The organism is Streptomyces sp. F001 (assembly GCF_004187715.1).
Taxonomy (GTDB): Bacteria; Actinomycetota; Actinomycetes; order Streptomycetales; family Streptomycetaceae; genus Streptomyces; species Streptomyces flavusporus.
Window position 1 is genome coordinate 114,314 of sequence record NZ_QZWF01000010.1, and the last position, 57,671, is coordinate 171,984.

The window sequence follows — 57,671 nt, forward strand, 5'->3', positions numbered from 1 at the left end:
TCCACCCAGCCCCCGGTTACCCGGCGTCGTCCCCGTTCTTCTCCTCGTGCGCCGCCTCCTCGGCCAGCGCCGCGTCCAGCCGGGCCCGCGCCCCCTCCAGCCACCGCCGGCACACCTTCGCCAGTTCCTCGCCCCGCTCCCACAGCGCGAGCGACTCCTCCAGCGTCGTGCCGCCGGCCTCCAGCCGCCGTACGACCTCGATCAGTTCGTCGCGCGCCTGCTCGTACCCGAGTGCCTCATCCACCTTGCTGCTCATCCGCCCACCCTAGGACCTGACTCGACATCGACTCGTACGGCGAACTCGCCCTCGGCCACCCGGGCCCGCAGCCGCTCCTCGGCCGTCACCTCGTCCGGCGTGCGGACCACGTGCCCGTCGGCCTTCTGCAGCACCGCGTAGCCCCGCTTCAGCGTCGCCGCCGGCGAAAGGGCCACCACGCGCGCGTGCGTATGGGTCAGCTCCGACTCCGCGCGGTCGAGGTGATGCCCCAGACACCGCCGCCCGCGGTCGACCAGCGAGGTCACCTGGTCGGCCCGCTCGTCGATCATCCGGTGCGGATCCTCTATCGCCGGCCGTGCCAGCGCGTGCGCGAGCCCGCGCTCCTCCCGCTCCACGAACGCCTCGACACACCGCCGTGCACGGTCGCGGAGCAGCCGTACCCGCTCGAACTCCTCACCCACGTCCGGTACGACCTTCTTCGCGGCGTCGGTGGGAGTGGAGGCGCGCAGGTCGGCGACATAGTCGAGGAGCGGGGTGTCGGGCTCGTGGCCGATGGCCGACACCACGGGCGTACGACAGGCGGCGACGGACCGGATCAGCTGCTCGTCGGAGAACGGCAGCAGATCCTCCACGCTGCCGCCGCCCCGGGCCACGATGATCACGTCGACGTCGTCGAGTTCGTCGAGCTCCTTCACCGCCTGCACGACCTGCGGCACCGCGTGCACGCCCTGCACGGCGACGTTGCGCACCTCGAAGCGGACCGCCGGCCAGCGGCGCCGGGCGTTCTCCAGCACGTCCCGCTCCGCGGCGGAGGCCCGGCCGCAGACCAGCCCGACGAGCTGCGGCAGAAACGGCAACGGCCGCTTGCGCTCCGCCGCGAACAGCCCCTCGGCCGCCAGCGTCTTCTTCAGCTGCTCGAGGCGCGCGAGCAGCTCCCCGACCCCCACGGGCCGTATCTCGGCGGCCCGCAACGACAGCTGCCCCCGCGGTGCGTACCACTCCGGCTTCGCGAGGACGACGACCCGGGCGCCCTCGCTCACCACGTCGGCCACGGCGTCGAACACCTGCCGGTAACAGGTGACGCTCACCGAGACGTCGTACGAGGGATCCCGCAGCGTCAGGAACACGACCCCCGCGCCCGGCCGCCGCGACAACTGCGTGATCTGCCCCTCGACCCACACCGCACCGAGCCGGTCGATCCACCCACCGATGAGCCGCGACACCTCACCGACAGGGAGCGGGGATTCGGGGGACGTGTTGACAGCCATGCGGCGAGCGTAATGGCCGCCACCGACATTGCAGCCCGTCCGCCGACGCTCCAGCCCGTCCGGCGACTCTTCGGCCGATCTTCGGCCTCAGGACCGCGGCCTTACGATGGTGCCCATGACTGCTTCGCCTGGCCGCCGTGTCCTGCTCGCCGCCCCCCGTGGCTACTGCGCGGGTGTGGACCGCGCCGTGATCGCCGTCGAGAAAGCCCTGGAGCAGTACGGGGCTCCGGTCTATGTCCGCCACGAGATCGTCCACAACAAGTACGTCGTGCAGACCCTGGAGAAGAAGGGCGCCGTCTTCGTCGAGCGGACCGAGGAGGTCCCCCCGGGGAACATCGTCATGTTCTCCGCGCACGGCGTCGCCCCGACCGTCCACGAGGAGGCCAGGCAGGGCCGCCTCGCCACCATCGACGCGACCTGCCCGCTGGTCACCAAGGTCCACAAGGAAGCCGTCCGCTTCGCGAACGAGGACTACGACATCCTCCTGATCGGCCACGAGGGCCACGAGGAGGTCATCGGCACCTCCGGCGAGGCCCCCGACCACATCCAGCTCGTCGACGGCCCCGGCGACGTCGAGAAGGTCGAGGTCCGCGACCCCTCCAAGGTCGTCTGGCTGTCCCAGACCACCCTCTCCGTCGACGAGACCATGGAGACCGTCGACGCCCTTCAGGAGAAGTTCCCGCAGCTGATCTCCCCGCCGAGCGACGACATCTGCTATGCCACGCAGAACCGCCAGCTCGCGGTGAAGCAGATGGGCGCCGAGGCCGATCTGGTCATCGTGGTCGGCTCCCGGAACTCCTCCAACTCCAAGCGGCTCGTCGAGGTCGCCAAGCTGGCCGGCGCCCGCGAGTCCTACCTCGTGGACTTCGCCGCCGAGATCGACGAGGCCTGGCTGGAGGGTGTGTCCACGGTCGGTGTCACCTCCGGTGCCTCCGTTCCCGAGGTCCTCGTCGAGGAGGTTCTCGAATGGCTCGCCCAGCGTGGCTTCGAGGACGTCGAGATCGTCAAGGCGGCCGAGGAGTCCATCACGTTCTCCCTGCCGAAGGAGCTGCGCCGTGATCTGCGCGAGGAGGCGGCCGCGCTGATCGCGGAGCGCACGGGGGCGGAGGACCCCGCGGGGGAGTGACCGTCAGTGGTCCGTCGTAACGTGGTGACATGCAGATCTTCGGCGTGGACATCGGCGGATCAGGGATCAAGGGTGCCCCTGTGGACCTCGACAGGGGCGACCTGGCGGACGAGCGGTTCAAGGTGCTGACCCCGCACCCGGCCACGCCCGATTCGGTGGCCGACGGGGTCAAGGAGGTCGTCGACCACTTCGGCTGGACGGGACCGGTCGGCGTCACGTTCCCGGGCGTCGTCACCGGCGGCGCCACGATCCGCACGGCGGCGAACGTCGCCAAGAGCTGGATCGACACCGACGCGCGCGCGTTGCTCGGCGACCGCCTGGGCGGCGCCCCGGTGACGGTCGTGAACGACGCGGACGCGGCGGGCATCGCCGAGATGTCCTTCGGCGCCGGCCGCGACCGCAGGGGCACGGTCATCCTGCTGACCTTCGGCACCGGCATCGGCAGCGCCCTCTTCATCGACGGCGCCCTCGTCCCCAACACCGAGCTGGGCCACCTGGAGCTGCACGGCCACGACGCCGAGAAGCGCGCCTCCAGCAAGGTCAAGGAGGACCACGACCTGTCGTGGGAGCGCTGGGCCGACCGCGTCCAGAGCTACCTCGCCCACGTCGAGATGCTCTTCTCACCCGAGCTGTTCATCATCGGCGGCGGCGTCAGCCGCAAGGCCGACAAGTTCCTGCGCTACATCGACGGCATCAAGGCCGAGATCGTCCCGGCGCAGCTGCAGAACAACGCGGGCATCGTGGGAGCGGCAATGCGGGCGGCGAAGGAGGGGTAGGCCCTCAGGCGAGCGGGCGGCTGCGTGCGGCCCGGCGGCGCAGCATCCGGATCCAGCGCACGGTCACCAGGGACCCCGCGACGAGCGTCCCGCCGTACAACCACCCCGCCTGAGTCGCCAGCGCGGTGAAGAGCCCCACGAACCGCCCGCTCACCCCGTCACCGCGCTCGGCGACCGGCACGAGCCCCACGGCGAACGCGATCGGCACCACGATGGGCACGGTCACCAGGTCGCCCCGCCGTACCCACACCGCCGTCAGCGCGCACACCGGCAGAAACAGCACGCCGTACACCACCAGCGACGCCCCGAACAGCAGCTGATCCAGACAGCCGAGCGCGAGCATCAGCGCCCCGCAGAACAGTCCGACGCCCAGCCCGGTGAGCCGCGGGTTGGGCATCCGGCGTGCCACCCGGCCCCCCCGTGGAGCGGGCCGCCGTACGGCCACAGGCCGCTTCACCCCACCGGCCCGGCCTACGCCCGCGCCTCCGCGCGGTTGCGGCGAGCGGGGGCGGACCGGCCGGTCAGCCGGGGGGTTGGCCCGGTCAGGCCGCTGGCCTCGTTCGGCTCGTCCGGCCTGTTCGGCCCGTCCGGTCCGCTCGGGCCGCGGGGACCGCGTCGACCGTACGGCGCCGCCGCCCGCGCCGCCCGAACCGGCAGCACCGCGAGCCCCGCCGACACCCGAAGTACCGCCGCCGGCTCCGCCGCGCACCGCCTGCGGCGGCAGGGGTGGGGGCGTGGCGCGTCGCGGTCCGTTCTGCGGGGGTCGCGCCTTGTATTGCTCCACTGGACCAACTTAGGTCGGCTTATGTGCCGAATAGCCCGTCAGACACGCCGAGGCGCAGAGCTTGGCCAAGCGTTCGATACGTCGCCGGGGCGGCGCCGGGCACCCCGTAGACTGGTGGATCGGCCAGACGTCTCCTGGCCCCGGCCCCGGCCCACCACCCCCTGGCCCTCTCACGTACGGGAAGTCGCAACGTGTCGCTCACGATCGGAATCGTCGGTCTGCCGAATGTCGGCAAGTCGACCCTGTTCAACGCCCTGACCAAGAACGACGTGCTGGCGGCCAACTACCCGTTCGCCACGATCGAGCCGAACGTCGGCGTGGTCGGCGTCCCCGACACCCGCCTGGCCAAGCTGGCGGAGATCTTCTCGTCGGAGCGGATCCTGCCCGCCACCGTCGACTTCGTCGACATCGCGGGCATCGTGCGCGGCGCCAGCGAGGGCGAGGGCCTCGGCAACAAGTTCCTGGCGAACATCCGCGAGTCCGACGCGATCTGCCAGGTCATCCGTGCGTTCAAGGACGAGAACGTCGTCCACGTCGATGGCAAGGTCTCGCCCAAGGACGACATCGAGACGATCAACACCGAGCTGATCCTGGCCGACCTGCAGACGATCGAGAAGGTCCTGCCGCGCCTGCAGAAGGAGTCGCGGATCAAGAAGGACGTGGCGCCGAAGGTCAAGGCGGTCGAGGAGGCCAAGGAGATCCTCGAAAAGGGCGACACCCTCTTCGCGCACGGCATCGTCCAGGGCACCGAGCGCAACGAGCTCCTCCACGACCTGCACCTGCTCACCACCAAGCCCTTCCTCTACGTCTTCAACGTCGACGAGGACGAGCTGATGGACGACGCCTTCAAGGACGAGCAGCGGGCGCTGGTCGCCCCCGCCGAGGCGATCTTCCTCAACGCCAAGCTGGAGGCGGACCTCGCCGAGCTCGACGAGGACGAGGCCCTCGAGCTCCTGGAGTCCGTCGGCCAGCACGAGCCCGGCCTCGCGACCCTGGCCCGCGTCGGCTTCAACACCCTCGGCCTGCAGACCTACCTCACGGCCGGCCCGAAGGAATCCCGCGCCTGGACCATCAAGAAGGGCGCCACCGCCCCCGAGGCCGCCGGTGTCATCCACACCGACTTCCAGAAGGGCTTCATCAAGGCGGAGGTCATCTCCTTCCAGGACCTGGTCGAAACGGGCTCGGTCGCCGAGGCCCGCGCGAAGGGCAAGGCGCGGATGGAGGGCAAGGACTACGTGATGCAGGACGGGGACGTGGTGGAGTTCCGCTTCAATGTATGAACTCCGCTACGTCGCTGACATGGGGAAACGAGGTTCCGCAAACGAGAACCACGGTCTTTCCGCGTCCCGTCGGGCCGGTACCCACACTTGCCACACAGCCAGGACGGGTGAGGGCGCCCTCGTCATCGTCACGTCGTCACTTGGCGACCCGGAGTCCGCTGCCACGGCGCAGGGCAGCGGCGCGGCCCGCGAGCCGGAGCGGCACAGCAGCTTCTCCCCGCTTCAACGGGACCGGAGCAATGCCCCGTATGCCGCGGCGGTAACCGCGACGCCGCCCACCAGCGCCGCGGGCAGGACCGGCGCCCACAACGGCGCAATCCGCAGGACCAGGGCCCCGATCGCGGCACCGCACAGCAACGCGGTCAGCCGCACGATCCCACCAAAGATGCCGACGAGGCGATGAGGGCCGGTCGTGAGGGTGCGGACGACGGAGGTCAGTGTGCCTGTCATGCAGGTCGTCGACGCTTCACGCACCCCGGAACTCAGGGTGATCGCGCTCTGCACCCCCATCGCCGCGCCGGCCAAAGCGAGAAGAGCGTCGGCGGTGCCCGGCCCGGGGCGCCCTTCGGTGGCCCACCATGCGGCCGCCACGCAGATCAGCAGCGCCACCTCGACTGCCGCGACCACACTGGTGCGCCGGTACCAGCCGGCTCCGCGTCGGCCCAGAATGGCAGTGCCGGCCGCGACCCCCACGGCGTAACCACCGACCGCCGCTGTCGCAGCCATCAGGAGTCGGACGTCGGGGGTCGCGGCACCGCGGCCGAGCTGTACCAGATTGCCGGTGATGACGCTGGCGAACGCGCCACCGAGCCGGACCACGCACAGCACGTCCAGGCAGCCGGCGGCCGCGGCCAGCAGGGCGAGGAGCCGTACGGTCAGCCCGTCGGGCAGGCCCACGTCTGCCCGGCCCGGTGGCGTGACGCCCGCCGGGGGGTCACTCCCGCTTCTCTTCATTGCTGACCCACGGTGGCACAGGTCATGGTCCGCCGACTGGTGATCAAGGCCGTGGGGTCGCCCAGGGCCACCCTTGTGGTCCTCGTGGACCAAGCGGGTGGCCACCGGCAGACGTTCCCTCATACATCGCCGGGCGTCGGAAGGAACAGCCGGAAGCGTGTGCGCCCCGGGCGGCTGGCGACCTCGACGTCTCCGCCGTGCGCGGTGACGACCGCCTTGACGATGGCGAGCCCCAGCCCCGTACCGCCCGCAGCCCGGGAGCGGCCGGGGTCGGCGCGGGTGAAGCGGTGGAAGACCTCGGGGAGGACGGCCTCGGGGATGCCCGGGCCGTTGTCCGACACGGTCAGCTCCACCCCACCTCGCCGCGCAGAGCGCCCACATCGACGCGGTCTCCGGCGCCAGCTACACCAGCGAGGGATACATACAGTCCCTCCAGAGCGCATTGGACCGGGCACATGGGTGAGGCGCCGCCGGGGCTGCGCCATGTCGAGCACGTCATGGGCACCGTCTTCTCCTTCGACATCCGCCACGCGGCGAGTCCGCCCGTGGAACGCGCGCTACGGGACGCCGTGGCCCTGCTGCACCATGTGGACGAGCTCTTCTCCACCTACCGGCCCGACAGCGCCGTCAGCCGGCTGGCGAGGAACGAGACGACCCTCGACCAAGTGCCCGAGATGGTGACCGAGGTCCTGGACCTGTGCATGGAGGCCGAGCGACGGACGGGCGGGTACTTCAGTACGCGCGCAGGCGGCAGGCTCGACCCCTCGGGGCTCGTCAAGGGATGGGCCGTCGAGGCCGCGTCGACGATCCTGCACCGCGCCGGGGCCCACAACTCGTGCGTGAACGGCGGAGGAGACATCCAGTGCCGGGGCGAATCAGCCCCCGGCCGGCCCTGGACGATCGGCATCGCCGATCCCCGTCAGCCGGGCAGGGTGCTCGCCACGGTGACCGGGTGCGACATGGCCGTCGCCACCTCGGGCACCGCGGAACGGGGCCACCACGTGATCGACCCCCACACGGGCGTCCCGGCGCGGGGGTTGCTGTCGGCCACAGTCACCGGCCGACATCTCACCTGGGCCGACGCCTACGCCACCGCGGCCTGTGCGAGGGGTACCACTGCCCAGGAATGGATGACCCGCGTGACGGGCTACGACCTGCTGGCCGTCCCGGCCGAAGACCCTGCGCAGCGACACGCCGAGGAGCGGCGGGGGCGGCGCGGTATTACGAGGTGACAGCTTCCCGGGCCGGCCTCGTACCCCCGGCTGCGCGGCACCGCCGTGGCGGCGGCCGTCCCCCGGTGCCCAGGAAGCGGGACGCCTGGCCATGACCGGTGGTCAGGCTCCGAGGAGGGTGAGCGAGACCCACAGCGCCACCACCGCGAGTACCAGAGCAGCGGGCACGGTGGCGAGGCCGAGCCGCGTGAACTCGCCGAGCCCGATGTCGGTGTGCTGCGCGCGTACGGTGCGCCGCCACAGCAGCGTGGCCAGGGAGCCGGCGTAGGTGAGGTTGGGGCCGATGTTGGCTCCGAGCAGCACTGCCAGCACCGCCCCGGGACCGGTCGTCGCGGTCAGGGGCACGAGCACCAGCACGGCGGGCAGATTGTTGACGGCGTTGGCCAGCAGCGCGGACAGCGCCGCGATCGCCAGAAGGTCCCACAACCCGGTGCCGTCCGGGATCACAGGGCCCAGCGCGGCGCCGAGCCCGTTGTCGACCACCGCGCGGACCACGATGCCCAGGGCCAGGACGAAGAGGAGGAACGGAACAGCAGCGGCACGCACGAGGGCGGAGGGGGTGGTGCGGCGCCGGGCCAGAGCCCGGACGGCGAGCACTGCCGCGCCGGCGAGGGCCGCCCATGCGGGATTGATGCCGAGCACGTCGGTGATGACGAAGCCCCACAGTGTGCACACCACGGTGACCAGGACGAACACCGGGACCTCGGGGGGATCGGCGGCGGGCGCGGGCTCGGCACCGGCGTCGAGGCACGGGGCGAAGAACCGGCGGAAGACCACGTACTCGGTGCTGATGGCCACCAGCCAGGGCAGCGCCATCAGAGCGGCGAAGCGGGTGAAGCTCAGCCCGCTGGCGGCGAAGGCCAGCAGGTTGGTCAGATTGGAGACCGGCAGCAGCAGCGAGGCGGTGTTCGACAAGTGCGCGCAGGCGTAGATATGGGGTTTGGGCCGGGCCCTCAGCCGGACGGCGGTGGCGAACACCACCGGGGTCAGCAGGACGACCGTGGCGTCCAGGCTGAGCACCGCGGTGATCAGTGAAGCGGCCGCGAACACCTGCGCCAGCAGTCGGCGCGGGCGAGCGCGAGCAGTCCGGCGGCCAGGGCGGCCAGGGGCAGGACCAGTCGTTCGGAGGGAGTCCGCAGCGGGTGGACCAGCTCGCCCAGTGCGGCGAAGGCCGGCATCTTGAGCAGGCCGGTCAGTGCGAGCGTGCCGAGTGCCGCGACGGTGCCCGCCGCGAGGAGGAGCGCCGAGACGGTGAGAGTCCACAAACCGGCCACGGGAGGGCATCGCTCGAGGACACGGCGGGCCAACGGGGGTGTGAGGCAGGGCAGGAGGAGTGGGATCAGCAGCAGGGCGATCATCATGAGCCGTCCTCCAGCAGGCGGCGCAGGACTTGCTCGTCGTCCGGACTGAGCTGAGCGACGAATCGGGCCAGCACTGTCTCCCGGTCGCTGTCCCGGTCGAGTTCGCTGTGCATGCGCAGGGCCGTCAGGCCGTGCGGGTCCTGTTTGGGGCGATAGGCATAGCTGCGGCCCTGCCGCTCCCGCTCCAGGGTCCCTTTCTCATGCAGGCGGGACAGGATCGTGGTGACGGTTGTCCGGGCCAGGCCGGAGGCGAGTTCGGCCTGGGCCTGGGCCGGTGTGAGCGGTGTGTCCGCGGCCCACAGCGCGGCCATCACGGCGGGCGGGTGGTTGCCTCACCCCGTGGTCTTCCTCACCGCCCGGCATCGCCGGGCTCGAAGCAGGCTCACAGAACGGGATACCAGTCCACCCGCTCGGCCGAGGTGACGTCAGACCGCCATGTGCCCCAGCAGACACGCCCCGGACTGCTCACCTGGCAGTGTCCGCGGTGCGTGACGGTGTCACTTCGACGACCAGGTGCTTGGTGACCGGCTGGCCGCTCTGCGTGCTGACATCGGCGATTCCACAGAGGACGTTCAGCTCCGGCATGTAACCGGCCGCACAGCCCGGCGGGATCTCGTAGCGGACGGCCCGGTAGCCGTGGACGGTTCGCTCGCTTCCGTCCTTGGAGAAGCTCTTGACGTCGATGAGGTCGAATTCCCCGATTCCGCGGTCGCGCATGTCGTTCTCGTTCATGAAGATCACTGTGCGCAGGCCCTTCAGACCACGGTAGCGATCGTCGTTGGAGTAGATCGACGTGTTGAGTCGACAGTGGGGGATTCGTCGGTCTGCCACGGCGGTGGCGACTGAAACCCGTCCGTCGGCTCCTTTTGTAGGCAATCGGGAACTTCTCCTGCTGGGATGCCTGACGCGCCATCACCTCTCGTCCCTCCCTCTGTGGCCTTATCCGTGATGGATGCCCTGAACGCTCGGTCCAGGGCAAGAACTCCACGCGCGTGATGCTTGGTGCGGCGGTCTGAAGCCTCCCGTGGCGGGCCTTGCTCGGGCCGTAGCGTGTTCACGTTGCTAACATTGTCGTTACTAACGTTGTCGTTAGTGTCATGGCTGGGGATGCGTGGAGGTCGGCGGGCGTGGTGGATTTCGTGGGGCGTCGGCAGGAGCTGGCGACGCTGGAGCGAGAGCTGCAGAAGGTGGCGGCAGGGGTCGGCGGGGAGCGGCCCGGTCGGTGCGTGATGCTGCGCGGGCGACGCCGGGTGGGCAAGTCGCGGCTGGTCGAGCGGTTCGTGGAGCGTGCCGGGGCACCTTTCTTGTTCTACGCGGCCACTGGTGCATCGCCGGGGGGTGATCTGGCGCGGCTGGCCCGGGACGCCCAGGCGTCGACGCTGCCGCTGGCGCAGCTGGTGGCCGCCGCGCGACCGGAGAGCTGGGATGCAGCATTCGATGTACTGGCCGCGGCGCTGCCCGCCGACCGGGCCAGCGTGCTGGTCATCGACGAGGTGCCGTACCTGATGGATGCCGACGGCGCTTTCGAGGGGATGCTGCAGCGGGCCTGGGACCGGGTGCTGGAGACCAAGCCGGTGCTGCTGGTCCTCATCGGATCGGATCTGTCGATGATGGAGGCGCTGAACAGCTACGGACGCCCCTTCCACCAGCGTGGCCGGGAGATGGTGCTCGGGCCGCTGAACCCCGCCGAGGTCGGGCGGATGCTGGGACTGGATCCGGCCGAAGCCTTCGACGCCGCGCTGGTCACCGGCGGGCTGCCGCTGATCTGCACGGAGTGGCCGCACGGCGCGGGACTGTGGGACTTCCTCGGCGAGGCGCTGAACGATTCGGTCTCGGCATTGCTGGTGTCCGCCGAGCGCTCGCTGGCCGCGGAGTTCCCGCCGCAGGCCCAGGCCCGTGCGGTGCTGGCGGCGATCGGCAGTGGCGAGCGCACCTTCACCAACATCGCCCGCGCGGCCGGCGGAATCGGCGCCACGCCGTTGCAGCGAGCGCTGGAGCTGCTCACGCACAAGCGGATCGTTGCCGGGGAGTTGCCCGTCTCCCTGCGCCCGTCGAAGGATCGCCGCTACCGGGTGACGGATCCGTACCTGCGGTTTTGGCTGCACCTTCTCGGCCCTTCCATGGAGGAGATCGAGCGGGGACGGGGCGATCTGACCTTGGCGCGGATCCGGGAGAACTGGACCAGCTGGCGCGGCCGGGCCGTCGAGCCGCTCGTCCGCGAGGCGCTCGCCCGGATACTGCCCGACGACCGGCTGCCCGCGGCCCCCGCGATGGGCGGCTACTGGACGCGCACCAACGACATCGAGATCGACATCGTCGGGGCGGACCGCGCCCCCCTCGCCAAGGAGCTGCTGTTCGTCGGTTCCATCAAGTGGCTGGAGCAATCACCCTTCGACCGGCACGACCTGGCAGCCCTCCACCGCCACCGGGCTGCGCTCACCGCCGAACCCGTCCCGGTCGTGGCGGTCTCGCGCAGCGGAGTCGACTGTCCGGGACTCGACGCCGCCTACGGCCCCGACGATCTGCTGACGGCATGGCCGCTGTGAGCAGCGAACTGCGGGCGCGGCAACGCGGTTGGCGCCAGGCGGGCGACTCGGCGACCGGGGCAGTCGTATGAGGCCTGTTCCGAGTTTCCAGCGTGGTGCCGGGATGGGGCGCGGCTCTCCCACGGAACCCGTCGGCGGCGCACCCACGCCGCCGAGCGGACCGGCACATCGAGGGCGCCCTCGCCGTCGGCGAGCGAGCGGCGCGCGCAGTTTCGATCTGGCCGGCCGCCGCGACGACCTCCTCCTGGTGGATCTGCCCACCCTTTACGGAAAGCGACATCAGGCGGAGGGCTTGTCCTCACCTGAATGTGTACGGTCGGGTCGCCGGGACGGACGTCCGGCACCCCGAGTGAACGTGACGGGCAGGTGCTCGGGGCCGCGGAGGCCGCCGGGCCGCCAGCGGAGTTCGCCGGGCGGTACGGCGAGGGCGAGGTCGGGCAGGCGGCGCAGGGTGGTGCCGATGGCGACCTGGCCCTCCAGCCGGGCCAGCGGCGCCCCGAGGCAGTAGTGCAGGCCGTGGCCGAAGGCGAGGTGGGCGTTGTCCCGTCGGGTGATGTCCAGGCGGTCGGGGTCGGGGAACCGCGCCGGATCGCGGTCGGCGATGGCGGAGGCGATCAGCACGGTCGCGCCCCGCGGGACGGTCACGCCCCCGATGGTGACGTCCTCGCGCGCGAACCGGGCGATGCCGGGGTTGACGGGGCCGTCGTAGCGGAGGAACTCCTCGATGGCGTCCGGCAGCAGCGCCGGATCGTCGCGCAGCATCCGGAGCTGGTCGGGGTGGGCCAGCAGTGCGGCGATGCCACCGCCGATCAGGTTGACCGTGGTGATGTAGCCGGCCACCAGCAGCAGGAACGCCATCGCGATGAGCTCGTCCTCGTCGAGGCGCTGCTCTTCGTCCCGGGCGGTGATCAGTGCGCTGAGCAGGTCCTCCTGCGGCCGGGCTCGTTTGGCTGCCAGGAGCTCGGTCAGGTACGAGCGCATGTGCTGCCATGCCTCGTTCACCACGGCCGGGTCCGGCGGCTCTGTTCCGCGCAGGATCATGTCGTCGGTCCACCGCTGGAAGTCGTGCCGGTCCGCCGTGGGCACGCCGAGCAGTTCGCTGATCACGGTGACCGGAAGCGGCAGCGCGAAGTCCTCGACGAGGTCGGCGGCGCCGGCCGGAGCGATCGCGTCGAGCAGCCGGTCGGTGATCTCCTGGACGCGGGGGCGCAGCTCGGCCACCTTGCGGGCGGTGAACGCCCTGGAGACCAGGCGGCGCAGACGGGTGTGCTCGGGCGGGTCGGCGCGGAGCATGGTGCGCAGCATGGACTCGCGCTCCGTCGCGGGCAGCTGCTGCAGCAGCCGGGGGTCCGACGCTTCGTGGACGTCGCTGCTCAGCCGGGGGTCGGACAGGGCGGCGAGGCCGTCTTCGTACCGCGTGACCAGCCAGGCCTCCAGGCCGCCGGCGATGACCGCGCGCCGCACGGGGCCGTCCTCGCGCAGCTGCCGGTAGAACGGGAAGGGATCCGCCATGAAGGCCGGGTCGGCGTAGGGCAGAAGGACCGGCTGCCGATTCATGGCGGCCTCCCGGAGCGTCGCGGACATCTACGGAGAAATTACGGCACTTTGGGATTATATGTGCCAGTCTGGTCGGCTTCGGTAACGGCCCGGTCGGCTTCGGGAATCCCCGGCAGGGCGGCGTGTGACGGACCCGACAGGGAGGCGCGTGATGGAGCGGACGACGTGCTGTGTGGTGGGTGGCGGCCCCGCCGGAATGGTCCTCGGCCTGCTGCTGGCCCGGGCCGGCGTGGCGGTCACCGTCCTGGAGAAGCACGGTGACTTCCTGCGCGACTTCCGCGGCGACACCGTGCATCCGTCCACCCTGGCGCTGCTGGAGGAGCTGGGTCTGGCCGAGCGGTTCGCCGAACTGCCGCAGCGGCGGGTGACGACGGTCCGGCTGCCGCTCGGCCGGGACCGTTCGCTGGTCACCGTCGGAGACATCGGCGCGCTGCGCAGCACGTACAACTACATCGCCATGGTGCCTCAGTGGGACCTGCTCAACCTCCTGGCGGACGAGGCCCGGCGGGAGCCGTCCTTCTCCGTGCGGATGAGCACCGAGGCGACCTCCTTCCTGGTGGAGCGCGGACGCGTCACCGGGGTGCGGTACCGCACGTCCGACGGCGGTACCGGTGAGCTGCGGGCCACCCTCACGGTCGCCTGCGACGGCCGGGACTCGCTGGCCCGGTCGCGGCCCGAACTGGGACTGCGGAGGTTCGACTGCCCGATGGACGCCTGGTGGTTCCGGCTGCCGCGGCGGGAGGGCGACCCGCAGGGGCTCGTGGGAGGCGTCGGCGACCGGTTCCTCACCGCCATGATCGACCGCGGGGACTACTGGCAGTGCGCCACGCTGATCCCCAAGGGAAGCGACGCCCGCCGCCGCGCCGCCGGTCTCGACCGGTTCATGGCCGATTTCACGGCCGCCGTCCCGTGGCTCGGGGACCGCACGCACGCGGTGCGGTCGTGGGACGAGGTGAAGCTGCTCGACGTACGGCTCGACCGCCTCCACCGCTGGCACCGCCCCGGGCTGCTGTGCATCGGCGACGCGGCGCACGCGATGTCGCCGGTCTTCGGCATCGGCATCAACCTCGCCGTCGAGGACGCCGTGGCCGCCGCCCGGTATCTCGTCGAGCCGCTGCGCGCGGGCGCGGTGGGCCTGCGGGACGTACGCGCCGTCCAGCGCCGTCGGTGGCCGACCGCGGCCCTGACGCAGGCGCTGCAGCGGACGGCCCACGCCCGGGTCATCGAACCGCTGCTGGCGGGACGCTCCCCCTTCGGCAACCCCAGGCGGGCGCAGCGGATGACCGAGCTGATCACCACCTCGCGGTGGCTGAACCGGGTGCCTGCGTACTTCCTGGCCTACGGCGCCGTACGAGAGCGTCCGCCGACCGCGTCGGTCCGGTGAGCGCGGAGCATGCCTTATGCCTGCGCGGCTCTGTCCAGCGCGGGGGCGATGATCGCGAAAGCCCGGTCGGACAGGACCGCGGGGTCCTCGGCGCCGTCGCTGCCGCTCCAGCGTTGCAGGACGGTGTCGAAGGCGGTCAGGGCCATTCCGGCGGCCAGTTGGGGGTAGAGGTCGGTGGCGCGGTCGAGGTCGAGGCGGTGCGCCAGTTCCGTCGCCAGTTCGTCGCGCCAGTGGGCCTGGCGTTCCAGGAAGCGGGCGTGCAGGGCGGGGGTCCCCAGGATCAGCTGGACCACACGCAGGGCGCGGTCCGAGTGGCCGGCGCAGGCCGCGACGGAGACCGAGACGGAGTGCCGCAGGGCCACGGACGGCGGCTCCCCGGCCGGGCGGCCCGCCAGCTCGGTGCGGATACCGGCGCCCATTTCGGCCAGGAACTGGACGACCACGTCCTCCTTGGACGCGAAGTACCGGAAGAACGTCCGCTTGGACACTCCGGCGGCGGCCGCGATCTCGTCGATGGTGACCCCGTCGAACCCCTTCAGGGCCAGCAGTTGCAGCGCCGCTTCGGTCAGCTCGTTGGAGACCAGCTCACGTTTGCGCTGGGCCAGGCTCACTTCGGGGCGGGTGCTCACCCCAACCATCCTACACGCCATGCCGCGAATGGCACCCAGGCGCGCCTTGACACCAAGTGCCATGCAGGGCAACGTGTGGCGCATGACCAAGCAGCAGCGCTGGACCGCCGATCACATCCCGGACCAGACCAAGCGGGTGTTCGTCGTCACCGGAGCCAACAGCGGCCTCGGCCTGGCGACCACGCGGGCGCTCGCCCGCAGGGGCGGGCATGTGATCCTCGCGGTGCGTGACGAGGCGAAGGGGCAGCGGGCGGCTCAGGAGATCACCGCCCGGCAGCCGGGCGCGAGCCTGGAAGTGCGCCGCGTCGACCTGGCCGACCTCGACTCGGTGCGGGCCTTCGCCGACCAGGTGCGCTTCGACCACGCGCGGCTGGACGTCCTGGTCAACAACGCCGGCCTGATGGCGCCGCCCCGCTCCCTGAACCGGCAGGGCCAGGAGCTGCAGTTCGCCGCCAACCACCTCGGCCACTTCGCGCTCACCGGCCTGCTGCTCGATCTGCTGTCCGTCGGCACCGACCCCCGGGTGGTCTCGGTGACGTCGACCAACCACCGGCAGGCGACGATCTTCTTCGACGACCTCACCGGCGAGCGCAAGTACTCGCCCATGGGCCACTACAACCAGTCGAAGCTCGCCAACGCCGTCTTCGGCTGGACCCTCCACCAGCGGCTGACCGCCGCCGGCAGCCCGGTGCGCAGTGTGCTCGCCCACCCCGGCTACACCTCCACCAACCTGCAGACGAGCTCGCCGACCGGCATGGTGAAGCTGCTCTTCGGCACTCTCCTCTCGCCGCTCGCCCAGTCCCCGGACCAGGGAGCGCTGCCGCAGCTGTACGCGGCCACCGAACCGACGGTGGCGGGCGGCGAGTTGATCGGGCCGGACGGCATGGGCGAGCTGCGCGGTGCACCGAAGCGGGTCCAGCTGGCGCCCCGCGCGACCGACGCCGAGACCGGCCGCCGGCTGTGGGAGCTCTCGGAGCAGCTGACCGACGTCCGGTTCGCGCTGTGACGGTGAACCGGGCCGACACGGGCCGCTGGATCCGCCGCTACCACCCCGCTCCGGACGCGCCGGTGCGGCTGCTGTGCCTGCCGCACGCCGGCGGCTCCGCGTCGTACTACTTCCCCTTCTCCCAGGGCCTTTCGCCCGCCGTCGACGTGCTGTGCGTCCAGTACCCGGGCCGTCAGGACCGCCGTGACGAGCCGTTGATCGACTCCATACCCGTCCTCGCCGACGCGTTGGCCGACGAGGTGCTGATGTGGGCCGACCGGCCGCTGGCAGTCTTCGGGCACAGCATGGGCGCGACGGTCGCCTTCGAACTCGCCCTGCGGCTCGAGCGGTTGGGGGCCGGGCCGCTCGCGGTGTTCGTCTCCGGGCGGCGCGCGCCCTCCCGGCACCGCGACAGCGGCATTCATCTGCTCGACGACCGGGGCATGCTCGCCGAGCTGCGGGCGCTCAGCGGTACCGACGCCCGGGTGTTCGACGACGAGGAGCTGCTGCGGATGGTGCTGCCGGCCATCCGCAGCGACTACCGCGCGGCCGAGACCTACCGCTACGTCCCCGGTCCCCGGCTCGCGGCGCCCGTGCGTGCGCACACGGGTACCGGCGACCCGAGGGCGACGCTCGACGAGGTGCGCGCCTGGGGTGAGCACACGGAGGGCGGCTTCGAGCTGCGGACTTATCCGGGCGGCCATTTTTATCTGAACGATCAGATTCCGCTTTTGCTCGCCGCGGTATCCGAGCAGATCTCGGAGTTGCTCCCCGTACAAGTCCAGCCAGGTGTACATACCAGATAAATGGCCAAGAGTAGATCTTGCCAGGAGTTATGTGACCTGCGTCACTGTGGAACGTTTGTCTGGTGCCCGCTTGTTAGCCTCGCGCTTTCACGCGGTGGAGCGTCCGGTGGGTGATCAGAAACGCGGAAAGTGCTCCTGACCTGCGATGATGGGACTTGTCTAGGGTCCAGGTCGTCGCAGGAAAGAAGCACTCTCCAGGTGAAGAAGAGTATCGGGTTCTACCCGCGTGTCCGTACCGAAGGCGGAGGTCGCGGGGTGGTTTCCCAGGCCGGCGGGGTGCTGCTGGTGGAGACGGTCCGCAAAACCCGCCTGGATCAGGCGATATCGGCGGCGTTGGCGCCGTGGCGCAAGCCGCGGGCGGTGCATGATCCGGGCAAGATCCTGCTGGATGTGGCGCTCGCGGTCGCGCTGGGCGGAGACTGCCTGGCAGACGTGGGCACGCTGCGGGCCGAACCGGCAGTGTTCGGGCCGGTGGCCTCCGATCCGACGGTGTCCCGGCTGATCGACACGCTGGCAGCGGGCGGGAAGCGTGCGCTGACCGCACTGCGCCAGGCCCGCGCTCAAGTCCGCGCAGATGTATGGACGTTGGCCGGCGACGCGGCTCCGGACGCGGCCGGACAGGTGGTCGTGGACCTGGACGGGGTGCTGGTCATCGCGCATTCCGAGAAACAGGATGCGGCCGCGACCTGGAAGAAGACCTTCGGGCACCACCCGCTGATGGGGTTCGTCGACCACGGCCGGGGCGGGTCCGGGGAACCGGTGGCCGCCCTGCTGCGGCCCGGGAAAGCGGGCAGCAACACCGCCGCCGACCACATCGAAGCCGCCCGGCTCGCGCTGGCGCAGCTGCCCAAGAAGTACCGGCGCGGACGGCGGACGCTGATCCGCACCGACTCCGGCGGGGGCACCCACGAGTTCGTCGACTGGCTGTCCGCCCGCGGCCGGTGGCTTTCGTACTCGGTCGGCATGACCATCACCGACGCCATCCACGCCGCTGTCTTGAAGGTCCCGGCATCGGCCTGGACGCCGGCCGTCGAGCCCGACGGAGAGGTCCGCGACGGCGCCTGGGCCGCCGAGCTCGACGGAGACTGCCTCAAGGGCTGGCCGAAGGGGATGCGCCTGATCATCCGCAAGGAACGGCCGCACCCCGGCGCCCAGTTGCGCCTGACCGACGCCGACGGGATGCGCCTGACCTGCTTCGCCACCAACACCAAAAACACCCCGATCGCCGAGCTGGAGCTGCGCCACCGCCAGCGGGCCCGCGCCGAGGACCGCATCCGCGCCGCCCGCGCCACCGGCCTGCGCAACCTCCCCCTGCACGACGCCGCACAGAACCAGATCTGGCTGGAGATCGTCCAGATCGCCCTCGACCTGCTCGCCTGGATGCCGATGCTCGCCCTCACCGGCCAAGCCCGCCGGTGGGAACCCCGCCGCCTGCGGCTGCGGCTGTTCTCCGCGGCCGCTCAGCTTGTCACCACCGGACGCCGCCGCATCCTCCGCCTCGCCAGGCACTGGCCCTGGACCGGCCTGATCACCGAAGCCCTGCAACGACTCGCAGCCCTGCCGAACCCCGGCTGACCAGCAACTTCCCCACCCCTACGAGCAGCACCACCCGACCGGAGCCGTGGAACCCGGCGCCCACCCGACGCGACAGCCGGGCCGCCAACCTGCCCACCTGCAGAAATAACCGCCCCGACCGAGCCGAAAGGGTCCGTCAGCAAGCTGACGGACCCTCATGCAAGATCGAGGTTAGTCTGAAGCCCTGTTTCCAATGCCGAGTTTCACGGGGGCTTGAGTGGGCAGTCCAGATGTCGCAGATCTTCCGGCATTTCCGTTTATTGGTCCCGACTCGAATCCGTTCATTCCCGTCCAGGGATCCGATCTGGAGCGCCTGGACGGGCCGCTGGGGAAGGTGCGACTTCCGTTCGGAGGTTGGGCCTGGTTAGTCACCCGGCACGAAGACGTACGCCAGCTGCTGCGGCACCCGGGTTTCAGCTCCGATCAGTACCGTCCCGGCTTTCCGGTGCTGAACCCGATTCCGCAGAAGCAGGAGGACGCTTCGGGCCTCTTCATCTTCATGGACGGCGAGGCGCACAGCCGCTTCCGGCGGATGCTGACCGCCGAGTTCATGATCAAGAACATTCGGCGGATCGAACCGCTGATCGAGGAGACGGTGGTCGACGCGCTGGAGAAGATGCGCGCCCTGGGGCCGCCCGCGGACCTGATGGCGGAGTTCGCCCTGCCGGTCCCCTCCATGACGATCTGTCACCTGCTCGGCGTCCCGTACGCCGACCATGACTTCTTCCAGCTCCACAGCCGCGCGATCATGGACCGGGAGTCCGGACCCGCGGAGGTCGAGGCCGCTCTCGGTGCCCTCGGTGGTTTCCTCGCCGAGCTGATCAAGGCCAAGCGCACCTCGCCCGGCGAGGACCTGCTGAGCCGGCTGGTCGCCGAGCGCGTCATACCCGGCGAGCTCCGCGAGGACGAGCTGCTGAGCATGGCGATGCTGCTGCTCGTCGCCGGTCACGAGACCACCGCCAACATGATCGGGCTCTCCGCCCTCGCCCTGCTGGAGTTCCCCGAGCACCTGGATGCGCTGCGCGCCGACCCGAGCCTCGCGCCGGGCCTGGTGGAGGAGCTCCTGCGGTACGTGACCGTCGTCCGCACAGGCCTGCCCCGGCTGGCGCTGGAGGACGCCGAGATCGGCGGCCAGCTGATCCGCGAGGGCGAGGGCGCCGTGGCGATGCTGTCGCTGGCCAACCGGGACGGTTCGGTCTTCAAGGACCCCGAGCTGTTCGACCCGCAGCGCAAGGAGGCGCACCGGCACATGGCGTTCGGCTTCGGCCTGCACCAGTGCATAGGCCAGCCGCTGGCCCGCGCCGAACTGCGGGTGGCGCTCGTCGAACTCGCCCGCCGCTTCCCCGGCCTGCGCGCCGAGACGACCCTGGCGGACGTCCCGAAACGGCACATGGCCGTGACGTTCGGGCTGGGCGAGCTGCCGGTGACCTGGTGAGCGCGCGGGTCACGGTGGATCGGGACCTCTGCTGCGGCTCCGGCAACTGCGTGGTGACCGCGCCCGAGGTGTTCGATCAGGACGATACGGAGGGTCTGGTGACGCTGCGGATCACGCAGCCGCCCGCAGCCCTTCAGGAGTCGGTCGAGCTGGCCGTCCAGCTGTGCCCGGTGGGCGCGATCGACATGACGCGTCAGCCCGTGGGAGAAAAGGGCTGACGATGCAGCGCACGGGGGTTGGTGCACGACGTCTCGTCGTGTATCTCGACGTGTCCGGCTGCCCGCTGCCCGCCGAGCGTCTCTCGGCGGGCGGCCGGTCCGGACCGGTATCTGCCACAGGCAGACAATGGCTGGTTCCACGGAATTCACAGGGTCTACGGGATCCATGGGATCCGCGGAATTCGCGGGATTTCCGCACGCGCCATCTCTATCCATACGCGCCTGGCGCCCCGACCTCTGTCGTGACCGCCGGGTAGTCCGATCCGACCGACCCCTCGTGCGCCGAAAAGGCCCAGGAACTGTGAGTCGGTATGCATTTCGCTGCCGCGTCTCCAGCGTCGGAGGCGAATTCCTGGCGAATGCGTTCCTCACCCCTATGTGAATTTCACGTAACAGGAGAGCGGACAAGTTGGATAGTGGTACCCACGCACGCGTTGTTATATGCAACCGACACCCTTACGCCCGGCTGGGCATTCGTGGAGCGCTGAAACGGGATCCGGCACTCGCCGTGGTCGGTGAGGCGGGAAACGTCGACGAGCTGGTCTCCGTGGCGGACGCGCAGAGGCCGGACGTCGTGGTCCTCGAAGCACAGACCCAGCACCTGGACGACCTGACCCATGTCGACGCCGCCATGGTGGTCGTCGTGGGAGACGCGGAGGCCGCCGCCGAGTGGATCCGCTTCACTCAGGCGAACGTCCGCGGTCTCGTCCACGCCGACGATCCCGAGGAGGAACTCGTCGAGGCGGTCCGCCGTGCCTCGGACGACTCCGACTACGTTTCCGCCGGCCTCAGCGGCGCGCTGCTCAGGCTCGTCCGCGCCACGCTGCCGCGACCGCTGCGGGCCGTACGGACCCACACCCCGCTGACCTCACGCGAGGCCGAAGTCCTCCAACTGGTGCGACGGGGAATGGCCAACAAGGAGATCGCCCGCAGGCTGGGCCTCAGCGAGAAGACCATCAAGTTCCACGTGTCCAACGTGCTGGCGAAGGCACACATGGCGTCCCGGGCACAGCTCATCGCGTCCGGCGCCTCGATCTGAACGGCACTGAAGGGCACTGACCGGCAGGGGGGGGCGGGCGTACGGCCGTACGCCCGCCCCACCCGTAACCGCACCCTGACCGAAAGTCCTGGTTTCAGCGGGCGTTCCTGCACCGAAGCCCTGCCGCCGACCCCCATCCTCTGGCCGAAGTCCCGCCACCCGGCGCAAACAGATACTCCAGATATGAAGCCATCCATGTCTGGTGACCACACCGCCGACGGCGTCGACAGCACCGCGATCGCCGTGATCGGGGCCTCCTGCCGGGTGCCTTCGGCGTCGAATCCGGACGAGTTCTGGCGCCTGCTGTCCGAGGGGACCGACGCCGTCTCACCGTGGCCGTCGCAGCGCGGCCCCGGGCACCGGTCCTGGCGTGGTGGTTTCCTGGACAAGGTCGACGAGTTCGACGCCGCGTTCTTCGGCGTGGAGCCCGACGAGGCGGCCGCCATGGATCCGCAGCAGCGACTCGCCCTGGAGCTGGTCTGGGAGGCGATGGAGGACGCGGGCGTCTGCGCCGACCGGCTCCGCGGCTCCCGTACGGGCGTGTTCGTGGGCGTCTCGTCCGACGACTACGCCACCCTCGCCGCGCAAGGGGACCGCCCCGGCGGCGAGTTGCACGACTTCACCGGACGGCACCGCGCCATCATCGCCAACCGGGTCTCCTGGACGCTGGGGCTGCACGGCCCCAGCCTCGCCGTCGACGCGGCCCAGGCGTCCTCGCTGGTCGCCGTCCACCTGGCCTGCGAAAGCATCCGGCGCGGCGAGGCGGATCTCGCCTTCGCCGGCGGTGTCAACCTGATCCTCTCCCCGGACAGCATGGTGACGACAGCCGGACTCGGTGCGCTGTCCGTGCGCGGGCGGTGCGCCCTGTTCGACGAGAGCGCCGACGGGTTCGTACGCGGGGAGGGTGGGGGCGTCGTCCTGCTCAAGCCGCTCGCGCAGGCCGTCGCCGACGGTGACCCCGTCTACTGCGTCATCCAGGGCAGCGCCGTCAACAACGACGGCGGCGGCGACCGGCTCACCGACCCGGACGTGCAGGGCCAGCAGGACGTCCTGCGCCGCGCCTACGCCGACGCCGGGATCCGCCCCGAGACCGTCCAGTACGTCGAACTGCACGGCACCGGCACGCCGGTGGGCGATCCCGTCGAGGCCGCCGCCGTGTCCGCCGTCCTCGGCCGGGGCGACGCCGAGCGGACGCCGCTGCACGTGGGCTCGGTCAAGACCAACATCGGCCACCTCGAGGCCGCCGCCGGCATCGCGGGCCTGCTCAAGGCGGCGCTCGCCCTGCGCCACCGCCGGCTGCCGCCGAGCCTGCACTTCCGCACCCCCAACCCGGCGATCCCGCTCACCGAGCTGAACCTCAGGGTGCAGACCGAACTCGACACCTGGCCCGACCCCGAGGCACCCCTGATCGCCGGCGTCAGCTCGTTCGGCGTCGGCGGCACCAACTGCCATGTCGTACTGACGGAAGGGCCGTACACCGGACACCCCGACGGTCCCGCGGCCGAGGCCGCCGACGTGGCGCCCGCCGCGGCCCCGCGTCCGCTGCCCTGGGTGTTGTCCGCCCGCTCCGGCCGGGCCCTGGACGGCCAGGCCACCAGCCTGCTCACCCACCTGGAGCGGCACCAGGACGCCGAAGCCCCCGACATCGCACGGTCGTTGGCGGTCAGCAGGACGACGTTCGAACACCGCGCCGTCGTCCTCGGCGCCGGGCGCTCCGAGCTCGTCGCAGGCCTGGAACGCCTCCACGACGAGGCCGTCACCGGGGTCGCCGCCCCGACCGGCAGGACCGCCTTCCTGTTCGCCGGCGGCGGCGCCCACCGCGTCGGCATGGGACGCGAACTGTACGACACGTACCCGGTCTTCGCCGCGGCCCTCGACGAGGTGCTCGACCACTTCGACCCCGAACTCGGCCTGCGTGATGTGCTGTTCGGCCGACGCGACGACGCTGCCACGGCACTCGACGGCATGCGGTACATGCAGCCCGCCCTGTTCGCCTTCCAGGTCGCCCTGTACCGCCTGGTCACCTCGTGGGGCGTCGTCCCGGACCTGCTCGTCGGCCACTCCTTCGGCGAGATCGTGGCCGCCCACGTCTCCGGCTCCCTCTCCCTCGCCGACGCCGCCGCCCTCGCCGCCGCCCGCGGGGAACTGATGGAGGCGCTCCCGCCCGGCGGCGCCATGATCGCCGTCGAGGCGACCGAACAGGAGGCGCTCACCGCCCTCGACTGCGTCGACGACGTCTCGATCGGCGTGATCAACGGATCGCGGGCGATCGTGCTCTCCGGCGCTGAGGAGCCGGTCACCCGGATCGCCGACGCCTTCCGCGCCGACGGCCGCCGCACCACCCGCCTGCGGGTCCAGAACGCCGCCCACTCGCCGCTGACCGCGCCCATGCTCGACGAGTTCGCCCGCCGTATCCACGGGCTGTCCGTGGCCGCACCCGACATCCCGGTCGTCTCCACCGTCACCGGCCGGACCGGCACCGACATGACGCAGGAGTACTGGATCGAGCACGTCGGCGCCACCGTCCGCTTCCACGACGCGATCGAGGCGTGCCGCGCGCAGGGCGTGACCCGGTTCGTCGAACTCGGCCCCGACAGCGTGCTGACCCCGCTGGTCCAGCCGGCCGACAGCGACCTCGCCGTGGCGCTCCAGCACCGCGACCGCCCCGAGCCGCAGGCGCTGCTCACCGGCCTGGCCGAGGCCTGGGTCGCCGGCGTGCCCGTGGACTGGCCCGCGGTCATCGGCGAGGCCCGGACCGTCGACCTGCCCACCTACGCCTTCCAGCGCGAGCGCTACTGGCTCGACGAACACCCGGCCGCGGCCACGCCCGAACAGCACCTCAGCTCCGCCACGCTCGCCCTGCGCGAACGCCTGCGCACGCAGCCGGAGGGTTTCCTGGCCCGCTGGCTGGCCGAGCACCTGGCGGAGGCGACCGGCGTCACCGGCTTCGACCCCGGCTCCACCTTCCGCGACCTGGGCCTCGACTCGGCCCTGTCCGTACGGCTGCGAGGCCGGCTCGTCTCGGCCACCGGCCTGCGCCTGCCCACCAGCGTCCTCTTCGACCACCCCACGCCGAACGCACTCGCCGCGTATCTGCACGACCAGATCCTCGGCGTCCTCGACGACACACCCGAGACCGGGACCGAGACCGCCGTCACCCCGGCGGTCTCGGACGACGACCCGATCGTGATCGTCGGCATGGCCTGCCACCTGCCCGGCGGGATCGACTCCCCGCAGGAGCTGTGGCAGGCGGTCGCCGAAGGCCTCGACGCCACCTCCGACTTCCCGGCCGACCGCGGCTGGGACCTCGCGAGCCTCTACGACCCCGACCCGGACAACCCCGGCACGACATACGCCCGCCGGGGCGGCTTCCTGCCCGGCGCCGGCGACTTCGACGCCGACTTCTTCGGGATCAGCCCGCGTGAGGCCGCCGCCATGGACCCGCAGCAGCGGCTGCTGCTGGAGACGTCCTGGGAAGCCCTGGAACGGGCCGGCATCAACCCCGACAGTCTGCGCGGCAGCGGAACCGGCGTGTTCGTCGGCGCCATGAACATGGAGTACGGCCCCCGCCTGCACGCCCCTGTCGACGGTACCGAGGGCTTCCGCCTGACCGGCAACACGACCAGCGTGGCCTCCGGCCGCATCTCCTACCTGCTGGGGTTGGAAGGTCCGGCGATGACGGTGGACACGGCGTGTTCGTCGTCGTTGGTGGCGTTGCATCTGGCCGTCCAGGCGCTGCGCAACGGCGAGTGCTCGCTCGCGCTGGCCGGCGGCGTGACCGTACTGTCCACGCCGGGCATGTTCGTCGAGTTCTCCCGCCAGCGCGGCCTCGCCCCCGACGGCCGATGCAAGCCGTTCTCCGACGAAGCCGATGGGACCGGCTGGGCCGAGGGCGTCGGCATCCTCGTCGTGGAGCGGTTGTCGGACGCCGAGCGGCACGGTCATCCGGTGCTCGCGGTCGTGCGGGGTTCGGCGGTGAACCAGGACGGCGGCAGCAACGGCCTGACCGCGCCGAACGGTCCGTCCCAGCAGCGGGTGATCCGGGCCGCGCTGGCCAGTGCCCGGTTGTCGGGTGCCGAGGTGGACGTGGTGGAGGCGCACGGTACGGGGACGACGCTCGGCGACCCGATCGAGGCGCAGGCGCTGCTGGCGACGTACGGGCAACACCGGGCGGCGGACCGGCCGTTGTGGCTGGGCTCGGTGAAGTCGAACATCGGGCATACGCAGGCGGCGGCCGGTGTCGCCGGTGTCATCAAGATGGTGCAGGCGATGCGGCACGGTGTGCTGCCGCGTTCCCTGCATGCCGAGGTGCCCTCCCATCACGTCGACTGGGCCGCGGGGCAGGTCCGCCTGCTGACGTCCGAGGAGGAGTGGCCCGAGCTGGACCGGCCGCGTCGGTCGGCGGTGTCGTCGTTCGGGATCAGTGGGACGAACGCGCACGTGATTCTGGAGGCGCCGCCGGTTGGGGAGGAGCCGGCCGAAGTGCCGGTGGGTGGTGGTGTGGTGCCGTGGGTGGTGTCGGCGCGCAGTGCGGCGGCGTTGGCGGAGCAGGCGGGGCGGCTGCTGGCTCGGGTGACGGGTGATGCGGGGCTGGCGCCGCGGGATGTCGCCTGGTCGCTGGCGGGGCGGGCGGTGCTGGAGCACCGGGCCGTGGTGCTGGGGGAGGGTGCCGAGCTCAGGGCGGGCCTGGGGGAGTTGGCTGCTGGGCGTCCTGCGTCCGGGGTGGTCTCGGGGCGTGCTGGTTCTGGTGGTGTGGTGTTGGTGTTTCCGGGTCAGGGCTCGCAGTGGGTGGGCATGGCGCGGGAGTTGCTGGAGTTCTCGCCGGTGTTCGCGGAGCGGATGGGGGAGTGTGCGGCGGCGCTTGAGCCGTACACGGATGGCTGGTCGTTGCTGGAGGTGGTGCGGGAGGGCGGTGAGGAGGTTCTCCGGCGGGTGGATGTGGTGCAGCCGGTGTTGTTCGCGGTGATGGTGTCGCTGGCTGAGGTGTGGCGGTCGGTGGGGGTGCGGCCGTCTGCGGTGGTGGGGCATTCGCAGGGGGAGATTGCTGCGGCGTGTGTTGCGGGTGGTCTGTCGCTGGAGGATGCGGCGCGGGTGGTGGCGTTGCGCAGTCGGGCGATTGTGCGGCTGGCGGGGCGGGGCGGGATGGTGTCGGTGCTGGCTCCGCTGGAGCGGGTCACCGGCCGGCTCACCGATGGCCTGCAGGTGGCCGTGGTGAACGGGCCTGAGCAGGTGGTGGTCTCCGGCGGGCCGGGGGAGCTGGATGCGTTCGTGGCCTCGTGTGAGGCGGACGGTGTTCAGGTCCGTCGGATCGCGGTGGACTACGCCTCCCACTCCCCGCAGGTCGAGGACCTGCGTGAGGAACTCCTCGACGTCCTGTCCGGCATCGAGCCCAAGTCGGGCCAGGTTCCGTTGTTCTCGACGGTGTCGGGTGAGGTGATCGACACCGCGGTGATGGATGCGGAGTACTGGTTCACCAACCTCCGCGAGACCGTCCGCTTCGACACGGCCTTGGACGCGTTGCTGGGATCCGGGCATCGGGTCTTCGTCGAAGCCAGTCCGCATCCGGTGCTGGTTGGGGCGGTGACCCAGGCTGCGGAGAGCGGCGGGGTGACCGGCGTGACCGCGGTCGGGACGTTGCGGCGGGGTGAGGGCGGTCAGGCGCGGCTGTTGCAGAGCGCGGCCGAGGTGTTCGTCGCCGGTGTCGAGGTCGACTGGTCGCCGTGGGTGCAGGGCGGTCGGCTGGTGGATCTGCCGACGTACGCCTTCCAGCGGCGGCGTCACTGGTTGCCGGCGGGGCGGTCGGTCGTGGATGCGGCCGGGCTCGGACTGAACTCCGCTGACCACCCGCTGCTCGGCGCGGCCGTCCGGCTGGCGTCCCAGGACGGGCTGGTGCTCACCGGTCAGCTGTCGCTGCACACGCATGCATGGCTCGCCGACCATGCCGTCTTCGGCACGGTCATCCTGCCCGGCACCGGGTTCGTCGAGCTGGCGTTGCATGCCGGTGGCGAGGTCGGTTGCGGTGTGCTGGAGGAGCTGACGCTGGAGCGGCCGCTGCTGCTGTCGGAGGACGCACTGGTGGCGGTGCAGGTGTCGGTGGGGGCGCCGGACGCCTCCGGTCGTCGGTCGGTTGCGGTGCATTCGCGGGCGCAGGATGCCGAGGCCGAGTGGGTCCGGCATGCCGTGGGTGTGGTGGCGGCCGGTTCGATGGCGTCGGGGGAGCGGCTGGACGGAGTGTGGCCGCCGGCCGGTGGGCAGCCGGTGGACGTCTCCGAGGCGTACGAGCGCCTGGCCGGCCTGGGGTACGGCTACGGGCCGGTGTTCCAGGGCCTGGGGGCCGTATGGCGGGTGGGCGAGGAGCTGTTCGCCGAGGTCCAACTGCCCGCTGAGGCAGACACGTTCGGGATTCATCCCGCGTTGCTGGATGCCGCGCTCCATCCGCTGCTGTCCGGTGACGTGCGGGTGCCGTTCTCCTGGAACGGTGTGCGGCTGCATTCGGTGGGTGCCTCGGTGCTGCGGGTGCGGTTGTCGCCGCGTGCCGATGGTGCGGTGCGGGTCGCCGCGTTCGACGGTGCTGGGCTGCCTGTTGTGACGGTCGATGAGCTGCGGTTGCAGCCGATGGCGCAGGAGCAGTTGGGGTCGACGGCCACTGATCCGTTGTTCGAGGTGCGGTGGGTTGAGATACCGGCCCCGGACGGCTCGTCGGGTGTCCCGGCGGACGTCGTCGTCGCGTCGGTGGAGCCGGGCGGGGACGTGCGTACGCGGGTCGGTGAGGCGCTCGCGCTCGCGCAGGGTTTTGTCGGGGATGCCGAGTCGGCCGAGTCACGGCTGGTGGTCGTCACCCGGGGCAACGTGACCGGGACGCCTGATCCGGCGACGGCGGCGGTGTGGGGTCTGCTGCGTTCCGCGCAGGCCGAGCACCCCGGGCGTCTCGTGATCGTCGACGTGGCGGAGGGGGACGACGCCCAGGCAGCGGCAGCTCTCGCCGTCGCGTCGGGTGAGCCCCAAGTTGCCATGGGTGAGGGGCGGTTGTACGTACCGCGGCTGGCTACGGTCGCCGTGGATGCGGACACGCTGCCGGAGTGGAATCCGGACGGCACGGTGCTGGTCACCGGGGCCGGCGGTGCGCTGGGGCAGTTGGTGGCCCGGCATCTGGTGGTCGAGTACGCGCGTGCGGCGTCTGCTGTTGTCGGTCGGCGGGGTGGGGTCGGTTCGGAGGATCTGGTCGCCGAGTTGCGGGCGGCGGGGGTCGGTGACTCGTTCGCGGCTGTGATGTGGCCGACCGGGAGTCGCTGGCGGGGGTGCTGGCGGGGGTTCCGATGGAGCATCCGCTGACGGCTGTCATCCACGCGGCGGGTGTGCTCGATGACGGTGTGGTGACGGCGTTGACGCCGGAGCGGGTCGACACGGTGATGCGGCCGAAGGTCGACGGGGCGCGGCTGTTGGACGAGCTGACCCGGGGTGCGGATCTGGCGGCGTTCGTGTTGTTCTCGTCCGCGGCCGGGGTCCTGGGGACGGCCGGGCAGGGCAACTACGCCGCGGCCAACGCCTTCCTGGATGCGCTGGCCGGTGCGCGCCGGGCCGAGGGGCTGGCGGCCACGTCGATGGCGTGGGGGCTGTGGACCAGCGAGAGTTCGATGACGGCGCATCTGGACGACACGGACCTGGCCCGGTTGTCGCGCAGTGGGCTGGCACCGATGTCGGCTGCTCAGGGCCTGGCGTTGTTCGATGCCGCGCTGGCCGCCGACCGGGCGACGGTCGTTCCGGCCCGTTTCGATCTGCCGGCTCTGCGGAACCGCGCCGCGCAGGACAACCTCCCGGCAGTCTTCACGTCCCTGGTGCGGGTGCCGGCACGACGAGCGGTGGCGCCCAGCGCCGAGGAGGCCTCGTCCTGGGTTGCCCGGATGGCCGCCCTGGAGGAGACCGACCGGGAGTCCGCGCTGCTGGACCTCGTCGGTACGCAGATCTCGTTGGTGCTGGGCCACGGAGATGCCGCCTCGGTGGAGCCGTCCCGTGCCTTCCGGGACATGGGCTTCGACTCGCTGACCGGCCTGGAACTGCGTCAGCGTCTGCAGTCCGCGACCGGACTCAGGCTCCCCTCCACACTCGTCTTCGACTACCCCACCCTCACCGCACTCGTCGGCTACCTCGCCGAGCAGATCGACGGCACCGCCACCGGCCCGGCGACCCCGGTGCTGCTGGCCACGATCACGGACGACGACCCGATCGTGATCGTCGGCATGGCCTGCCGTATGCCCGATGGCATCGAGTCACCGCAGGAGCTGTGGCAGGCGGTCGTCGACGGTGTGGACGCCACCTCCGACTTCCCGGCCGACCGCGGCTGGGACCTCGCGAGCCTCTACGACCCCGATCCGACCCACCTCGGCACGAGCTACTCCCGTCGGGGCGGCTTCCTGACCGGGGCCGGTGACTTCGACGCCGACTTCTTCGGGATCAGCCCGCGTGAGGCGGCGGCGATGGACCCGCAGCAGCGGCTGCTGCTGGAGACGTCCTGGGAGGCCCTGGAGCGGGCGGGTATCGACCCGACCTCCCTGCGCGGCAGCAGGACGGGTGTGTTCGCCGGCCTGATGTACCACGACTACGGCTCCTGGCTCCCGGAGGCCACCGAGGGCATCGAAGGCCTGATGATCACCGGCAACAGCGGTGGTGTGGCCTCGGGCCGGATCTCGTATCTGCTGGGGTTGGAAGGTCCGGCGATGACGGTGGATACGGCGTGTTCGTCGTCGTTGGTGGCGTTGCATCTGGCGGCGCAGGCGTTGCGCAACGGGGAGTGCTCGCTTGCGCTGGCCGGTGGTGTGACGGTGATGTCGACGCCGACGACGTTCGTGGAGTTCTCGCGGCAGCGGGCGATGTCTCCGGACGGTCGGTGCAAGGCGTTCTCCGATGACGCGGACGGTGCGGGGTGGGCCGAGGGTGTGGGTCTGCTGGTGGTGGAGCGGTTGTCGGACGCCGAGCGGCACGGTCATCCGGTGCTGGCGGTCGTCCGTGGTTCCGCCGTCAACCAGGACGGCGGCAGCAACGGGCTGACCGCGCCGAACGGTCCGTCGCAGCAGCGGGTGATCCGGGATGCGCTGGCCAGTGCCCGGTTGAGTGCGGCGGACGTGGATGTGGTCGAGGCGCACGGCACCGGCACCGCGCTGGGGGACCCGATCGAGGCGCAGGCGCTGCTGGCGACCTACGGCCAACACCGCCCGGAGGACCGGCCGTTGTGGCTGGGCAGTGTGAAGTCGAACCTCGGGCACACGCAGGCCGCGGCCGGTGTCGCCGGTGTCATCAAGATGGTGCAGGCGATGCGGCACGGTGTGCTGCCGCGCACCCTGCATGCCGAGGTGCCCTCCCATCACGTCGACTGGACCGCGGGGCAGGTCAGGCTCCTCACCGACAACCGCCCCTGGGTCGAGGACGGGCGTCCCCGCAGGGCCGGTGTCTCCTCGTTCGGCATCGGCGGGACGAACGCGCACGTGATCCTGGAGGCGCCGCCGGTTGGGGAGGAGCCGGCCGATGCGGTGGCCGGTGGTGGTGTGGTGCCGTGGGTGGTGTCGGCGCGCAGTGCGGCGGCGTTGGCGGACCAGGCGGGGCACCTGCTCGCGCAGGTCACGGACGACGCCGGGCTGGCGCCGCGGGATGTCGCCTGGTCGCTGGCGGGGCGGGCGGTGCTGGAGCACCGGGCCGTCGTGGTCGGCGCTGAGGGTGGGGAACTGGCCGCGAAACTTGAGGAGTTGGCTGCTGGGCGTCCTGCGTCCGGGGTGGTCTCGGGGCGTGCTGGTTCTGGTGGTGTGGTGTTGGTGTTTCCGGGTCAGGGCTCGCAGTGGGTGGGCATGGCGCGGGAGTTGCTGGAGTTCTCGCCGGTGTTCGCGGAGCGGATGGGGGAGTGTGCGGCGGCGCTTGAGCCGTACACGGATGGCTGGTCGTTGCTGGAGGTGGTGCGGGAGGGCGGTGAGGAGGTTCTCCGGCGGGTGGATGTGGTGCAGCCGGTGTTGTTCGCGGTGATGTGTCGCTGGCTGAGGTGTGGCGGTCGGTGGGGGTGCGGCCGTCTGCGGTGGTGGGGCATTCGCAGGGGAGATTGCTGCGGCGTGTGTTGCGGGTGGTCTGTCGCTGGAGGATGCGGCGCGGGTGGTGGCGTTGCGCAGTCGGGCGATTGTGCGGCTGGCGGGGCGGGGCGGGATGGTGTCGGTGCTGGCTCCGCTGGAGCGGGTCACCGGCCGGCTCACGGACGGTCTGCAGGTGGCCGTGGTGAACGGTCCTGAGCAGGTGGTGGTCTCCGGCGGGCCGGGGGAGCTGGATGCGTTCGTGGTCTCGTGTGAGGCGGAGGGTGTTCAGGTCCGTCGGATCGCGGTGGATTACGCCTCCCACTCCCCGCAGGTGGAGGACCTGCGTGAGGAGCTGCTGGACGTCCTGTCCGGCATCGAGCCCAAGTCGGGCCAGGTTCCGTTGTTCTCGACGGTGTCGGGTGAGGTGATCGACACCGCGGTGATGGATGCGGAGTACTGGTTCACCAACCTCCGCGAGACCGTCCGCTTCGACACGGCCGTGCAGAACCTCCTCGAAGCCGGACACCGCGTCTTCGTCGAAGCCAGCCCGCACCCGGTGCTCGCCGGTGCGGTGTCTCAGATCGCCGAGGACAGTCAGGTCACTGACGTCACCGCGGTCGGGACCTTGCGGCGGGGTGAGGGCGGTCAGGCGCGGCTGTTGCAGAGTGCAGCCGAGGTGTTCGTCGCCGGTGTCGACGTCGACTGGTCGCCGTGGCTGCAGGGCGGTCGGCTGGTGGATCTGCCGACGTACGCCTTCCAGCGGCGGCGTCACTGGTTGCCGGCGGGGCGGTCGGTCGTGGATGCGGCCGGGCTCGGACTGAACTCCGCTGACCACCCGCTGCTCGGCGCGGCCGTCCGGCTGGCGGGCACTGATGATGTCGTGCTCACGGGACGCGTGTCCCGCGCGACCCACCCGTGGCTGGAGGACCACGCCGTCTTCGGCACCGTCCTGCTGCCCGGAACCGCCTTCGTCGAGATGGCGCTCCGCGCGGCCGACGAGGTCGGTTGCGGTGTGCTGGAGGAGCTGACGCTGGAGCGGCCGCTGCTGCTGTCGGAGGACGCACTGGTGGCGGTGCAGGTGTCGGTGGGGGCGCCGGACGCCTCCGGTCGTCGGTCGGTTGCGGTGCATTCGCGGGCGCAGGATGCCGAGGCCGAGTGGGTCCGGCATGCCGTGGGTGTGGTGGCGGCCGGCACGATCGCCTCCGCGGAGCGGCTGGACGGAGTGTGGCCGCCTGCCGGTGGGCAGCCGGTGGACGTCTCCGAGGCGTACGAGCGCCTGGCCGGCCTCGGCTATGGCTATGGCCCTGCGTTCCAGGGCCTGCGTGGGCTGTGGCAGGACGGTGAGGAACTGTTCGCCGAGGTTCAACTGCCCGATGGAGCCGATGCGTTCGGGATTCATCCTGCGCTGCTGGATGCCGCGCTGCATCCGCTGCCGTCGGGTGATCTCAAGGTGCCGTTCTCCTGGAACGGTGTGCGGCTGCATTCGGTGGGTGCCTCGGTGCTGCGGGTGCGGTTGTCGCCGCGTGCCGATGGTGCGGTGCGGGTCGCCGCGTTCGATGGTGCCGGGCTGCCCGTCGTCACGGTCGATGAGCTGCGGTTGCAGCCGATGGCGCAGGAGCAGTTGGGGGCGACGGCCACTGATCCGCTGTTCGAGGTGCGGTGGGTCGGGATACCGGCCCCGGACGGCTCGTCGGGTGTCCCGGCGGATGTCGTGGTCGAATCGGTGGAGCCGGGCGGCGACGTCCGTGTCCGGGTGGCCGAAGTACTGGAGTTCACCCAGCGTTTCCTGGCCGAGTCCGCCGACGCCGACGCCCGACTGGTGGTCGTCACCCGGGGCGACGTGACCGGGACGCCTGATCCGGCGACGGCGGCGGTGTGGGGTCTGCTGCGTTCCGCGCAGGCCGAGCACCCCGGCCGTTTCGTGATCGTCGACATGACCGGCTCCGAGGACACCAAGGTGGTCGTTGGCTCGGCCCTGGCATCGAATGAGCCCCAACTCGCCTGGACCAACGGACAGTTGCACGCTCCCCGTCTCGGCGCGGTCGCCCTGGACACGAAGACACCACGGGACTGGAATCCGGACGGCACGGTGCTGGTCACCGGGGCCGGCGGTGCGCTGGGGCAGTTGGTGGCCCGGCATCTGGTGGTCGAGTACGGCGTGCGGCATCTGTTGTTGGTCGGTCGGCGGGGTGGGGTCGGTTCGGAGGATCTGGTCGCCGAGTTGCGGGCGTCGGGGGCGTCGGTGACGTTCGCGGCTTGTGATGTGGCCGACCGGGAGTCGCTGGTATCCGCGTTGGCGCAGGTACCGGAGGAGCATCCGCTGACGGCTGTCATCCACGCGGCGGGTGTGCTCGATGACGGTGTGGTGACGGCGTTGACGCCGGAGCGGGTCGACACGGTGATGCGGCCGAAGGTCGACGGGGCGCGGCTGTTGGACGAGTTGACCCGGGGTGCGGATCTGGCGGCGTTCGTGTTGTTCTCGTCCGCGGCCGGGGTCCTGGGGACAGCCGGGCAGGGCAACTACGCCGCGGCCAACGCCTTCCTGGATGCGCTGGCCGGTGCGCGCCGGGCCGAGGGGCTGGCGGCCACGTCGATGGCGTGGGGGTTGTGGACCAGCGACAGCGCACTGACCGCCCGCCTCGACGACACGGACCTGGCCCGGTTGTCGCGGGTCGGCCTCGCGCCGATGTCACCCGCCCAGGGCCTGGCGTTGTTCGATGCCGCGCTGGCCGCCGACCGGGCGACGGTCGTTCCGGCCCGTTTCGATCTGCCGGCTCTGCGGAACCGCGCCGCGCAGGACAACCTCCCCGCCCTCTTCACGTCCCTGGTCCGTGCCCCCGCGCGACGAGCGGCGGCGGCTCTCGGTGCCGAGGACGGTGCGTCCTGGGTTGCCCGGATGGCCGCCCTGGAGGAGACCGACCGGGAGTCCGCGCTGTTGGACCTGGTGGCCACGCAGATCTCGTTGGTGCTGGGCCACGGAGATGCCGCCTCGGTGGAGCCGTCCCGTGCCTTCCGGGACATGGGCTTCGACTCGCTGACCGGCCTGGAGCTGCGTCAGCGTCTGCAGTCCGCGACTGGACTCAGGCTGCCCTCCACACTCGTCTTCGACTACCCCACCCTCACCGCACTCGTCGACTTCCTTGCCGAGCAGATCGACGGCACCGTCACCGGCCCGGCGACCCCGGTGCCACTGGCCACGGACACGGACGACGACCCGATCGTGATCGTCGGCATGGCCTGCCGCTACCCCGGCGGCATCGAGTCACCGCAGCAGCTGTGGCAGGCCACACTGGACGGCGTCGACGCGGTCGGTGAGTTCCCCACCGACCGCGGCTGGGACGTCGAGGGCATATACGACCCCGATCCCGGCCGCGCCGGCAAGACCTACACGCGCCGGGGCGGATTCCTGCACGACGCGGCCGTGTTCGAGCCGGAGTTCTTCGGGATCAGCCCGCGTGAGGCGGCGGCGATGGACCCGCAGCAGCGGCTGCTGCTGCAGACGTCCTGGGAGGCCTTCGAGCGGGCAGGTATCGACCCGACCTCCCTGCGCGGCAGCAGGACGGGCGTGTTCGCCGGACTCATGGCGATGGAGTACGGGCCGCCGCTGCACGAGCCCATCGAGGGCATGGACGGTTTCCGCATGCTCGGCAACTCGTCGAGCGTCGCGTCCGGTCGGATCTCGTATCTGCTGGGGTTGGAAGGTCCGGCGATGACGGTGGACACGGCGTGTTCGTCGTCGTTGGTGGCGTTGCATCTGGCGGCGCAGGCGTTGCGCAACGGGGAGTGCTCGCTTGCGCTGGCCGGTGGTGTGACGGTGATGTCGACGCCGACGACGTTCGTGGAGTTCTCGCGGCAGCGGGCGATGTCTCCGGACGGTCGGTGCAAGGCGTTCTCCGATGACGCGGACGGTGCGGGGTGGGCCGAGGGTGTGGGTCTGCTGGTGGTGGAGCGGTTGTCGGACGCCGAGCGGCACGGTCATCCGGTGCTGGCGGTCGTCCGTGGTTCCGCCGTCAACCAGGACGGCGGCAGCAACGGGCTGACCGCGCCGAACGGTCCGTCGCAGCAGCGGGTGATCCGGGATGCGCTGGCCAGTGCCCGGTTGAGTGCGGCGGACGTGGATGTGGTCGAGGCGCACGGCACCGGCACCGCGCTGGGGGACCCGATCGAGGCGCAGGCGCTGCTGGCGACCTACGGCCAACACCGCTCGGAGGACTGGCCGTTGTGGCTGGGCAGTGTGAAGTCGAACCTCGGGCACACGCAGGCCGCGGCCGGTGTCGCCGGTGTCATCAAGATGGTGCAGGCGATGCGGCACGGTGTGCTGCCCCGCACCCTGCACGCCGAGGTGCCCTCCCACCACGTCGACTGGACCGCCGGCCAGGTCCGCCTGCTGACGTCCGAGGAGGAGTGGCCCGAGCTGGACCGGCCGCGCCGCTCTGCCGTGTCGTCGTTCGGGATCAGTGGGACGAACGCGCACGTCATCCTGGAGGCGCCGCCCGAGGAGTCCGCGACCGGCGACGAGGTGCCTCAGGCGCCGGTCGTCCCCTGGGTGCTGTCCGCGCGGACCTCCGAGGGCGTGCGGCGGCAGGCCGCCCGGCTGCTGGCGCGGGTCGGCGAGGACGAGGGCATCGACCCGCGGGACATCGGGTTCACGCTGGCGACCGGCCGGGCGCTGATGGAGCACCGGGCCGTCGTCCTCGGCGCCGACCGGGACGAACTGGCCGGCGGGCTGGCTGCTCTTGCCCGTGGCGAGGAGTCGCCCAGCACTGTCGTCGGGACGGCCCGCGACACCGGGGCGGGCGGGCCGGCGCTGGTGTTCTCCGGTCAGGGATCGCAGCGGGCCGGCATGGGCAGGGAGCTGTACGAGCGGTACCCGGTGTTCGCCCAGGCCTTCGACACCGTGTGCGCCGCCGTGGACGCGCATCTCGACGGCTACACCGAACACCGGCTGAAGGACGTCGTGTTCGCGCCCGCCGACACGCCGACGGCTCGGCTGCTCGACCAGAGCATGTACACGCAGACCGGCCTGTTCGCGCTGGAGGTCGCGCTGCTGGAGCTGCTGCGGGACTGGGGCGTGACCCCCGCCTACGTCATGGGCCACTCGCTGGGCGAGATCACCGCCGCGCACGCGGCCGGCGTGCTCTCGCTGGGCGACGCCTGCGCCCTCGTCGCGGCCCGTGGCCGCCTGATGCAGGCCATGCCGGCGGGCGGCGCGATGGTCGCGGTCGCCGTCGACGAGGAGACCGTCCGGGCGTACATCGAGCGGGCGGGACTGGCGGACTCGGTCGGGATCGCGGCCGTCAACGGGCCGCAGGCCGTGGTCGTGTCCGGCGACGAGGCGGCCGCGGTCGCCGTCGCCGACCACTTCCGGGCGGCCGGGCACCGGGTGCGGCGGCTGTCGGTCTCGCACGCCTTCCACTCCCACCACATGGACGGAATGCTCGCCGAGTTCGCGGACGTGCTGGCCGGGCTGTCGTTCCGGCCGCCGCGGATCCCGCTCGTGTCCAACGTGACCGGTGGTCCGGCCGACCCCGAGCTGCTGTGCACCCCGCAGTACTGGGTGGACCACGTCCGCGGGGCCGTACGCTTCGCCGACGGCGTCCGCTGCCTGGCCGAACAGGGCGTCACCGCCTACCTCGAGCTCGGACCGGACGCCGTACTCACCTCGATGGTGCACGCGGCGCTCGACTCCCTGGACTCCCAGGACGGCGTCGTCGCCGTGGCCGCGCTGCAGCACGGTCAGCCGGAGGCGCTCGCCCTTGCACGGTCGCTCGCCCAGCCGTTCGTGGCGGGCGCCACGATGGCCTGGGAGCGGCTGCTGCCCGGCGGACGCCGGGTCGAACTGCCGGGCTACCCGTTTGCGGGGCAGCGCTACTGGCAGGACGCCACCGAGTCGCCGGCCGGCATCCGGGCGGCCGGTCTGAACGCCACCCACCACCCGCTGCTGGCCGCCGCCGTCTTCCTGGCCGACGGACAGGCGGTGCTCACCGGCCGTGTGCTGCCGGGCTCCCACCCCTGGCTCGCCGACCACGCGGTGAACGGCGACGTGCTGCTGCCCGGCACCGCCTTCCTCGAACTGGCGCTGCACGCCGGCGACGAGGTCGGCTGCCCGCACGTCGAGGAACTGACGCTGGAGACACCCCTGGTGCTGCCGGCCGACAGCGCTGTCTACCTCCAGGTCGTCGTCGGCGCGCCGGACGACACCGGCCGTCGATCCGTCACCGTCCACTCGTCGGCCTCGCCCACGGACACCGCCGACGAGCAGCCGCCCGTCCGGCATGCGACCGGCGTCCTGTCCACGGCGTCCACCACGCCGGACGACCCGTGGCCGTGGCCGCCCGCCGACGCCCGGCCGGTGCCCCTGGACGGCCTCTACGACGGCCTGGCCGAACGCGGTTACGGCTACGGCCCGGCGTTCCAGGGGCTGCGCGCGGCCTGGCGAACGGACCGTGAGCTGTACGCGGAGGTCGACCTGCCCGTCGAGCCGGGCACGTACGGCATCCATCCCGCCCTGCTCGACGCCGCCCTGCACTCCCTCACCCTCGGCGTTCCCTCCGTGTCCTTCGGGGACGCCGGGGACGCAGCCCGGCCGCTGCTGCCGTTCTCCTGGGCCGGCGTGACACTTCAGGCCTCCCGCGCGCCCGCGGTCCGGGTCCGGCTGACCGGCACCGGCGAGGGCGCGGTGTCGCTGACCGCCGTCGACGCGGCCGGCCGGGCCGTCATCACCGTGGACTCGCTGATGCTGCGGCCGCTGTCCGCGACTGGCACGCAGCACCGGGACACCGGACTGCACCTGCGCTGGCGGCCCGTGCCGACGCCGACCGAGCCGGGTGCGGTAGACACGTCGGCGGTCACCGTCGCCCATGTCGAACCGGGCGGCGATCTGCGCGCCCGGCTCGCCGAAGTCCTGGAGCTCACCCAGCGGTTCCTCGCCGAGACCGCGGACGACGATGCCCGACTCGCCGTGGTCACCCGGGGTGCGCTGGCGGAACACCCCGACCCGGTCACCGCCGCCGTATGGGGCCTGCTGCGCTCGGCACAGGCCGAACACCCGGGCCGGCTGCTGCTCGTCGACGTGGACGAGTGGTCGCCCGACGCCCTCGACACGGCCCTCGCCTCGGACGAACCGCAGGTCGCCGTCCGCGCCGGGCAGGCCCTCGCACCCCGCCTCGCCCGCTCCGCGCCGGACACGCTGAACGTGCCGGACACGGCAATCCCGCGCCCGCTCGACCCGGACGGCACCGTGCTCGTCACCGGCGCGAGCGGCACCCTGGGACAGCTCGTGCTGCGGCGGCTGGTCTCCGACCACGGCGTCCGCCATGTGCTGCTGCTCAGCCGCAGCGGCGCCGAGGCACCGGCCGACGTGATCACGGACGGCGTACGTGTGGAGTCCGTCGCCTGCGACGTGGCGGACCGGGAACAGCTCGCCCGGGCGCTGGCCCGCATCCCCGCCGAGCATCCGCTGACCGCGGTGGTGCACACGGCCGGTGTCCTCGACGACGGCGTCCTGGAGTCGATGACGCCCGAGCGGCTGGACTCCGTCCTGCGGCCCAAGGCGGACGCGGTGCGCCACCTGCACGAGCTGACCGCGGACGCCGACCTGGCGGCCTTCGTGGTGTTCTCCTCGGCCGCCGGCGTGCTCGGCTCGCCCGGCCAGGCCAACTACGCCGCGGCCAACGCCTACCTCGACGCCTTCGCCGCCCACCGGCACGCCGCCGGACTCCCGGCCGTCTCCCTCGCCTGGGGGATGTGGACACAGACCAGCACGATGACCGCCGGCCTGGGCACCGCCGACCGCAGCCGCATCGCCCGTACGGGACTGCTGCCGACCTCCACCGAGGAGGGCCTGGCGGCCTTCGACCGGGCGCTCACCGGCGCCTGTCCGGTCGTCGTCCCCGTGCGGGTCGACACGGCCGCCCTGCGCCCGGACACCGCCCCGCCGCTCCTGCGGGACCTGGTGCCCGCCCGGAACCGGCGGACCACGGCCGACGCCAGGACGGCAGCAGCAGCTCAGAGGTCCGAGGAAACCCTGGAGAGCAGGCTGCAGGCACTGCCCGCCGAACAGCGCCGCGAACTGCTGCTCGACCTGGTGCTGACCGACGTCGCCCTGGTCCTCGGACACGGCGACCCGCGCAGCCTCTCCGCCGACCAGGCCTTCCGCGACCTGGGCTTCGACTCACTGACCGCCGTGGAACTGCGCAACCGCATCAACCAGCGCACCGGACTGAAACTGACCGCCACCGCGGTCTTCGACCACCCCAGCCCGCACGCCCTGGTCGACCATCTGCTCGACCGTCTCACCCCGGCACCCGCCGAGACACAGAACACCGGCGAGCCGACCTACGAACAGGTGATGGCCGACCTGGCCCGGGTCAGGAACCACCTGGCCGCACTGGAACTCACCAGTGCCCAGCGCGCCGCGCTGGCGGCGACGTTCCGCGGTCTGGCGCAGCCGTGGACGAACGGCGAGCCCGTGGCGGTGGCCGCGGACCCCGCGCCGAGCGGCCTCGAATCCGCGAGCGCCGACGAGGTCCTGGACTTCGTCACCAACAGCCTCGGCATCTCCATCTCCGGCAACGAATCGCCCACGGACCTGAGTTGAGAGTGAGTTCATGCCCACCGAAGAAGAACTGCTGAAGTACCTCAAGGCCGTATCCGAGGAACTGCACACCACCCGCGGCCGCCTGCAGACTCTCGAAGGCCGGCGCACCGAGCCCGTGGCGATCGTCGGAATGAGCTGCCGGCTGCCCGGCGGCGTCACCTCGCCCGACCACCTCTGGGACATGGTCGTCAAGGGCGAGGACGCCATCGGCGAGTTCCCCGCCGACCGCGGCTGGGACGTCGACGCCCTGTACGACCCGGAGCCCGGAAACCCCGGCAAGACCTACACCCGCTCCGGCGGATTCCTGTACGACGCCGCGGACTTCGACCCGGCGTTCTTCGGGATCGCCCCGCGCGAGGCGCTGGTGATGGACCCGCAGCAGCGACTGATGCTGGAGGCCTCCTGGCAGGCTCTGGAGAGCGCGGGCATCAACCCGCACACCCTCAAGGGCACCCGCACCGGCGTCTTCGCCGGTTCCTTCCACCACGACTACGACACCGGCGGCGGCAGCGTCGGCAGCCTCGTCTCCGGCCGGGTCGCCTACACCCTGGGCCTCCAGGGCCCCGCCGTCACCGTCGACACCGCCTGCTCGTCCTCGCTGGTGGCCCTGCACCAGGCGGTACAGGCCCTGCGCAACGGCGAGTGCACCCTCGCCCTGGCCGGCGGCGTGACCGTGCTGTCGACCCCCGGCGTCTTCGTCGAGTTCTCCCGCCAGCGCGGCCTCGCCCCCGACGGCCGTTGCAAGTCCTACGCCACCGCCGCCGACGGCACCGGCTGGGGCGAGGGCGTTGGCATGCTCGTCCTGGAGCGCCTCTCGGACGCCGAACGGCTCGGTCACCGGATCCTCGCCGTCGTACGCGGTTCCGCGATCAACCAGGACGGTGCCTCCAACGGCCAGACCGCGCCCAACGGACCCGCACAACAGCGCGTGATCCAGGATGCGTTGGCCAGCGCACGGCTGACCACCGCCGACGTGGACGTGGTCGAGGGACACGGTACGGGGACGACGCTCGGCGACCCGATCGAGGCGCAGGCGCTGCTGGCGACGTACGGTCAGGACCGCCCGGAGGACCGGCCGTTGTGGCTCGGCAGCGTCAAGTCCAACATCGGGCACACCCAGGCCGCCGCGGGTGTCGCGGGCATCATCAAGATGGTGCAGGCGATCCGCAACGGCGTCCTGCCCCGCACCCTGCACGTCGACGAACCGTCCCACCACGTCGACTGGGAATCCGGCGCGGTCCGCCTGCTGACCGAGAACCGCCCCTGGCCCGAGAACGGGCAGCCCCGCAGGGCCGGCGTGTCGTCCTTCGGCTACAGCGGGACGAACGCGCACGTGATCCTGGAGGCGCCGCCGGTTGGGGAGGAGCCGGCCGATGCGGTGGCCGGTGGTGGTGTGGTGCCGTGGGTGGTGTCGGCGCGCAGTGCGGCGGCGTTGGCGGACCAGGCGGGGCACCTGCTCGCGCAGGTCACGGACGACGCCGGGCTGGCGCCGCGGGATGTCGCCTGGTCGCTGGCGGGGCGGGCGGTGCTGGAGCACCGGGCCGTGGTGCTGGGGGGGGTGCCGAGCTCAGGGCGGGCTGGGAGTTGGCTGCTGGGCGTCCTGCGTCCGGGGTGGTCTCGGGGCGTGCTGGTTCTGGTGGTGTGGTGTTGGTGTTTCCGGGTCAGGGCTCGCAGTGGGTGGGCATGGCGCGGGAGTTGCTGGAGTTCTCGCCGGTGTTCGCGGAGCGGATGGGGGAGTGTGCGGCGGCGCTTGAGCCGTACACGGATGGCTGGTCGTTGCTGGAGGTGGTGCGGGAGGGCGGTGAGGAGGTTCTCCGGCGGGGGATGTGGTGCAGCCGGTGTTGTTCGCGGTGATGGTGTCGCTGGCTGAGGTGTGGCGGTCGGTGGGGGTGCGGCCGTCTGCGGTGGTGGGGCATTCGCAGGGGGAGATTGCTGCGGCGTGTGTTGCGGGTGGTCTGTCGCTGGAGGATGCGGCGCGGGTGGTGGCGTTGCGCAGTCGGGCGATTGTGCGGCTGGCGGGGCGGGGCGGGATGGTGTCGGTGCTGGCTCCGCTGGAGCGGGTCACCGGCCGGCTCACCGATGGCCTGCAGGTGGCCGTGGTGAACGGGCCTGAGCAGGTGGTGGTCTCCGGCGGGCCGGGGGAGCTGGATGCGTTCGTGGCCTCGTGTGAGGCGGACGGTGTTCAGGTCCGTCGGATCGCGGTGGACTACGCCTCCCACTCCCCGCAGGTGAGGACCTGCGTGAGGAACTCTCGGACGTCCTGTCCGGCATCGAGCCCAAGTCGGGCCAGGTTCCGTTGTTCTCGACGGTGTCGGGTGAGGTGATCGACACCGCGGTGATGGATGCGGAGTACTGGTTCACCAACCTCCGCGAGACCGTCCGCTTCGACACGGCCGTGCAGAACCTCCTCGAAGCCGGACACCGCGTCTTCGTCGAAGCCAGCCCGCACCCCGTCCTGCTCGGTGCCGTGACCCAGAACGCCGATCACACCCGGACCAGCGGCGTGACCGCGGTCGGGACGTTGCGGCGGGGTGAGGGCGGTCAGGCGCGGCTGTTGCAGAGTGCGGCCGAGGTGTTCGTCGCCGGTGTCGAGGTCGACTGGTCGCCGTGGGTGCAGGGCGGGCGGCTGGTGGATCTGCCGACGTACGCCTTCCAGCGGCGGCGCTACTGGCGGCCCGCCGCCGCCACGACCGTCGATGTCGGTGCCGCCGGGCTGGGTGCCGTACGGCACCCGCTGCTCGGCGCGGCGGTCCGGCTGGCCGGCAGCGATGACGTCGTCCTCACGGGACGCGTGTCCCGCGCGACCCACCCGTGGCTGGAGGACCACGCCGTCTTCGGCACCGTTCTGCTGCCGGGAACCGCCTTCGTCGAGATGGCCCTGCGCGCCGGTGAGGAGGTCGGCTGCCCGTACGTGCGTGAACTCGCCGTGCACGCACCGCTGTCCCTTCCCGAGCACGCGGAGGTCGACGTGCAGGTGCAGGTCGGCGCCGTGCAGGACGGCAGTCGGCCGGTGGACGTCCACTCCCGCCCGCGCCGGCCCGACGGCACCGGGGAGTGGACCCATCACGCGAGCGCCGTCCTCACCGAGCAGGGCAGCGTGCCCACGGAGGTCACCGGGCCGCTGCACGGCACCGCGTGGCCGCCCGCCGGCGCCGAGCGGCTGGACGCCGCCGCGCACTACGACACGATGGCCGCCGCCGGCCTGGAATACGGGCCGGCGTTCCAGGGCCTGTCCGACGTGTGGCGGCTCGGCGACGAGATCCTCGCCCGGGTCACGCTGCCCGGCCGGCAGGCGGAGGAAGCGGCGACGTTCGGGCTGCACCCCGCCCTGCTCGACGCGGCACTGCAGGCGGCCGCCGTGGACGGACTGGACGGCCGTACGCCGCTGCCCTTCTCCTTCGGCACCATCACCCTGCACACGCCCGGCGCCACCGAAGTGCGCGTCCGGGTCGCACCCGCCGGACGTGACACCTTCACCGTGGAACTGGCCGACCCGGCCGGCACGCCGGTCGCCCGTGTCGACTCGCTACTGGTGCGCCCCGTGACGGCCGGCGACCTCACCACCCCGGAGAGCAGCACGGAGACGCTGCTGTCCGTCGAGTGGTCCGCGTACGACGGCACCGCGGACGCCGGGAGCGACGGGACCGCGCCGGAGCTGACGCTGCTGCAGGCCGCCGACCCGGGGCCGGACGCCGGGGACGTCGTGACCCGGGCGCGGGCCGTGCTGCACGAGACGCTCGACGGTCTGCAGGCGTGGCTGGCCCAGGACCGGCCCGCCTCCGCCCGCCTCGTCGTGCTCACCCGCGGGGCCGTGCTGACCGGCGCCGAGGACGAGGGCGCTGAGGTCAACCTCGTGCACGCGCCCGTGTGGGGCCTGGTCCGGGCCGCCCGGACGGAGAACCCCGGCCGGATCGTCCTCGTCGACGTCGACTCCGGCACCTGGGACGGGCTGACGGACGTCACCGACCTGGGAATCACCGGTGACACGCCCGAACTGGCGATCCGCCGGGGCCGGACGTACGTGCCCGTACTGCGCCGCCAGGCGACGGACCGTACCGACGGCGCAGCCGCCGCGCTGGGCACCGGCACCGTACTGATCACCGGCGGGACGAGCGGGCTGGGCGCGCAGGTGGCCCGGCATGTCGCCGGTCTCGGCGCCCGGCATCTGCTGCTGCTGTCCCGCCGTGGCCCGGACGCCGACGGGGCCGAGGCGCTGCGCGCGGAACTCGCCGCCGCCGGGACGCAGGTCAGCATCCGCGCCTGTGACGTGGCCGACCGCGCCCAACTGGCGCAGGCGCTGCGGGACATACCCGCCGAGTATCCGCTGACCGCCGTCATCCACTCGGCCGGCGTGCTCCACGACGGCGTGATCGAGTCCATCGACGCCGAGGGGCTCGACGCCGTGCTGCGGCCGAAGATCGACGCCGCCTGGCATCTGCACGAGCTGACCGCCGGCACGGAACTCGCCGCCTTCGTGGTGTTCTCCTCCGTCTCCGGGATCCTCGGCGGAGCCGGGCAGGGCAGTTACGCCGCCGCCAACGTCTTCCTCGACGCCCTCATGCAGCAGCGCCGCCGCGGCGGGCGCCCCGGACTCTCGCTGGCCTGGGGCCTGTGGGCGGAGACCACCGGCATGACCGGGCACCTGGCCGAGGCCGACATCGAGCGGATCAACCGCGGCGGCATCACCGTCCTCGGCACCGAACAGGGCCTGACCCTCCTCGACGCCGCACTGAGCCGGGACACGGCCGACGCGGTGCTCGTCGCGGTCGCCCTCGACCTGCCCGTCCTGCGCACCAGCGAGCCGAACCTGCTCCCGCCGCTGCTGGCCGGACTGTTCCCGCCGCGCCGCCGGGTCTTTGCGGCCCGTAGCGGGCGGCAGACCGGCGGCGCCGGGCGCGTGGCACTGGACTCCCAGGCCGACGTGGTGGAGCGGCTGCGGTACCGGTTCGCGAGCACGATGGGCTTCGACACGGCGGAACTCGACGTCACCGCGCCGCTCGTCGGCCAGGGCCTGGACTCCGTGATGGCCATGCAGACCCGCAGCCTGATCGAGTCCGACTTCGGCCGGACCCTGCCGATCGCGCAGATGTTCAACGGCGCAAGCATCGAGAACATCGCCGACCATCTCATCGCCGGCGCGGACGACGCACAGGCCGGCACCGCGCCGGAAGCCGAAGGCGCCGGCACGGCAGAGGCCGAGAACGTACCGGAGGTCGTCCTGCACCCGGCCACGCGGGACGTCGTACGACTGCTGCGTGCGGAGCAGCACGGCACACCGAGCGTCACCCACCACATCGGGCTCGCCGTCCGGCTCACCACCCCGACCACCCGCGACCGCCTCTCCGAGGTGATCGCCGATCTGGCCGCCCGGCACGCGGCCCTGCGTACCGCGATCGTCCCGGACGCCGACGGCGGACGGCAGCTGGAGGTACGGCGCCACCCGGCCGGCGAACTGGTCCGCTGGTCCGCGGTGGACGAGGGCACCGACGTCGACCGGCGGCTCCAGGAACTGATGGAACCGCCCTTCGACCTCGCGGTGTCCCCGCTGTGGCGGTTCGAACTGCTCGCCTACCCGTCCGGCGACCAGGTGCTGGTGTTCGGCGCCCACCACGCCGTCTCCGACCTGGCCTCGCTGATGCTGCTGGCCGACGAACTGGCCACCGCGCTAGGGCCTGTGCCGGAAGTGGCGCCTGCCGGGCGACGCCTGGCGGCACAGGCCCCAGGCGGCTCCCGGCCGCCCGCCGTCGTGTCCAACCGCGACATCGAGCTGCTGCTGCGCGCCCAGGCCGCGCGTCCGGCGGACGACCGCAGCCCGTCGGAGCCGTGGCGTGAGGAGTTCACCGGCGTCGAACGGCTCGACCTGGAACTGGCCCGGCCGAGGCCCGAACAGCGGTCGTACCGCTCCGCCATGCTCCTGGTGGATCTGCCGCAGGACCTGCAGGACCGGGTGGCGGACCGGGCGGGCCGCCTCGGGATCACCCCGGCCGCGTTCTGGCTCGGCGCACTGACCGTGCATCTCGCCCGGCTGCGCGACCGGAACCGGTTCGTGCTCGCGGTGCCGGTGGACACCCGGATGCACGTCGGTGCCCTCGACGCGATCGGCTACTTCGGGCTGCCCATCCCGTTCGCCGCCCAGGTGGCGCCGGAGGAGAACACCGCCGACGTACTGCGGCGCACCGACAGCCGCCTCAGCCGGGTGCTCGAACGCGGCGTCACGTTCTTCGACGTCATGTCCACGCTTGTGGAGGAAGGGCTCCACCGCCGTAACGCGCCCCTGGTCGAGCTGTACTTCAACTACATGCCGCCGCAGGTCGGAACAGCACAGGGCATGACGGTCCTGCCGGCCGGCACCGGCCACTCCGATCTCGACCTGATGATCACGGTCATGCCCGGGCTCGGCAAGGTGGGCCTCGAGTACAACGTCGACGTCCTCGACGAGGCGAGCTGCGCAGCCCTCGGCCGGGACTACCTCGCGCTGGCCGCGCAGATAGCCGAGGACCCGGCCACCCTGGTCGCGCCACCCGAGGACACGGCACCCGTCACCGCGCCCACCCCCGAACCTCCGGGTCAGATAGCCCTGGCCGCCACGTTCGCCCTCGGCAACCTCCCGGCCATGCTGGGGGTCGCCCTCGAGGACGCCGACGTCGAAGGCGGGCCCTTCGACGTCGTGGAAGCCCCCTACCACCAGGTACTCGCCGGCCTGCACGACCCGGGCAGCGTCCTCGCCCAGCCCTCGACCGTCGCCGGCCTGGTGCTGCTGCGCCCCGGTGACCTCACCCGCTTCGGCCCGACGACCGGCGACCTGCTGGCCGAACTCGCCGACGAATACCCCGCCGCGCTGCGCGCCCTCGCCGAACGCACGAAGAAGCCGCTCGTCGTGGGCTTCCTGCCGGAGCGGTCCGACGACGAGCGGCTGCGGGCGTGGGAACGGCAGGTGGTGTCACGGCTTCGGGACCAGCCGGGCATCGCCGTCCTCACCTCGGACTCGTGGGGCGACGACTACCCGCCGGACGAGATGTTCAACGAGACGACCGACGCGATCGCCCACCTGCCGTTCCACGAGGAGTTCCAGGCGAACGTGGCGCTACGGCTCGCCGACGTCGTCTGGAAGATCCGCCGCCGGGCACCCAAGGTCATCGTCGTCGACGGCGACGAGACGCTGTGGAGCGGCGTGGCCGGTGAGGTCGGGCCGGAGAACGTCGACCTGACCGGAGCCCGGGCACTGCTCGCCCGGCGGCTGCTGCGCTGGCGTGAGGCGGGCGTGCTGCTGGCGATGGTCTCCAACAACGACGAGGAGACCGTGCTCAGCATCCTGGACCGGCCGGACAGCCTGCTGCACCGGGAGCACTTCGCGGCGATCTCGGCCGCGTGGGAGCCGAAGTGGACACGGATCCTGAAGATCGCCGAGGAGCTGCGGCTCGGGCTGGACAGCTTCCTGTTCCTCGACGACAACCCGGTCGAAATCGCCGGTGTCCGCGCCCAGTTGCCCGAGGTGCTCTGTGTGACCTGCCCGAGCGCCGACGAACTGGACGGCTTCGTCACCCGGCTGTGGCCGATGGTGCCCCGGGCGGCGACGGCCGAGGACGCCGCGCGGGCCGAGTTCTACCGCCAGGAGCAGGTACGCGACGAGGCCCGCGCGCAGATGAGCTTCGCCGACTTCCTGGCGAACCTGCGGCTGGAACTGGACATCCGGCCGGTCTCCGCCGAGACCGCCGAACGCACCGTCCAACTGAGCCGCCGTACCAACCAGTTCAACCTGCGGCCGCTCGCCCTGGACCCGGCCGCACTGGCCCGCCTCCAGGAGGACGGCGAGGTGTGGACGGCGACCGCGAGCGACCGGTTCGGCGCGTACGGGCAGATCGGCGTGCTGGCCGTACGGCAGGACGGAGACGTGCTCGAGGTGGTCGCCTGGATGATGAGCTGCCGGGTGCTCGGCCGCGGGGTGGAGGACCGGCTGCTGCAGTGGCTGGCCGACCGCGCCGAGGCCCTCGGGTGCCAGGCGGTGCGCCTCGTCGCCGAGCACACCCCACGCAACATTCCGGCCCGGCGTCTGGTCTCCCGCCTCGGCGGCGGCGACGTCGACGCGGCGCGGCTGGAGACGGCGATGACGCCGGCGCAACTCCGGGAGTTCCGTTCCTGGGACCTCGGACCGAACACCGCAGCGGAGGTCAGCAATGTCTGAGGCGGGAAGCGGCACCAGCCGCAACCGCAGTGTCAGCCGTCGGCCCGAGGAGGAGGTGATCGAACGCCGCGGCCCTGGCCGGGCCCAGGCGGCCGACCTGCTGTCCCGCTTCCGCCGCCCGACCGAACCTCCGGCACCGGCCCTGCCTCCGACACCGGCCGGCGGGGTCACGGACGACGGGCGCACCGCGACCGACGGCCCGCACCCCCCGGCCGCCGCTCCCGGCACCGCCCCACCGTCGACCAGGTGGCCGCCGCCATAGCCACCCGGGCCGCCCGCTTCCTCCCCGCCACCTCTGCCGACCCGGAGACGGACCTCTTCGACGCCGGTCTGTCCTCCGTGGACGCGGTGGAACTCGTCGCGCTGATGGCGCGCGAGCTGGACGTCCGCGTCAGCCTGGACGACGTCTTCGCGGACGCCCGCCCCCGACGCCTCGCCCAGCGCTGGGCCACAGCCGCCGGACTGCCGACGCAGTCGAGCGCACCCACCGGCGCCGCCCCGGCCGTACGGGACGCACCCGCCGACGTCGTCCACGAGGACCTCGACATGATCCTCGCCGACCTCGCGCTGGCCGACCGGCTGCCCTGGAGCCGTCAGGCGGACCCGGTGCCGCCGCGCCGGATCCTGCTCACCGGCGCCACCGGCTTCCTCGGCAGCCATCTGCTCCTCGACCTCCTGCGTCAGGGCGACGCCCATGTGGTGTGCCTGGTGCGCGCGGCCGACGACGAGGCAGCCGAACGGCGGCTGGGCGAGGCGCTGGCGAGCTTCGACCAGCCGTGGTCCGCGGAGGTCCGCCGGAGAGTCACGGCGTACGCGGCGGACCTCCGGCAGCCGAGGCTCGGACTGACCGAGGACCGCTGGGACAGCCTCGCCCGCGAGGTCGACTCGATCGTCAACGTCGCCGCCGCGGTCGACTTCCTGCGCGGCTACCCCTCGCTGCGCCAGACCAACGTCCTCGGCCCGCTGCACCTGGCGCAGCTGGCGATGACCGGCCGCCCGAAGCCCCTGCACCACATCTCGTCCGTCGCCGTGTTCAACGAGGTCGGCATCGAGAAGATGGGCGAGGACGACCCGGTCGCACATGTGGACCGTCTGTTCGCGGGCTACGACAAGTCGAAGTGGGCCGCGGAGGCCGCGCTGCGACGGGCCCGCGAGCACGGCCTGACGGTGACGTTCCTGCGCCCCGGCGCGATCGGCGGGCACACCCGTACTGGCGTGTACAACCCGCGTGACCTCAGCACGGGTCTGATCGGCGCGTTCTCCCGCTTCCGTACCGTGCCGGCGTTCAAGTTCATGAACCTGGCGCCGGTGGACTGGATCAGCCGGGTCGCCTGCCGCGTGTGTTCACTTCGAAGCCGACTATGCCCCCGCACCTTCCGCACAACTACAAACCTGACGGGCCGTGCGGAGACCCTGCCGGAGCTGGTCAAGGACATGAAGCTGGCCGGGATGAACGTCCGGATCGCGAACTGGCGGGACTGGCGGGACGACCTGCTGCGCCGCCAGGAGACGGACCCGGTGCCCGAACTCGACTTCCTGGTCCGTATCCTGCGCAGCCCCACCGCGGTGAAACTCTTCGAGGCGCTGATGTTCGGTCCCGCGGCCGGCGCGGACCGCACCGAGGCGTTCCTGGCCCGGCATCGCCTGCCCGCGCCCGAACGCTATGGATCGCAGGCCCAGTTGAAGGCCTTCGAGCGGATGGCCGAGGACGGCGTGGCCCGGCTGCCCAGCCGTGAGGACCCGCCGTACCTGTCGTTCCGCGAGCGGATGAAGGGACATGTCGGCCCGGTCGGCGAGGCGCCCGACACCCGGTGCCGGATGGCGTTCACGCTGTCCATCGCGAGCATGTACCAGGTCGTACGGCACCGGAAGGTCGACGTCCGCGGCCAGGTGACCTGCGAGCGGCTGCACCCGCAGCCGCTGACGGTGGTGGACGGCGAGATCTGGGTCCGCCCCGACGAGGGCGTCCCGCGTATGCACGGCAGCGATCATCCGCTGCTGCGCTACCGCCTGCTGCTGCAGGACCGGGACGGCGGCCGGTGGTGGCTGGAGGGCTGGAAGACGGCCCGCGCGCGTCGCGACTTCTGGAAGCAGACCCGCACGCTGGAGATCACCATCGGTCGCGAGGGCGGGCCGGCCGCCCTCGCCGGTGTGGTCCGCGTGCCCGGCAAGAGCTATGTCCCGGACCAGATCGACGGCATCCAGGTCGACCCCCGGCTGTCCTCGCAGGAGCAGCGGCTGGCCAAGCTGGCGTGGCTGTCCTGGTTCTTCGTGCAGGTGGGCATGGGGCTGGCGGAACCGTCCCTGCGGGCCGGCGCCGAACTCCTCGACCTGCGCCGGGACGCGATCGACCGGGAGAAGGACAAACTGCAGCGCAAGATCAGGAAGCTGATGATCCAGAGGGAGCAGATCCGATGACGCCGAGGCCCCTGCACACCGATCTCGGCGCCGCGATCGAGCAGATCCCCTTCACCGCCTCCGACGGCACGGAGCTCGGCCTGTGCCGGGTCGCGGCGAAGGGCGACGACTCCGAACGCCCGGCCGTGCTCGTGCTGCACGGCCTGACCGCGTCGGCGGACATGTTCCTGCTGCCGGAGACCCGCAACCTGGTCGACGTCCTGCTCGACGCCGGCTACGAGCCGTGGCTCCTCGACTGGCGGGGCAGCTGCCGGCTGCCCTACAACGAGGGCCGGGTCCGCTACACCTTCGACGACGTGGCGCTCTACGACATCCCCGAGGCGGTGTCCCTGATCCGCGAGCGGATCGACGGCCGCCCGCTGCTGGTCGTCGCGCACTGCATCGGCGCCATGTGCCTGTCGCTGAGCATGGCGGCGGGCCTGGTGCCGGGGCTGGCCGGCGTCGTCGCGCAGGGCGTGTTCCTCACACCGAAGATGTCCTGGAAGACCCGGGTGCGGCTGCACTTCGGCGGCGAGCTGCTGCGGTCCCGGCTGGTCAACATCCCCACCGACTTCAAGAAGGTCGGGCTGTGGTCGAAGTACTCGCTGCTGTACGCGGAGGTCTCGCTCGGTGCCGAGTGCAAGGACCCCACCTGCCAGATCCTGCACAACGACTCGTGGGGCGTGGGCGGTTCGCTGTTCGAGCACGACAACCTCGACGTGCGCACCCACGACCGCCTCGCCGAGCTGTACGGCACGGTGCCGATGTGGATCCTGCCGCACCTGCGGAGCATCGAACTGGCCCACACGATGATGCGGTTCAACGACGGCGACGGCCGCTACGACGCGCTGCCGAAGAACGCGCTCGACAACGCGGGCAAGATCGAGGCACCTCTGATGCTGTTGTCCGGCAGCGACAACCGCTTCTGGTACGACTCCAACAAGCTGTGCCACGAGGTCCTGTCGAGCCGCTACCCCGACATGGACGTCCGCTACGTCGAGGTCCCGGGCTACGGCCACCTCGACACGTTCATCGGGCGCAACGCGGCCCTGGACGTGTTCGGACACATCGTGGACTTCCTGGACGAGTGCCGAGCCGTGCACACCGGAGTGTGACACCGTGCGACCAGGACCGAAGAGGGCAAAGGGAGCCGTATGGGCAGGATCTGGCTGATCACGGGCGCGAGCAGCGGGTTCGGCCGCGCCCTCGCCGAGGCGGCGCTCGCCGCCGGCGACACCGTCGTCGGCGCGGCGCGGCGCCCCGAAGCGCTGGACGACCTGGTGGCCGCCCACCCCGGCCGCGTGGACCCGCTGCGGCTCGACGTCACCGACATCGCCGCGATCGACGCCGCGGTACGCGACGTCGTGGACCGGCACGGGCGGATCGACGTGCTCGTCAACAACGCCGGCCGCACCCATGTCGGCGCCTTCGAGGAGACGACGGACGCCGAGCTGCGCGCCCTGTTCGACGTGCACGTCCTCGGCCCGGCGGCGCTGGTGCGGGCGGTGCTGCCGCATCTGCGCGAGCGGCGTTCGGGCGCGATCGTGCAGATGGGCAGCGTGGGCGGGCAGCTGTCGTTCGCGGGCTTCTCGGCGTACAGCGGCACGAAGTTCGCCCTGGAGGGCATGTCGGAGGCGCTCGCGGACGAGGTGCGGGAGTTCGGCATCAAGGTGCTGATCGTCGAGCCGGGCGCCTTCCGCACCTCGCTGTTCGAGGGCGGCCGGGCCGGTTTCAGCGCCGACAGCGGCGTGTACCCCAAGGTGGCGCAGACGCGTGCGTACGTCTCCGGCGGCGACGGCACCCAGGCCGGCGACCCGGCGAAGGCGGCGGCGGTCATCCTGGCCGCCCTGGACGCGCAGAAGACGCCGCTGCGCCTGCCGCTCGGCGACGACGCGGTCACCGCCGTCCTCGACCACCTCGAGCAGGTGCGGGCCGATGTCACCGCCTGGGAGAAGAGCACTCGGAGCACCGCGTTCGACGAGTGATCCGGTGCGGGCCCTCCTGGCGGCGGCTTCGTCTTCAGGAGGGCCTTGACGGTTCGTCATGTCGGCCGTATGGCCTGCCGGTTACATCCGTGCAGGGCCCTTGTGCAATTCCTGTGGAAGCCTCAATCTTTCGGCTGACGCACGGGTGAGCCACCGGGAATTGACATGTTCCTGCTCACCTGGGCGTCACCCCACACCAGCGCACCACCGATTGAGGAGGACCCCTCAGATGGCAGTGATGCGTCATACCCGGCGAAGACTGGCGGCCACAGCCCTCGCGACCACCGCGGCACTCGCCGCGAGCCTGGTCGCCGCCCTCCCCGCCGGTGCGGCCCCGGCAGCCGAAGGCCGTATCCAGTACGAAGGCGCGGCGAACGCCGTCGCCGACAGCTACATCGTGACCCTCAAGGCGGACCGGGCCCGCTCGGGCTCCGCCGAGGGACGCGCCCTGGCGAAGAAGTACGGCGCCACCATCGAGCGCACCTACAAGAAGGCCCTGAACGGCTACGCGATCGAGGCCTCCGAGACCGAGGCGAAACGTCTCGCCGCCGACCCGGCCGTCGCCTCCGTGGTCCAGAACCGCACCTTCACCGTCGCCGCGACCCAGCCCAGCCCGCCCTCCTGGGGCCTGGACCGCATCGACCAGCGCAACCTCCCGCTGAACAGCTCGTACACCTACCCGGACTCCGCCGGGCAGGGCGTCACGGCGTACGTCATCGACACCGGCGTCCGCATCACCCACAGCGACTTCGGCGGCCGTGCCTCCTACGGCTACGACGCCGTCGACAACGACAACACCGCCCAGGACGGCAACGGCCACGGCACCCACGTCGCCGGCACGGTCGCCGGAAACGCCTACGGCGTCGCCAAGAAGGCGAGGATCGTCGGCGTCCGCGTGCTGAACAACTCCGGCTCCGGCACCACCGCCCAGGTCGTCGCCGGCATCGACTGGGTGGCCCAGAACGCGGTCAAGCCGGCCGTCGCCAACATGTCCCTCGGCGGCGGCGCCGACACCGCCCTCGACACCGCCGTACGCAATGCCATCGCCTCCGGCGTCACCTTCGCCGTCGCGGCCGGCAACGAGACCACCAACGCCTCCACCCGGTCCCCCGCCCGCGTCACCGAGGCCATCACGGTCGGCGCCACCACGTCCGGCGACGCCAAGGCGAGCTACTCCAACTACGGCACGGTCCTGGACCTGTTCGCGCCGGGCTCGTCCATCACCTCGTCCTGGCACACCAGCGACTCGGCCACCAACACCATCTCCGGTACGTCGATGGCGACCCCGCACGTCGCCGGAGCGGCGGCGCTGTACCTGGCCGGCAACCCCACGGCCACGCCCGCCCAGGTGTCCACCGCGCTGACCTCCGCGGCCACCCCCAACGTCGTCACCAGCCCCGGCACCGGCTCACCCAACCGGCTCCTGTACGTCGGCGGCGGCACCCCGACCCCGCCCGGCCCGCGCTTCGAGAACACCGGTGACTACACGATCAGCGACAACTCCACGGTCGAGTCCCCGGTGACCGTCTCCGGCGTCTCCGGCAACGCGCCCTCCGCGCTCGCCGTCGAGGTCCACATCGTCCACACGTACATCGGCGACCTCCAGGTCCAGCTGATCGCCCCCGACGGCACCGCGTACACGCTCAAGGGGTACGGCACCGGCGGCAGTGCGGACAACATCGACACCACGTACTCCGTCAACGCCTCCTCGGAGACCGCGAACGGCACGTGGAAGCTGAGGGTCAGCGACAACGCGAACATCGACACCGGGCGGATCGACGCCTGGGCTCTCCAGTTCTGACCTTCCTGACCTACCGTCACCTTCGTCCTCGCGGAAGGGCTTCGGGTCGGTGACCCGGCCCGCCGCGAGGACGAGGTTCGTCCGCCAGGTGTGCGAGCAGACCGTGCTCGGCGTCCGAGCGTGCAGGGGAGCCCCGCCACGGCGCCGGCCCAGCGCTTACCATGCGCCAAGTCGTACGACTGTTCTGCATCCTCGGCCGAACCAGGAGCCCGGTACCCGTGTCCATCCCTCCGCCCCCCGGGCCCCATCAACCCCAGGGCCCCCAGGGCCAGTACCCGGCTCCCCACCCGCAGGGCCCGTACCCGCAGGGCCCGTACCCGCAGGGCCCCTACGCGCCGCCGCCGTACGGCGCCTGGGGCCCGTACCCGCCGCAGGCGCCGGTCAACGGCGTCGCCATCGCCGCCCTCGTCCTCGGCATCCTGTGCTTCCTCCCCGCCGTCGGGCTGGTGCTGGGCCTGATCGCGCTGCGTCAGATCAGGCGCAGGGGCGAGCGCGGGAAGGGCATGGCGGTCGCCGGGTCCGTGCTGTCGTCCGTCGGGCTCGCGCTGTGGGTCCTGTCGCTCTCGACGGGCTTCGTGTCCGACTTCTGGGAGAGCTTCAAGGAGAGCGCGCGGGAGAGTGCGACCGTCTCGCCGGACAAGGGTGAGTGCTTCGACGTGCCCAGCGGCTCCCTGGAGGGCATGACCTACGACGTCGACGTGGTGCCCTGCGCGGGCAGGCACGACGGCGAGGTGTTCGCCACCGTCCGGCTGCCGGGCGGCAGTTTCCCCGGCGACGACCACATCACGAGCGTCGCCGACGACAAGTGCTATGCCCTGCGCGGCGACTACGCCATGGACACCTGGGCGCTGCCGGACAACGTCGACGTGTACTACCTCACCCCGACCCGCCAGAGCTGGAGGCTCGGCGACCGCGAGATCACCTGCATCTTCGGCAACACCGACGAGAAGGGCACCCTGACCGGCTCCCTGCGCAGCGACGCGACCACGCTCGACGCGGACCAGCTCGCCTTCCTGGAGACGGCCCGCGCCATCGACGCCGTGATGGAGAAGGAGCCCGAGGAGTACCCCGAGGAGGACCTGGCGGCGAACCGCACCTGGGCGGGCGAGGTCGGCGACGTGCTCGCCGAGCAGAGCGGCACGCTGGGTGAGCACAGCTGGCCTGCCCGGGCCGAACAGCCCCTTGCCGACCTGGTGAAGGAGCTCGGCTCCGCGCGCGGTCAGTGGGCGAAGGCGGCCGCCGCCGGTGACGCGGACACCTTCTACGTGCACTACGACGAGGGGTACGCGTTCTACGACGGGCAGGCCACCATCACCGCGCGCAAGGCTCTGGGCCTGGACACCAGCCCGCCCGAGTACGCCACTGACCCGGGCGACTCCGACGCCGACGTGTGATCGCCTCCGCAGCGGGGAGAAAGCGGGGAGAACACGGGGAGAAAGCGCCTGGGCACAGCCCTCCCCACGCGTAAGTCATCACATCGAGTGATTCTCTGGCCTTTGCTTGCCTGGCGGAACCCAGGGTTGCCACGCTGTTGCTGTCTGTACAACCTGATGGGAGCGGCCAGTGACATTCGGTGAGCAGCCGGCGTACCTGCGTGTCGCGGGTGATCTCCGCAAGAAGATCGTCGACGGTCTGCTGCCACCCCACACCCGCCTGCCGTCACAGGCCAGAATCCGCGAGGAGTACGGCGTCTCGGACACGGTCGCGCTCGAGGCGCGCAAGGTCCTGATGGCCGAGGGGCTGGTCGAGGGCCGCTCCGGTTCCGGGACGTACGTGCGGGAGCGGCCCGTGCCCCGGTCCGTCGCCCGCTCCGGATTCCGCCCGGACGGCGGCGCCACCCCCTTCCGGCAGGAGCAGGCGGACGCCGCCGCGCACGGCACCTGGGAGTCCAGCAGCGAGCAGACCGCGGCGAGCGGCGCGATCGCCGAGCGGCTCGGCATCCGGCCCGGCGACCGCGTGATGTGTACCAAGTACCTGTTCCGGGAGAGCGGCGAGCCGTTGATGCTCTCCACCTCCTGGGAGCCGATCGCCGTCACCGGCCGCACGCCCGTGATGCTGCCCGAGGAGGGCCCCCTCGGCGGCATGGGTGTCGTCGAGCGCATGGCGGCCATCGACGTGATCGTCGACAACGTCACCGAGGAGGTCGGCGCCCGCCCCGGCCTCGCCGAGGAACTCCTCGCCCTGGGCGGCGTCCCCGGGCATGTCGTCCTCGTCGTCCAGCGCACCTTCTACGCCTCCGGCCGCCCCGTCGAGACGGCCGACGTGGTGATCCCGGCCGACCGCTACCGGGTCTCGTACCACCTCCCGGTGAGATAGCGCACATCTTTCCGACCTCTGCCCGGCAGCGCACGCCCCTGCGGCAGTTGCTCCCGGCATGCGCGCGCCGGGAGCTGGTGCGCGCGCCGTTCGATTCCGGACGTTTTCGCAGGTGGCCCCGGGCGTGCCCGCCATGCCACCGACCGGATGCGTGGATGCGTACGCACGGCGCGTTCGACGCCGTGCGCCCCCTCGCGCCTGGCTTGTTGCGTACCTCTTTGTGAAAAGCCGTATTCGCTGCGTGAAGGTTAGGCGTAGGCTCGGGCATATGCGGATTGCGGTTTCCTTAGCGGGCGGGGCGCGTGGGCCGAGGCGGAAAGGAGGGGCGCGATGAACGACAGCACGGTGACTCTTCCCTGGCTCGTCATACGGCAGGACGACGGCGGCAATCGCTACCGCGTGGGCCGGTACGCGACCCGGGCCGAGGCCCAGAAGATCGCCGACAGCCTCGACAACCGCGGGCACAAGCAGCTCTACTGGGTCGAGCGCATCAGCCAGGACACCGACGACGGCACCTGAGCCGCGACGCCGCCCTCGGGCCCTGACGTAGGCTCCGGCGCATGAAGGAACGGATCGTGGTGGTGGGGGCCGCCCTGTTCGACGGTGGCCGACTGCTCGCCGCGCGCCGCAGTGCACCCCCTGAACTGGCCGGGCGTTACGAGTTGCCCGGCGGAAAGGTCGAGCCGGGCGAAGCGCCGGATGCCGCGCTGGTGCGTGAGCTGCGGGAGGAACTCGGCATCGAGGCCGAGGCTGTTGAGCGGGTGCCGGGGGAGTGGGACCTGAAGCCGCCGTATGTTCTGCACGTGTGGACCGCCCGACTGTGCCCCGGCTCTCCCGACCCCAAGCCTCTCGAGGACCACGACGAACTGCGCTGGCTCGCGCCCGGCGAACTCTGGGACGTCGACTGGCTGGACCAGGACGTTCCGGCTGTACGTGAGGTGGCCGCCCGCCTGAGTGGCTGACTCCTTGACGCCGGTTTGTGCCACCCCGCGTGCAGTGCCGTGCCCGTACGCCGTTCGTGCCACAGTGCGCGCCCCCCGGCGGTACTGGGTCCCACATATCGGGTATGTGCCAATTAATCCCACGAAACCAGGCATGGGTGGGTTCTCTGGCCCGGGAAGTGATCGGCGTGATCGACACCGAAGGTGACCGCGCCGAGTGGACATTTCC

32 protein-coding genes and 8 pseudogenes (1 of these 40 cut by a window edge) are annotated in these 57,671 nt (G+C 71.6%); 29 read left to right on the forward strand and 11 right to left on the reverse strand.

Annotated features, from left to right (window positions below; all coding sequences use genetic code 11):
• Positions 1–16 precede the first annotated feature (16 nt).
• Together StrepF001_RS29595 and xseA are read right to left on the reverse strand one after the other, a co-directional pair.
• A complete protein-coding gene (locus tag StrepF001_RS29595; RefSeq protein ID WP_129801264.1) occupies positions 17–256 on the reverse strand; it encodes an exodeoxyribonuclease VII small subunit in 240 nt (79 codons plus the stop codon).
• Entirely contained in the window at positions 253–1,485 is a 1,233-nt protein-coding gene (xseA, locus tag StrepF001_RS29600; RefSeq protein ID WP_129801265.1) for an exodeoxyribonuclease VII large subunit, read from the reverse strand. The genes StrepF001_RS29595 and xseA overlap by 4 nt, the downstream gene beginning before the upstream one ends.
• A gap of 115 nt (positions 1,486–1,600) precedes the next feature.
• On the opposite strand from xseA, the gene StrepF001_RS29605 reads away from it, so the two are divergent.
• Entirely contained in the window at positions 1,601–2,611 is a 1,011-nt protein-coding gene (locus StrepF001_RS29605; protein ID WP_129801266.1) for a 4-hydroxy-3-methylbut-2-enyl diphosphate reductase, read from the forward strand.
• 29 nt (positions 2,612–2,640) lie between these two features.
• The gene (locus StrepF001_RS29610; RefSeq protein WP_129801267.1) at positions 2,641–3,387 is read left to right on the forward strand and encodes a polyphosphate--glucose phosphotransferase; all 747 of its coding nucleotides are present in this window, start codon (positions 2,641–2,643) and stop codon (positions 3,385–3,387) included.
• A 4-nt stretch (positions 3,388–3,391) separates the two neighbouring features.
• On the opposite strand, the pseudogene StrepF001_RS48435 reads toward StrepF001_RS29610, so the two are convergent.
• Positions 3,392–3,835, reverse strand: a pseudogene (locus StrepF001_RS48435) (DUF6542 domain-containing protein); the annotation flags it as partial.
• A gap of 527 nt (positions 3,836–4,362) precedes the next feature.
• Here StrepF001_RS48435 and ychF point away from each other — a divergent pair.
• Positions 4,363–5,451 (forward strand): redox-regulated ATPase YchF, encoded by a 1,089-nt coding sequence (gene ychF, locus StrepF001_RS29620; RefSeq protein WP_129801269.1) that lies wholly within the window; start codon positions 4,363–4,365, stop codon positions 5,449–5,451.
• A gap of 222 nt (positions 5,452–5,673) precedes the next feature.
• Here the strand turns inward: ychF and StrepF001_RS29625 are convergent, their stop codons facing one another.
• Positions 5,674–6,405, reverse strand: coding sequence for a YoaK family protein (locus StrepF001_RS29625; protein WP_165396409.1), 732 nt, complete (start codon positions 6,403–6,405; stop codon positions 5,674–5,676).
• 119 nt (positions 6,406–6,524) lie between these two features.
• Positions 6,525–6,764: pseudogene (locus StrepF001_RS48440) on the reverse strand (ATP-binding protein); the annotation flags it as partial.
• On the opposite strand from StrepF001_RS48440, the pseudogene StrepF001_RS48445 reads away from it, so the two are divergent.
• Both StrepF001_RS48445 and StrepF001_RS29635 read left to right on the forward strand, forming a co-directional pair.
• A pseudogene (locus StrepF001_RS48445) lies at positions 6,764–6,868 on the forward strand (FMN-binding protein); the annotation flags it as partial. The pseudogenes StrepF001_RS48440 and StrepF001_RS48445 overlap by 1 nt on opposite strands.
• A complete protein-coding gene (locus StrepF001_RS29635) occupies positions 6,861–7,637 on the forward strand; it encodes an FAD:protein FMN transferase (protein ID WP_240797737.1) in 777 nt (258 codons plus the stop codon). The pseudogene StrepF001_RS48445 and the gene StrepF001_RS29635, both read left to right, overlap by 8 nt.
• A gap of 102 nt (positions 7,638–7,739) precedes the next feature.
• Here the strand turns inward: StrepF001_RS29635 and StrepF001_RS29640 are convergent.
• From StrepF001_RS29640 to StrepF001_RS29650, 4 genes and pseudogenes are all read right to left on the reverse strand, one after another.
• A pseudogene (locus StrepF001_RS29640) lies at positions 7,740–8,726 on the reverse strand (SLC13 family permease); the annotation flags it as partial.
• Positions 8,666–8,998: a hypothetical protein gene (locus StrepF001_RS48450; RefSeq protein ID WP_346656970.1), complete on the reverse strand. Its 333-nt coding sequence runs from the start codon at positions 8,996–8,998 to the stop codon at positions 8,666–8,668. The pseudogene StrepF001_RS29640 and the gene StrepF001_RS48450, both read right to left, overlap by 61 nt.
• On the reverse strand, positions 8,995–9,309 hold the full coding sequence (locus tag StrepF001_RS29645) for a BlaI/MecI/CopY family transcriptional regulator (protein ID WP_129801273.1): 315 nt from the start codon (positions 9,307–9,309) through the stop codon (positions 8,995–8,997). The genes StrepF001_RS48450 and StrepF001_RS29645 overlap by 4 nt, the downstream gene beginning before the upstream one ends.
• A 154-nt stretch (positions 9,310–9,463) precedes the next feature.
• Positions 9,464–9,730: a hypothetical protein gene (locus tag StrepF001_RS29650; protein ID WP_346656968.1), complete on the reverse strand. Its 267-nt coding sequence runs from the start codon at positions 9,728–9,730 to the stop codon at positions 9,464–9,466.
• A 395-nt stretch (positions 9,731–10,125) separates the two neighbouring features.
• On the opposite strand from StrepF001_RS29650, the gene StrepF001_RS29655 reads away from it, so the two are divergent.
• The gene (locus StrepF001_RS29655) at positions 10,126–11,544 is read left to right on the forward strand and encodes a DUF234 domain-containing protein (protein WP_129801367.1); all 1,419 of its coding nucleotides are present in this window, start codon (positions 10,126–10,128) and stop codon (positions 11,542–11,544) included.
• 279 nt (positions 11,545–11,823) lie between these two features.
• Here StrepF001_RS29655 and StrepF001_RS29660 read toward each other — a convergent pair whose 3' ends face one another.
• Entirely contained in the window at positions 11,824–13,101 is a 1,278-nt protein-coding gene (locus StrepF001_RS29660; RefSeq protein WP_129801275.1) for a cytochrome P450, read from the reverse strand.
• 151 nt (positions 13,102–13,252) lie between these two features.
• Here StrepF001_RS29660 and StrepF001_RS29665 point away from each other — a divergent pair, with 151 nt between their 5' ends.
• Positions 13,253–14,485, forward strand: coding sequence for an FAD-dependent oxidoreductase (locus tag StrepF001_RS29665; protein ID WP_129801276.1), 1,233 nt, complete (start codon positions 13,253–13,255; stop codon positions 14,483–14,485).
• Between the two features lie 14 nt (positions 14,486–14,499).
• Here StrepF001_RS29665 and StrepF001_RS29670 read toward each other — a convergent pair whose 3' ends face one another.
• Entirely contained in the window at positions 14,500–15,123 is a 624-nt protein-coding gene (locus StrepF001_RS29670) for a TetR family transcriptional regulator (protein WP_129801277.1), read from the reverse strand.
• A gap of 73 nt (positions 15,124–15,196) precedes the next feature.
• On the opposite strand from StrepF001_RS29670, the gene StrepF001_RS29675 reads away from it, so the two are divergent.
• The 22 genes and pseudogenes from StrepF001_RS29675 to StrepF001_RS29780 form a co-directional block, all read left to right on the forward strand.
• On the forward strand, positions 15,197–16,120 hold the full coding sequence (locus tag StrepF001_RS29675) for an oxidoreductase (RefSeq protein ID WP_129801278.1): 924 nt from the start codon (positions 15,197–15,199) through the stop codon (positions 16,118–16,120).
• Entirely contained in the window at positions 16,117–16,905 is a 789-nt protein-coding gene (locus StrepF001_RS29680) for an alpha/beta fold hydrolase (RefSeq protein ID WP_129801279.1), read from the forward strand. Before StrepF001_RS29675 ends, StrepF001_RS29680 begins: the two co-directional genes overlap by 4 nt.
• 198 nt (positions 16,906–17,103) lie before the next feature.
• On the forward strand, positions 17,104–18,480 hold the full coding sequence (locus StrepF001_RS29685) for an IS1380 family transposase (protein WP_129801280.1): 1,377 nt from the start codon (positions 17,104–17,106) through the stop codon (positions 18,478–18,480).
• 445 nt (positions 18,481–18,925) lie between these two features.
• On the forward strand, positions 18,926–19,915 hold the full coding sequence (locus StrepF001_RS29690) for a cytochrome P450 (protein ID WP_240797739.1): 990 nt from the start codon (positions 18,926–18,928) through the stop codon (positions 19,913–19,915).
• Entirely contained in the window at positions 19,912–20,133 is a 222-nt protein-coding gene (locus tag StrepF001_RS29695) for a ferredoxin (RefSeq protein WP_129801282.1), read from the forward strand. The genes StrepF001_RS29690 and StrepF001_RS29695 overlap by 4 nt, the downstream gene beginning before the upstream one ends.
• Before the next feature lie 508 nt (positions 20,134–20,641).
• Entirely contained in the window at positions 20,642–21,172 is a 531-nt protein-coding gene (locus StrepF001_RS29700) for a response regulator transcription factor (protein WP_129801283.1), read from the forward strand.
• A gap of 195 nt (positions 21,173–21,367) precedes the next feature.
• Positions 21,368–23,872 (forward strand): annotated as a pseudogene (locus StrepF001_RS50155) (type I polyketide synthase); the annotation flags it as partial.
• 201 nt (positions 23,873–24,073) lie between these two features.
• Positions 24,074–39,817 (forward strand): annotated as a pseudogene (locus StrepF001_RS46550) (SDR family NAD(P)-dependent oxidoreductase); the annotation flags it as partial.
• A 13-nt stretch (positions 39,818–39,830) separates the two neighbouring features.
• Positions 39,831–41,309, forward strand: a pseudogene (locus StrepF001_RS50160) (beta-ketoacyl synthase N-terminal-like domain-containing protein); the annotation flags it as partial.
• Between the two features lie 194 nt (positions 41,310–41,503).
• Complete coding sequence (locus StrepF001_RS50165) at positions 41,504–41,674, forward strand: hypothetical protein (protein WP_346656969.1); 171 nt, start codon at positions 41,504–41,506, stop codon at positions 41,672–41,674.
• A pseudogene (locus StrepF001_RS50170) lies at positions 41,674–43,316 on the forward strand (acyltransferase domain-containing protein); the annotation flags it as partial. The gene StrepF001_RS50165 and the pseudogene StrepF001_RS50170, both read left to right, overlap by 1 nt.
• A gap of 525 nt (positions 43,317–43,841) precedes the next feature.
• Positions 43,842–48,002, forward strand: coding sequence for an HAD-IIIC family phosphatase (locus StrepF001_RS48475; protein ID WP_276322851.1), 4,161 nt, complete (start codon positions 43,842–43,844; stop codon positions 48,000–48,002).
• Positions 47,995–48,264 carry a hypothetical protein gene (locus tag StrepF001_RS29735; protein ID WP_129801290.1) on the forward strand — a complete coding sequence of 90 codons (270 nt, stop codon included), beginning with the start codon at positions 47,995–47,997 and terminating at the stop codon, positions 48,262–48,264. The genes StrepF001_RS48475 and StrepF001_RS29735 overlap by 8 nt, the downstream gene beginning before the upstream one ends.
• A complete protein-coding gene (locus tag StrepF001_RS29740) occupies positions 48,249–50,420 on the forward strand; it encodes a thioester reductase domain-containing protein (RefSeq protein ID WP_129801291.1) in 2,172 nt (723 codons plus the stop codon). The genes StrepF001_RS29735 and StrepF001_RS29740 overlap by 16 nt, the downstream gene beginning before the upstream one ends.
• On the forward strand, positions 50,417–51,514 hold the full coding sequence (locus StrepF001_RS29745; protein WP_129801292.1) for an alpha/beta fold hydrolase: 1,098 nt from the start codon (positions 50,417–50,419) through the stop codon (positions 51,512–51,514). Before StrepF001_RS29740 ends, StrepF001_RS29745 begins: the two co-directional genes overlap by 4 nt.
• Before the next feature lie 39 nt (positions 51,515–51,553).
• Entirely contained in the window at positions 51,554–52,384 is an 831-nt protein-coding gene (locus tag StrepF001_RS29750) for an oxidoreductase (protein ID WP_129801293.1), read from the forward strand.
• Positions 52,385–52,613: 229 nt separating this feature from the next.
• The gene (locus StrepF001_RS29755; RefSeq protein ID WP_129801294.1) at positions 52,614–54,185 is read left to right on the forward strand and encodes a S8 family peptidase; all 1,572 of its coding nucleotides are present in this window, start codon (positions 52,614–52,616) and stop codon (positions 54,183–54,185) included.
• A gap of 218 nt (positions 54,186–54,403) precedes the next feature.
• On the forward strand, positions 54,404–55,579 hold the full coding sequence (locus StrepF001_RS29760; protein WP_129801295.1) for a DUF4190 domain-containing protein: 1,176 nt from the start codon (positions 54,404–54,406) through the stop codon (positions 55,577–55,579).
• 169 nt (positions 55,580–55,748) lie between these two features.
• Positions 55,749–56,501 carry a GntR family transcriptional regulator gene (locus StrepF001_RS29765; protein ID WP_129801296.1) on the forward strand — a complete coding sequence of 251 codons (753 nt, stop codon included), beginning with the start codon at positions 55,749–55,751 and terminating at the stop codon, positions 56,499–56,501.
• Positions 56,502–56,831: 330 nt separating this feature from the next.
• The gene (locus StrepF001_RS29770) at positions 56,832–57,020 is read left to right on the forward strand and encodes an SPOR domain-containing protein (protein ID WP_129801297.1); all 189 of its coding nucleotides are present in this window, start codon (positions 56,832–56,834) and stop codon (positions 57,018–57,020) included.
• Positions 57,021–57,061: 41 nt separating this feature from the next.
• The gene (locus StrepF001_RS29775) at positions 57,062–57,463 is read left to right on the forward strand and encodes a (deoxy)nucleoside triphosphate pyrophosphohydrolase (protein ID WP_129801298.1); all 402 of its coding nucleotides are present in this window, start codon (positions 57,062–57,064) and stop codon (positions 57,461–57,463) included.
• Positions 57,464–57,600: 137 nt separating this feature from the next.
• Positions 57,601–57,671, forward strand: the 5' end (the start) of a protein-coding gene (locus tag StrepF001_RS29780; RefSeq protein WP_129801299.1) for an ATP-binding protein. 358 nt of this gene lie beyond the right edge of the window; only the first 71 of its 429 coding nucleotides appear in the window; it begins with the start codon at positions 57,601–57,603; the stop codon falls past the right edge of the window.

What these genes read in the sequence shown, in the direction of transcription:
- StrepF001_RS29595 (WP_129801264.1), bottom strand. Translation starts at nt 256, where the DNA reads ATGAGCAGCAAGGTGGATGAGGCACTCGGGTACGAGCAGGCGCGCGAC.
- xseA (WP_129801265.1), bottom strand. Translation starts at nt 1,485, where the DNA reads ATGGCTGTCAACACGTCCCCCGAATCCCCGCTCCCTGTCGGTGAGGTG.
- StrepF001_RS29605 (WP_129801266.1), top strand. Translation starts at nt 1,601, where the DNA reads ATGACTGCTTCGCCTGGCCGCCGTGTCCTGCTCGCCGCCCCCCGTGGC.
- StrepF001_RS29610 (WP_129801267.1), top strand. Translation starts at nt 2,641, where the DNA reads ATGCAGATCTTCGGCGTGGACATCGGCGGATCAGGGATCAAGGGTGCC.
- StrepF001_RS29625 (WP_165396409.1), bottom strand. Translation starts at nt 6,405, where the DNA reads ATGAAGAGAAGCGGGAGTGACCCCCCGGCGGGCGTCACGCCACCGGGC.
- StrepF001_RS29635 (WP_240797737.1), top strand. Translation starts at nt 6,861, where the DNA reads ATGGGTGAGGCGCCGCCGGGGCTGCGCCATGTCGAGCACGTCATGGGC.
- StrepF001_RS48450 (WP_346656970.1), bottom strand. Translation starts at nt 8,998, where the DNA reads ATGATGATCGCCCTGCTGCTGATCCCACTCCTCCTGCCCTGCCTCACA.
- StrepF001_RS29645 (WP_129801273.1), bottom strand. Translation starts at nt 9,309, where the DNA reads ATGGCCGCGCTGTGGGCCGCGGACACACCGCTCACACCGGCCCAGGCC.
- StrepF001_RS29650 (WP_346656968.1), bottom strand. Translation starts at nt 9,730, where the DNA reads ATGAACGAGAACGACATGCGCGACCGCGGAATCGGGGAATTCGACCTC.
- StrepF001_RS29660 (WP_129801275.1), bottom strand. Translation starts at nt 13,101, where the DNA reads ATGAATCGGCAGCCGGTCCTTCTGCCCTACGCCGACCCGGCCTTCATG.
- StrepF001_RS29665 (WP_129801276.1), top strand. Translation starts at nt 13,253, where the DNA reads ATGGAGCGGACGACGTGCTGTGTGGTGGGTGGCGGCCCCGCCGGAATG.
- StrepF001_RS29670 (WP_129801277.1), bottom strand. Translation starts at nt 15,123, where the DNA reads ATGGTTGGGGTGAGCACCCGCCCCGAAGTGAGCCTGGCCCAGCGCAAA.
- StrepF001_RS29675 (WP_129801278.1), top strand. Translation starts at nt 15,197, where the DNA reads ATGACCAAGCAGCAGCGCTGGACCGCCGATCACATCCCGGACCAGACC.
- StrepF001_RS50165 (WP_346656969.1), top strand. Translation starts at nt 41,504, where the DNA reads ATGGCGCGGGAGTTGCTGGAGTTCTCGCCGGTGTTCGCGGAGCGGATG.
- StrepF001_RS29735 (WP_129801290.1), top strand. Translation starts at nt 47,995, where the DNA reads ATGTCTGAGGCGGGAAGCGGCACCAGCCGCAACCGCAGTGTCAGCCGT.
- StrepF001_RS29745 (WP_129801292.1), top strand. Translation starts at nt 50,417, where the DNA reads ATGACGCCGAGGCCCCTGCACACCGATCTCGGCGCCGCGATCGAGCAG.
- StrepF001_RS29750 (WP_129801293.1), top strand. Translation starts at nt 51,554, where the DNA reads ATGGGCAGGATCTGGCTGATCACGGGCGCGAGCAGCGGGTTCGGCCGC.
- StrepF001_RS29755 (WP_129801294.1), top strand. Translation starts at nt 52,614, where the DNA reads ATGGCAGTGATGCGTCATACCCGGCGAAGACTGGCGGCCACAGCCCTC.
- StrepF001_RS29770 (WP_129801297.1), top strand. Translation starts at nt 56,832, where the DNA reads ATGAACGACAGCACGGTGACTCTTCCCTGGCTCGTCATACGGCAGGAC.
- StrepF001_RS29775 (WP_129801298.1), top strand. Translation starts at nt 57,062, where the DNA reads ATGAAGGAACGGATCGTGGTGGTGGGGGCCGCCCTGTTCGACGGTGGC.